Genomic DNA, 57,301 nt, shown 5'->3' on the forward strand with positions numbered 1-57,301 from the left:
GAACGGTTCCGCCTCGCCCCTTGCGTCCTACCGGGCCTTCGGCGTGGCCCGGGCTCGGCTACGCCAGGTCGGTGACCGGGGCGCCGCCGCACGGGTTGTCGAGCTGGATCACACCGAACGACCAGCCCTTGCGCTTGTAGAGCACAGAGGGCCGCGACGTCTCCTTGTCGATGAAGAGGTAGAAGTCGTGGCCCACCATCTCCATCTCGTACACGGCGTCGTCGAGGGTCATCGGGTCGGCGTGGTGCAGCTTCTGCCGGATCACCACCGGCGAGTCGCCGATCGTGGTCTCCACGGAGTCACCCGGCGCGGCCAGCGCTGCCGGGGTCGAGATCTGGGGCTCGGGTCCGTCCTCGGATCCGGCGTCGGTCAGGATCTCGTCGAGGGTACGGACGTCCACGGGTGCGAGCACCTTGTTGTTCCGGTGGTCCTTGCGACGGTCCCGGGCTCGGCGCAGTCGTTCGTTCAGCTTGTCGATGGCGAGGTCCAGGGCGCCGAAGCGGTCGTCCGCCGCTGCCTCGGCGCGGATCACCGGGCCCTTCGCGCGCAGCGTGAGCTCGACGCGCTCGCGGTTCTCGGAGAGCCGCGGGTTGTTCTCGTGCGTGACCTCCACATCCACCCGGCGTACGTACGGGGACAGGAGCTCTACCTTGGCGAGCTTGTCCTCCACGTGCTGGCGAAAACGGTCTGCCACGTCCGTGTGCCTGCCGACAACGACAATTTCCATGTGCGTATCTCCGCTCCGGGAACTCTGGGCCACGCCGTCCCTTGCCGGCGGCGCGCACCCGTCTCTACTGGGTCTGGCACCCCCTGCTGGTGCCGGGCACGAACCACCTCCCGTCGCGTACGGCCGACGACTTCGTCGGGCCTCGGATCCTGCGTGGGACGTTCAGGCTAACTCCGTCGCCTGAGTAACGACAGTCCCAACTAACGGTGAACAGGACGACACAGATCTGTCACACTTTGAGGTTCGGATCGATACGTCGCTTTCACCCGATGGGCACCTGCCGGGCGATCCGCGCCGCGCGTCCCGGGGGCCGGCGTCGCTGCCAGCACGGTTGCCCCCAGGACGTCGTGACCGCGGTGTTCGAGGGCCCGTTCGACGGCGGCGAGCGTCGCGCCGGTCGTCAGGACGTCGTCCACAAGAATGCACATGGATCTTTGTCCCAGGGCCCGCACCCCACGTCTCGTCATGCGGACGGAACCGGTCAGGTTGCGCCCGCGGGCGCGGGCGCCGAGACCCACCTGGTCCCGTCCGCGACCGGTGCGGACGAGGGCCGGCACCACCCACGCGGGCACCCCGCCGTCCCGCAGGCCGCCCGCCACGGCGCGAGCGAGGACGGCCACGGGCGCGCGGCCGCGGGCCCGGCGGGCGGCCGACGTGGAGGGCACGGGCACGACGACGACGGGCCGGGCAGGGGGGAGCGCCGGGGCGAGGCGGGCGACGGCCCGCCGCAGCGCTGGTGCGAGCAGCCGGTCGAGGTCGGTGCGCCCGCGGTCCTTCCAGTGCACGACGACGTCGCGCACCGGGCCGGCGTACGGCGTCAGCGCCCACACCGGCACCGGCGGCACGCCGTCGAGCCGGTCCAGGCGCGGCGCGCCCTGCTCGACCCGGACGAACGGGCCGGCCAGGAGGGCCGCGCAGCGGGCGCACCACGGCACGTCGAGCTCGCCGCACGGGCAGGCGACGGGGAGCAGCAGACGAGCGAGCTCGCGGACGGGGCGCATCCGCCCACCCTGCCCGCCGCCGCGCCTCGCCGCTGGTTGTCCACAGCCCACCGCCCACAGCCCACCGCCCGTGTCAGACGTACAGGTCCCTCGAGTGACCTGTACGTCTGACACGCGGGGGCTCGGGGGAGTGTCAGTGGTGCGGGGCAGGATGGGTCCGTGCAACCGATCTCGCTGTCCCTCGACCAGGCACGCCGTGTGGCCATCGCAGCCCAGGGCCTGCACCGCCCGCGTACCGACGGGCCGCGCACCATGCGGCACGTCCAGGGCGTGATCGACCGCCTCGGCCTGTTCCAGATCGACTCGGTGAACGTGCTCGCCCGGGCGCACCAGCTGCCGCTGTTCGCGCGGCTCGGCCCGTACGACACCGACCTGCTGGACCGGGCCACGGCGTCGGGCCGGCACGCCCGGCGGTCGGGCCGGGCCGCGGCCACGGACCGGCGTCTGGTGGAGAGCTGGGCGCACGTCGCGGCCTACGTGCCGCCGCACGCGTGGCCGCTGCTGGCGTTCCGGCGGCAGTGGTTCGCCACGGAGTACGACTGGAAGGAGCTGGACGGCGTCCGCCTGCCCGACGCGCCGCAGGTCCGCGAGGTGCACGACCTCGTGGCGGCCGAGGGCCCGCTGTCCGCCTCCCAGATCCACGACCGGTTCGTGTCCGAGGGCCGCTCGGTGCGGCGCAAGCGGGGCACCTGGTGGGACTGGAGCACCGAGAAGCGCGTCGTGGAGCACCTGTTCTTCACCGGCGAGGTGGTCTCCGCCGGGCGCAACTCGCAGTTCGAGCGGCTCTACGACCTGCCGGAGCGGGTGCTGCCGCCGTCGGCCCTGGTCGAGGTGCCGGAGTTCGAGGCCAAGAAGTCCCTGCTGGAGCTCGGCGCGCGGGCGCAGGGGATCGGCGACGCGCGCAGCGTCAAGGACTACTACCGGCTCAAGGGGCCGGTCGCGGACCGGGCCCTGGCCGAGCTGGCCGAGGAGGGCGTGCTGCTGCCCGCGCGCGTGGCCGGGGGCGCCGAGAAGTGGTTCCTGCACCGCGACGCGGCCCGCCCGCGGCGCGCGGCGGGGCAGGCCCTGCTGGCCCCGTTCGACCCGCTGGTGTGGGAGCGCACGCGGCTGGAGCGGCTGTTCGGGATGCGCTACCGGATCGGCATCTACACCCCGGCCGCCCAGCGCACCGACGGCTACTACGTGCTGCCGTTCCTCGAGGACTCCCAGCTCACGGCCCGGGTGGACCTCAAGGCCGACCGTGCCGCGGGCGTGCTGCGCGTGCAGTCCGCGCACGCGGAACCGACCCTGACGGACGGCACGCCCGCCCGCCTGGCGCACGAGCTGCACACCATGGCCCGGTGGCTCGGCCTGGAGGGCGTGGCGGTCGAGGCCAAGGGCACGCTTTCACCCGCGCTGCGGGCCGCGGCGGCGGTTTCCTGAAACACGCGACAACTAAACTCTGTCCATGGCGACGGCAGCGATCTTTCTGGTAGCTACGGTCGCGGCCGGGCTCGGGGCGGTGCTGCTCCGGCTGCCGCCCCTGGTCGGCTTCCTGGTGGCCGGGTTCGCGCTCCATGCGGCCGGCATCGCCGAGCCGCCCTACCTGGAGACCATCGCCGATCTCGGCGTGACGCTGCTGCTGTTCGGCATCGGCCTCAAGCTGGACGTCAAGACCCTGCTGCGCCGGGACGTCTGGTTCACGACCGTCGCGCACCTGCTGGTCAGCGTCGCCATCGCGGTCGGGTTCCTCGGCCTGCTCGGCGTGGTCGGGTTCTCGATGCTCGCGGGCGAGGGCCTCGGCGTGCTCGCGCTGCTCGGGCTCGCCCTGTCGTTCTCCTCCACGGTGTTCGTGGTCAAGGTGCTCGACGGCCGGTCCGACCAGTCCGCCCTCTACGGCCGGATCGCCATCGGCGTGCTCGTCATGCAGGACCTCATCGCCGTCGTCTTCCTGTCCGTCTCCTCGGACCACCCGCCGAGCCCCTGGGCGTTCGCCCTCGTGCTGCTGGTCCCGGGCGCCTGGCTGCTGCGCAAGGTCTGGTCGAAGGTGGGTCACGGCGAGCTCCAGGCCCTGTTCGGCGTGGCCGTCGCGCTCGGCCCGGGCTACGCGCTGTTCGACGCCGTCGGGCTGAAGGGCGACCTCGGCGCGCTCGTGATGGGCATGCTGCTGGCCGGCCACCCCGCCGCCACCGAGCTGTCCCGCAACCTGTTCACCGTCAAGGAGCTGCTGCTGGTCGGCTTCTTCGTGTCGATCGGCTTCTCCGGCGAGCTGAGCTGGCAGGCCGCGATCATCGGGCTGCTCCTGCTGCTGATGCTGCCGCTGCAGGCCATCGTCACGGCCGTGCTGCTGCGCCTGATGCGGCTGCGCAAACGCACCGCGATCCTGTCCGGGCTGGTGCTGGCCAACTACTCCGAGTTCGGTCTGATCGTGGTCGCCGTCGGCTCGCAGACCGGCCTGCTGGACGACGAGTGGCTCGTGGTGCTCGCCGTCGCCGTCGCCGCCAGCTTCGTGCTGTCCTCCGCGATCAACACGCGCGGCAACGAGTTCGCGATGTCGCTGGCCAAGCGCTTCCCGTCCAAGCCCAACGAGTGGCTGCACCGCGAGGAGCGGCTCATCGACGTGTCCGGGGCCGAGGCGCTCGTGCTCGGCATGGGCCGGGTCGGCCGCGGCGCCGTGCGGCAGCTGCGCGACGACTACGGCATGGACGTCGTGGGCGTCGAGCACGACCCGACCCGCGTCGCCGCCCTGCGCACCGAGGGCTTCACCGTGGTGCAGGCCGACGCGACGGACATCGAGTTCTGGGGCCGGGTGCGGAGCGCGGGCGCCGTCCGCCTCGCCATCCTCGCCATGCCCTTCCACGCGGCCAACCTCATCGCGCTGTCCCAGCTGCGGGCGAGCGGCTTCGAGGGCACGGTCGCCGCCGTCGCCCGGTACGACGACGACGTGGCCGAGCTCGAGCGGCACGGCGCCGACGCGGTGTTCCACCTGTACGGCACGGCCGGCCTGGCCCTCGCCGACGAGGCGGCCGAGGCGGCCCTCGGGTACGACGCCGCCGAGGAGCTGCGCGACGCGCAGGCGGAGCGGCGGGCCGCCGCGGTGTCCGACTCCGAGCCCGCCGCCAGCAGCGGCGGCGCGGCCTGAGCCCAGGGGCTCAGCGGCCGGACGCCTCGCGCGCCGGGAACTCGTCCTCCTCGATCTCCAGGACGGCCGGGTCCACGCAGCGCGTGCGCAGTCCGGACCGGCCCACCATGTAGGCAGCCACGGGCGACGTCATGAGCTGGAAGATCGCCACCAGCAGGAGCATCGTCGCCGACCCCCGGTCCTGCAGCCGCAGCGCGACGCCGGCCAGCAGGAGCAGCAGGCCCAGCACCTGGGGCTTGGCCACGACGTGCATCCGCGAGAGCAGGTTGTCGAACCGCACCACGCCCACTCCGGCGGAGAACGAGAAGAACGCGCCGAGCAGCAGGCAGACGGCTGCGGCGATGTCGGTCACGAGGGTCATGACTCCTCCTTCCGGCCGGCGGCGTCCGGGCCGGGCCCGACCCCGGAGCCCGACGAACCGGCGTTCGGACCGGCGAACCCGACGGACCCGGGAGCGGCGGGACCGGCGCCGCCTGCGGCGCCCGCACCCGGCCGCGGCCCGGACCGCTGCGCGGCCGTGCCGTTCTTGGGCGGCTCGACAGCGGCGAACCGCGCGATCGTCACCGACCCGATGAACCCGACCAGCGAGAGCACCACGAGGATCGGCACGGACTCGGTGCGGCGCGAGATCGCGGCCTCGACCGCGATGGCGCCCACGAGGGCCGTGGTGAGCACGTCGAACGCCACCGTCCGGTCCAGCATGGTGGGGCCGCGTTCGATCCGGACCACCGCGAGCAGCGCGCCCACGGCGAGCAGGGTGGTCGCGACCACTCCGATGATGAGCATCATCGGCGTTCCTCCTTGTCCAGGGTGTAGGGAGCGAGCCCCACGCGGGCCAGCTCGGCGCTCGGCGCGAACGCGCGCAGCAGCCGGGCCTCCAGGTCCAGCGTGGCGTCCCGGACGGCCTCGGGGCCGCCCGACGCCGCGATGTCCAGCACGTGCAGCCGCAGGGTCCTGGTCGGCCGGTCGAGGTCGATCACGAGCGTCCCGGGCACCAGCGAGGACAGGCCGGCCGTCGTGGCGATGAACAGGTCCGAGTCGGTGCGCAGCGGCACCGAGACCAGCGCGCCGTGCGGCGTCGGGCCGCCGCGGGCCGCCCGGCCGGGCACCACCGCGGTCCATGCCACCTGGAACGACGCGAGCACGAGGTCGCCCACGAACCGGCCGAGCAGGTGCAGCAGCGGCCCGATCCGGACGGTCGTGGCCGTGCCGATCGGCGGCAGCGGGAACGCCAGCGCCACGAGGGCGCCGAGCACGGCCCCCGAGATGACGTTCGCCCACGACAGGTCGCCCCACAGGAGCACCCAGATCAGGGCGCCCACCACCATCGTGGGCCAGAGCGTCACGAGCCGGCGCGCACGTCGGCGCCCCGGTCCCTGGGCAGGGTCGGGCTGCTTCACGGCTCCACCTCCTCGGTGTGGTCGGTGGCCTTGTTCGACTCGCCGGTGCCGCGTGGCGCGCCGTCGGGGAACACGGCCTCGATGTAGGTGCGCCCGTCCATGACGGACTCGGCCGCCCGGTCCGCGTAGGCGTACAGCGGGCCGGCCACCACGGTGAGCCCGACGCTGACGGCGACCAGGGCCGCCGTCGGGCCGACCATGCCCCAGGGCAGGGGCGTCGGCTCGGGCAGCTTCTCCGGGCAGGGCTGCCAGAACGCCTTGTTCCAGGCCCGGACCACGGCGTAGAGCGTGAGCAGCGAGGTGACCACGGAGCCGACCACGAGCACCCAGGCCAGCCCGGAGCCGTCCACCACACCGGCCTCCAGCAGGCCCACCTTGCCCAGGAACCCGGACAGCGGCGGGATGCCCGCGAGGTTCATCGCGGGCACGAAGAACAGGACGGCCAGGCCGGGCGCCATGGTCGCCAGGCCGCCCAGGCGGTCCAGCGACGTGGTGCCGGTGCGGCGTTCGATCAGCCCCACCACCAGGAACAGCGCGGTCTGCACCGTGATGTGGTGCACCACGTAGAAGATGGCCGCGGCGGTGCTCGCCTGGGTGGCGAGCGCGACGCCGAAGATCATGTAGCCGATGTGGCTGACCAGCGTGAACGACAGCAGACGTTTCACGTCGTCCTGCGCGACCGCGCCCAGGATGCCGACGATCATGGTGGCCAGCGCCAGCACGAGCAGCACGTTCTCCAGGGCCTCGTTCCGCGGGAACAGGAGCGTCTGGGTGCGCAGGATCGCGTACACGCCCACCTTGGTGAGCAGGCCCGCGAACACCGCGGTGACCGGGGCCGGCGCCGTCGGGTAGGAGTCGGGGAGCCACGCGGACAGCGGGAAGATGGCCGCCTTGATCCCGAACGCGAGCAGCAGCAGCCCCTGGATGCCGAGCCGCACGCCGGGGTCGATGTCGGGCAGGCGCTCGGCGAGCTGCGCCATGTTCACCGTGCCCGTGGCGGCGTAGACCAGGCCGACGGCGACGAGGAACACGATCGAGCTGAGCAGCGCGACCACCACGTACACGCTGCCCGCGCGGATGCGCTCCACGGTGCCGCCCAGCGTGAGCAGCACGTACGACGCGGCGAGCAGGATCTCGAAGCCGACGTACAGGTTGAACAGGTCGCCGGCCAGGAACGCGTCCGCCACGCCCGCCGCGAGGATCAGGAACGTCGGATGGAAGATCGCCACGGGCAGCACGTCGCGGCGGGTGTCCTCGTCGGCGTCCGCGTCCTGCCCCCGGATGGCTTCCTGCAGGATCTTCGTGTCCTTGGTGGCGGGCGCCGTGCGGTCGTTGCCGTCGGCGATGCCCTGCGCCATCGAGTAGAGCAGGACGCAGAGCAGTACCACGCTGCTGACCAGCAGCATCAGGGCGGCCAGCGGGTCGGCCACGAGGTTGACGCCGACCGGCGCCGCCCACCCGCCGACGTCGATGACGACCGGCCCGCCCTGGGCCGCGACCACGAGGCCCGCGGCGGCGGCCACCACCACGGACAGGGCGACCACGGAGATGATCCGCTGCGCTCGCTCGTACCGGTGCAGCGCCAGGGCCAGGCCCGCGGCGAACAGCGGCACCAGCACGGGCAGGGGGACGAGGGTCTCCACGCTCCACGGGGTCATGCGTCCTCCCCTCCGCGAGCGGTGCCGGACGGCGTCTCGCGGTCCGGCAGGGCGACCTCGTCCCGCACGGCGACGGCCTCCTCGTCGAGCGTGGACCCGGACTCCTCGGCGTCGCTGTCGGCGTACGACGGCGCGTCCGCGTCGGCGAGCCGGGCGATGCGGGTGTCCTCCAGGTCGTCCTGCACCTCGTCGTGCCCGTGCAGCTGCCAGGACCGGTAGGCCAAGGCCAGCACGAACGCGACCAGCGCGAGCGTGATGACGATCGACGTCAGCACCATGGCCTGGGCCAGCGGGTCGCTCATCGGCTCGGCGGTGGCGCCGGTGATGGGCGGCGCGCCCGCACGGCCGCCGGCCACGAGGATCGCGAGGTTGGCCCCGTTGCCCATCAGCACGAAGCCGAGCAGCACGCGGGTCAGGGACCGCTCCAGCAGCAGGTAGACCCCGGCGGCGAACAGCACGCCGACCGTCAGGAGCAGGGCGCCCGAGGGCACGGTGTCGAGCACGATCATGCGTGGTCACCCCCGGTACGGACCTCGACCCGCCGGCGCTCGCCGATCGACCAGGCGAAGGGTTCCGCCTGCCGGTCCAGCTCCGCGCCGAAGCTCCGCAGGATGTCGATGACCAGGCCGATGACCACGAGGAACACTCCGATGTCGAAGAAGAGGCTGGTGACGAGGTGGACGTCGCCCAGCACCGGAATGTGCAGGTCGAGGATGGTGCTCTCCAGCACCTCCTGACCGGCGAGCAGCGCCACGAGCCCCACGCCCGCCGACAGGAACAGGCCGGTGCCGAGCACGAGGCCGGGGTGCACCGGCGCGGCCTCGCCCAGCTCGAACCGGCCGCCGGCCAGGTATCTGACGGTGAGGGCCAGGCCGGCCACGAGGCCCGCCGCGAACCCGCCGCCGGGCGCGTTGTGCCCGCTGAACAGCAGGAACAGGGCGAACAGGATCATGGGGTGGAAGATCACGCGGGTCAGCACCTCGAACAGCATGGAGCGCTGCCCGGGGTCGAGCGTGGGCCCGGCCAGCAGCCACTTGCCGCGCCGGGCCGGCTGGTTGCCGGCGCGGTCGCCGGAGGTGACGGCCTGGGCGTTCGCCGCCCGGTCCAGCCGCAGGACGTCGCCGCTGCGCTGCCGCAGGAAGACGAGCGAGGCGACGCCGGTGGCGGCCACCAGCAGCACGGAGATCTCGCCCACGGTGTCCCAGGCGCGGATGTCGACGAGCGTGACGTTGACGATGTTGCGCCCGCCGCCGAAGGTCTCGGCCTCGACCGGGAAGTCCACCGACACCGGGGTGTGCACGCGGACCAGGGGAGCGGCGGCCACGAACGTCATGACGACCAGCCCGGTCACGACGCCGATCGCCAGGCGCACCCAGCGGCTCGCCGCGAGCGGCCGGTCCGAGAAGTACGGGGGCAGGCGGCGCAGCACCAGCACCATGACCACCAGGGTCAGCGTCTCGCACAGCACCTGGGTCAGCGCCAGGTCCGGGGCGCCGTGCAGCAGGAACAGGGCCGCGTTGCCGTAGCCGGCCACGCCCGCCAGGATCACGGCCTTGAGCCGCCGCCGGGCCCGCGCCGTCAGGATCGCGGCCAGCACGACCACGGCGACGATGACCAGCTGGGCGGGCCGGTCCCAGGGCACCAGCGCGAACGGGCCGAGGTGCAGCACGCCGTCGCGCCCCACGGCGTCGGCCGCGACGGGCAGGCCGCCCGGCTCGCCGACCAGGCCGAGGGCGAGCGCGAGCCCGGGGCCCACGGCGAGCGTCACGAGGATGACGCCCAGGTAGAAGGGCAGGGAACCGCGCTGCGTGCCGGCCGTGACGTCGCTGGCCAGGCGGTCGAGCTTGCGCATGAAGCGGCGGTAGAGCACGTCGGCGCCGTCGGGGGACCACAACGAGTCCTGCAGCCGCTCGATCCGCGCGCGCTGCCAGAACGCGAGGCCGCCGGCCAGGAACACGGCGACGGTGATCGCGAGGGCGGGCGTGAACCCCTCCCAGAGCGCCAGGTGGCCGGGCTCGCCGGCGGGGTAGGTGTTCGCGTACGGGGCCAGCAGCTCCTGGCCGACCTGCGGCACGAGGGCCACGACCAGGCCGAGGACGCCCAGGACCAGCGGCGGCGCGACCATCCAGAACGGCTGCGGGTGCACGGTGCCGGGCGCGGCCTCCTGCTCTGGGAGCTCGGCCGTGGCCGGCAGGCGGGGCTTGAACGCGCCCCACAGGAAGCGCAGCCCGTACGCGACGGTGAGGGCCGAGCCCACGGCGACCACGACGGTCATCACGCGGCCGAGCACGTCGCCGTCGTGCTCCCAGGCCACCAGCGCCGCCTCCTTGGCGACGTAGCCGGCGAACGGTGGCAGGCCGATCATCGAGGCCGTCGCCAGGGTCGCGGCCAGGGCCGTGACGGGCAGGCGACGTCCGACGCCGGCGAGCTTGCGCAGGTCACGCGTGCCGGTCGCGGCGTCGACCACGCCGACCACGAGGAACAGCGACGCCTTGAACATGGCGTGCGCGCCGAGCAGGGCCAGGCCCGCCAGCGCGGTGGCCCGCGTGCCGTAGCCGAGCAGCAGCGTGAGGAGCCCGAGCTGGGAGACCGTGCCGAACGCGAGGACCAGCTTGAGGTCGTGCTGCTTGAGCGCCCGGTACCCGCCGAGCAGCAGCGTGGTGCCGCCGAGCACGAGCACGACGACGCGCCACGCCGTCAGGTCCGAGAACGCGGGCGCGAACCGGGCCACCAGGTAGATGCCGGCCTTCACCATGGCGGCCGCGTGCAGGTAGGCGGACACGGGCGTGGGCGCGGCCATCGCGGCGGGCAGCCAGAAGTGCGTGGGCACCAGGGCGGACTTGGTGGCCGCCCCGGCCAGCAGGCAGACCACGGCGACGGTCACCGCGGGCCCGGCCGGCGGGTCGGCGATGACGGCCGACATGCTCCAGGTACCGGCGGTGACCCCGAGCACGACCACGCCGACCAGCATCGCGAGGCCGCCCGCGGTGGTCACCACGAGCGCCTGCATGGCCGCCCGGCGCGACGACGTGCGGTCCGCGTAGTGCCCGATCAGGAGGTAGGAGAACACCGTGGTGAGCTCCCAGAACACGAACAGCAGCAGCATGTCGTCGGCGGTGACGAGGCCCGCCATCGAGCCGGCGAAGGCCACGAGGAACCCGCCGAACCGGCCCAGGCCGCGCGCGTCGCGGGCGAAGTAGGCGCTGCAGTACAGCAGCACGAGGGCGCCGACCGCCCCGACCACCAGCAGCATCAGCCAGGACAGGGAGTCGAGCCGCAGGTCGACGGCGAGGCCGAGCGCGGGGATCCACTCCACGCGTTCCGTGGGCGTGCGGCCGGCGAAGACCGCCGACGTCTGGGACAGGGCATACGCAGCGGCCCCGGCGGGACCGAGGGCCAGCACCCAGAAGGCGCGTCGTCCGAGGCGGGCAAAGAGTGCGGGCGCGGCAAGGGCCAGGACGCCGTGGGCGAGGAGTACCGGAAGCACGTCCGTTCCGTCCTGTCAGGGCTCGTGGACAGGACGTCGTGCCAGGGGTGCCGGGCGCGGGACCCGGGTCGAGCACTGGACGGCATGCCGCGCGAGCGCGGGCGGGTGGGCGATGTGACCACCCTATCCGGTGTCGGTCTCCGGTTCGTCAGGGAGAGACCAAGACTGCCTCAGGAACCGCATGCTTCCCGTGATCGTTACCCCGAGAGCGAACCCTGTCGGTCCGCCGTCGGCTTCGGGCCACCCGCTCAGGTTTACGGCCTACGATGGGCGACGGCGAAAAACTCGACGACGACCTGGGAGAACCCGCGTGTCCATCCTCGACAAGGTCCTTCGCATCGGCGAAGGACGTGTCCTGAAGAAGCTGCACAATGTGGCTGAGCAGGTCAATCGCTTGGAGCCCAGCTTCGTCGAGCTCAGCGACACCGAGCTCCGGGAGGAGACGGCCCGGTTCCGGGAGCGTCTCGAGCACGGTGCGACCCTGGACGAGCTGATGCCGGAGGCGTTCGCGGCGATCCGCGAGGCCGCCCGTCGCACGCTCGGCCAGCGGCACTTCGACGTGCAGATCATGGGTGGTGCGGCGCTGCACCTCGGCAACATCGCCGAGATGCGCACCGGTGAGGGCAAGACGCTGGTGGCCACGACCGCCGCGTACCTCAACGCCCTGTCGGGCGACGGCGTGCACGTCATCACCACGAACGACTACCTGGCCAAGTACCAGGGTGAGCTGATGGGCCGCGTGTTCCGGTTCATGGGCCTGACCACGGGCGTCATCCTGTCGGGCCAGACGCCGGCGCAGCGTCGCGAGATGTACGCCGCCGACATCACCTACGGGACGAACAACGAGTTCGGCTTCGACTACCTGCGTGACAACATGGCCTGGTCCACGGACGACCTGGTGCAGCGCGGGCACAACTTCGCCATCGTCGACGAGGTGGACTCCATCCTCATCGACGAGGCCCGTACCCCGCTGATCATCTCCGGCCCCGCGGCCGGCGACGCGAACCGCTGGTACACGGAGTTCTCGAAGGTCGTGCTCCGCCTGGTCCCGACGGTGGACTACGAGGTGGACGAGAAGAAGCGCACGGTCGGCGTGCTGGAGCCGGGTATCGCGAAGATCGAGGACTACCTCGGCATCGACAACCTGTACGAGTCGCTGAACACGCCGCTGATCGGCTTCCTGAACAACGCCATCAAGGCCAAGGAGCTGTTCAAGCGCGACAAGGACTACGTCGTGCTGAACGGCGAGGTCATGATCGTCGACGAGCACACCGGCCGTATCCTCGCCGGCCGTCGCTACAACGAGGGCATGCACCAGGCCATCGAGGCCAAGGAGGGCGTGGAGATCAAGGCGGAGAACCAGACGCTCGCCACGATCACCCTCCAGAACTACTTCCGCCTGTACGGCAAGCTCTCGGGCATGACCGGTACGGCCGAGACCGAGGCCGCCGAGTTCCAGGGCACCTACAAGCTCGGCGTCGTCCCGATCCCCACGAACAACTCGCCGCAGCGCCTGGACCAGCCCGACCTCGTCTACAAGAACGAGGACGGCAAGTTCAACGCGGTGGTCGCGGACATCGTGGAGCGGCACGCCTACGGGCAGCCGGTCCTGGTGGGTACCACCAGCGTCGAGAAGTCCGAGCTGCTCAGCGCCAAGCTGAAGAAGGCCGGCGTGCCGCACAACGTGCTCAACGCCAAGGAGCACGAGCGCGAGGCCTCCGTCGTGGCCATGGCGGGCCGCAAGGGCGCCGTCACGGTCGCCACCAACATGGCCGGCCGCGGTACCGACATCATGCTCGGCGGCAACGCCGAGCACCTCGCCGTGGGCGAGCTCGCCGAGCGCGGCCTCGACCCCGTCGAGACGCCGGAGGAGTACGAGGCAGCCTGGCCCGAGGCGCTGGAGAAGGCCAAGGCCCGCGTCGCCACCGAGCACGACGAGGTGAAGGCCGCCGGCGGCCTGTACGTGCTGGGCACCGAGCGCCACGAGTCGCGCCGCATCGACAACCAGCTCCGCGGCCGCTCCGGCCGGCAGGGCGACCCGGGGGAGTCCCGGTTCTACCTGTCGATGCAGGACGACCTGATGCGCCTGTTCAACTCCGGCCTCGCCGAGTCGATGATGAACCGCGCCGGCTTCCCGGACGACATGCCGCTCGAGTCCAAGATGGTCACGCGCGGCATCATGTCCGCGCAGGGTCAGGTCGAGGCGCGCAACTTCGAGATCCGCAAGAACGTCCTCAAGTACGACGACGTCCTGTCCCGCCAGCGCACGGTCATCTACGCCGAGCGCCTGCGCGTGCTCGAGGGCGAGGACATGCGCGAGCAGGTGCAGCACTTCCTCACGGACACGATCACGGAGTACGTGACCAACGCGACCGCCGAGGGCAGCCCCGAGCAGTGGGACCTGGACGCCCTGTGGACGGCCCTGAAGGCCGTCTACCCGGTGTCGCTGACGCCGGAGGAGATCGCCGACGAGGCGGACGGCATGGACCGCGTCACCAGCGACATGCTGCTGGAGGAGATCCTGTCCGACGCGCGGGTGGCCTACCAGGCCCGCGAGGACGAGCTCTCGCCGCCTGCCATGCGGCAGCTCGAGCGCCGCGTGGTGCTCTCCGTGCTGGACCGCAAGTGGCGCGAGCACCTCTACGAGATGGACTACCTCAAGGAGGGCATCGGGCTGCGCGCCATGGCGCAGCGCGACCCGCTGGTCGAGTACCAGCGCGAGGGCTTCCAGCTCTTCCAGGCGATGACCGACGCCATCAAGGAGGAGTCGGTCGGGTTCCTGTTCAACCTCGAGGTCACGGTCCAGCAGCCCGACGCCGAGCAGGCCACGGACGGCGGTCCCGAGCTGCCCGCGGCCGCGCCGGTGCCGCCCCGCGGCCGCCTGGGCACGGGCCAGCCGGACGCCCCGCCGACCACGCAGATCCCGGTGGTCGCCCCCGCCGCCGTCCCGCAGCAGGGGCAGCAGCCGCCGCCCCCGCGCCAGCGCCGTGCGGCGGGCGCGGCCACGGAGCCGATCCTGCTCGCGAAGGGCCTGGACGCCCCGGCCCAGCAGCAGCCGCTGACGTACTCGGCGCCGAGCGAGGACGGCTCGGGCTCGGCGTTCATGCAGTCGTCGGACGGCGCCCGCCGCCGGGCGTCGCTGCACGGCGAGGCCACGGCCGCCACGAGCGACGGCCGGACGTTCCCCGGCACGCCGCGCAACGCGCAGTGCCCGTGCGGCTCGGGCAAGAAGTACAAGGTCTGCCACGGGGTCAACGAGGCCTGACCTCCCCCCTCCGAGGTAGAACTGCAGCGAAGTAGAACTGCAGCGAAGTAGAACTGCAGCGAGACAGAACGCCAGCCGGCGTTCTGTCTCGCTGCGGTTCTATCTCGCCAGGGTTCTACTTCGCCAGGGTTCTATCTCGGCAGGACGACGGCTCCCGTGAGACACAGCGCCCGCATGCCGGACGCTCCGGTTACCCTGGTCGCATCGTCCCGACCCGTGCGGAACCGCACCGGGAGCGGACGTCCCCCGAAGACGAAAGCAGGATCGCTGTGCCTGTCCCCGAGCCCGCCCGCGGGCTGCGTGTCGCACTGCTGGGCTGTGGCGTCGTGGGCACCGAGGTGGCCCGGATGCTGCTGGAGCAGGGCACCGATCTCGCCGCCCGCGCGGGCGCGCCGCTCGAGCTCGCCGGCATCGCCGTCCGCGACGCGAGCCGTCCCCGCGACGCCGCCGTCCCGCGTGAGCTGCTCACGGAGGACGCGGAGTCCCTCGTGGACGCCGCGGACATCGTCGTCGAGGTGATGGGCGGCACCGAGCCGGCCCGCGCCCTGCTGCTGCGCGCCATCGAGGGCGGGGCCGCCGTGGTCACCGCCAACAAGGCGCTCCTGGCCGCCGACGGTCCCACGCTCTACAAGGCGGCCGACTCCGCCGGCGTCGACATCTACTACGAGGCCGCCGTCGCGGGCGCCATCCCCATCGTGCGTCCCGTGCGCGAGTCCCTGGCGGGCGACCACGTACGCCGCGTCCTGGGCATCGTCAACGGCACCACCAACTACGTGCTCGACCAGATGGCCACCAGCGGGCTCGACCTCGACCAGGCGGTCAAGCAGGCGCAGGAGCTCGGCTACGCCGAGGCGGACCCCACGGCCGACGTCGAGGGCTACGACGCCGCGGCCAAGGCCGCGATCCTGGCCAGCCTCGCCTTCCACACCCGCGTCTCGGCGGACGACGTCGCGCGCGAGGGCATCACCGGGGTCACCTCGGACGACGTCGCGTGGGCCGCCCGGACCGGCCACGCGGTCAAGCTGCTGGCCATCGCGGAGCAGACCGGCGAGGGCGTCTCCGTGCGCGTGCACCCCGCGCTCGTGCCGCTGGAGCACCCGCTGGCGGGCGTGAAGGGCGCGTTCAACGCGATCTTCGTCGAGGCCGACGCCGCCGGACCGCTCATGTTCTACGGCCAGGGCGCCGGCGGCCGGCCCACGGCGTCCGCGGTGCTGGGCGACGTCGTCTCGGCCGCGCGCCACCGCGTGCTCGGCGGCAAGGGCCCGCAGGAGTCCACGTACGCGGCGCGCCCGCTGCTCCCGGCGGACGCCGCCGTGACGCGCTACCAGGTCCGCCTGCTGGTGGCCGACCTGCCCGGTGTCCTCGCGCAGGTCGCGGGCGTCGTGGGCGACCACGGCGTCTCGATCGACACCGTGCGCCAGACCGGGCCCTCCGAGGGCACCGCCGAGCTGCTCCTGACCACCCACGCCGCCCGTGAGGCGTCGCTGGCCGCCACCATCGCGGCCGTGCGCACGCTCGAACCGGTCCGCGAGATCACGTCCGTCCTGAGAGTCGAAGGCTGAACCGTGCCCGTGCTGCCCGCTGAACCGAACGTCCCGTCCGCCGGCTCCGGCGTCCCGCCCATCTCGCGCCTGTGGCGCGGTGTGATCACCGAGTACGCGGACCGTCTGCCCGCCCACCTCCAGCAGAAGATCGTGACGCTGGGCGAGGGCGGCACGCCGCTGGTGCCGGCCCCGGCGCTGTCCGAGCGCACGGGCGCCGACGTCTACGTCAAGGTCGAGGGCATGAACCCGACCGGCTCGTTCAAGGACCGCGGCATGACGGCCGCGATCTCCGCCGCGGCGGGCCGCGGCGCCCGGGCCGTGGTGTGCGCGTCGACGGGCAACACGTCGGCGTCGGCCGCCGCCTACGCGACGCGCGCCGGCATGCTCTGCGCGGTGCTGGTGCCGGACGGCAAGATCGCCATGGGCAAGCTGAGCCAGGCGGTGGCGCACGGCGCCCGCCTGCTGCAGGTCGACGGCAACTTCGACGACTGCCTGGTGGCGGCCCGCAAGCTCGCCGACACGCACCCCGTGGAGCTCGTGAACTCGGTCAACCCCGACCGGATCGAGGGCCAGAAGACCGCCGCGTTCGAGATCGTGGACGCGCTGGGCGACGCCCCGGACATCCACCTGCTGCCCGTGGGCAACGCCGGGAACATCACGGCGTACTGGAAGGGCTTCACCGAGTACGCCGAGTCCGGCGTCGCGAGCCACGCGCCGGCCATGTGGGGCTTCCAGGCCGCCGGTGCCGCGCCGATCGTCAAGGGCCACCCCGTCGACGACCCGGACACGATCGCCACCGCCATCCGCATCGGCAACCCCGCCTCGTGGGAGCTCGCCGAGCAGGCCAGGGACACCTCCGGCGGCGTCATCGAGGCCGTGACGGACGAGCAGATCCTCGCCGCGCACCGCATCCTGTCGGCCGAGGTCGGCGTGTTCGTCGAGCCGGCGTCCGCGGCGGGCGTCGCGGGTCTGCTGGCCCGCCACGAGCGCGGCCTGGTGCCCGCGGGGGCGCGCATCACCATCACGGTGACCGGCCATGGGCTCAAGGACCCGGGCTGGGCGCTGCGTACGCCGGACGGCGGCGAGGTGGAGCCCGTGCGGGTCTCCGCCGACGTCGTCTCGATCGCCGACGCGCTCTCACTCTGATGCAGCTCGGCGCCGACCACGTGCGGGTCCGGGTGCCCGCTACCAGCGCTAACCTCGGGCCCGGCTTCGACTCGCTCGGCCTCGCGCTGGCCCTGTACGACGAGGTCGAGGTGCGCCTGGTGGCGAGCTCCGACGTGGTCGTGGAGGTAGAGGGCGAGGGGGCCGGGGAGGTTCCCCTCGGGGAGGACCACCTGGTGGTGCGTGCGCTGCGGCGCACGATGGACCTGGCCGGCGCCGTGCCGACCGGCATCCACATGACGTGCCACAACGTGATCCCGCACGGCCGGGGGCTCGGCTCGTCGTCGGCCGCCGTCGTGGCCGGGATCGTCGCGGCCCGCGCCCTGCTGGCCGACCCGCGCGCGATCGACGCCGCCACGGTGCTGGGGCTGGCCACCGAGTTCGAGGGGCACCCGGACAACGCGGCGCCCGCCATCCAGGGCGGCGCCACGGTCGCGTGGACCACCGACGCCGGGCCGCGCGCGGTCGGGCTCGACATCGACCCGGCCATCGAGGCCACGGTGCTGGTGCCCGACGTGCGGCTCGCGACGGCGCGGGCGCGTGCGGCCCTGCCGGCGCGGGTGTCGCACGGCGACGCCGCGTTCACGGCGGGCCGGGCGGCACTCCTGGTGGAGGCCCTGGCCCGGCGTCCGGAGCTGCTGTTCGACGCCACGGAGGACCGGTTGCACCAGCAGTACCGCGCGGGCGTCCTGGGCGCCTCCACCGAGCTGCTCCGGGCGCTGCGGGACGAGGGTGTCCCGGCCACCGTCTCGGGTGCCGGGCCGACCGTCCTGGTGCTCGCCGGGCCCGGCCACCGGGCCGCGCGGGACGCCGTCCTGGCGGACCTGGTGGACGAGACCGCGGGCTGGCGCAGGCTGAGCCCGGGGATCGATCTGACAGGCGCGCGGGCCAGGAGGATTACCGGTAACACGGGTGCGCTATCGTCCGGTCCGTCAGGGGCGAACACAAGTCATGCCGGACCAGGATCACCAGCAGTACGGGGTGGTAGTATGCAGTGAACCTTCGGGATCGCACGTCCTGAGCCATGGTGGCGGGAACACGGATTCAACATCGGTTCCTTACCGCCTACCCAGCTACAGTCAAAGCCGCTCAGCCGTGCCCGTTGCAGGCCGTGATCCACGGCCCACCGCATCTCGCGAGAAGGCAGACAACGCCCCCGTCAGCCCCTTCGTCGTACCACTGATGCGAGGTTTTCCGCGTTCTGGCCACATCGAGCCGGGCGCCCACTATCCCGCGGCCCGCGCTCAGGCGATCAGCCGCAGTTCGAGGGGGAAGGGTCCTTCGTGACAGACACCACCGATAACGCTCAGTCAGCCACCGGCCGTGCGGCCGGTACGGGCGCGCTGAGCAGCATGCGCCTCGCCGAGCTCCAGGCACTCGCCGGAGACCTGGGCGTGAAGGGCACCTCCAGGATGCGCAAGAGCGACCTCGTGGACTCGATCCGCGAGAAGACGGGTGGCGGCGCGACGAAGCGCCCGGCCCGTGCCGCTTCCGCCCCGGAGCAGCCCGCCACCGACAAGCCTGTCCGTAGCGAGGCACCGGTCGCCGCCGCCGAGGTCGCCACCTCGAGCGTGCGCGCCGACGCCAGCACGGAAGCCGACAAGGCCGCACGTCTCGCCCAGCTCGCCGACGCCGTCGCGGCGCCGCGCGAGCAGAACGGACGTCGTTCCGGCCGCGGCCAGGGTGCCGCCGACGGCACCGCCGACAAGTCCGCCGAGGACAAGGGCCGCAACGGCCAGTCCGGCACCGCCCGGAGCACCCGTGGCGGCACCGCCGACCGCGCCGGCACCCGGACGGCGGAGCGGACCACCGAGCGCGGCACCGAGCGTGCCGCGGACCGGAACGCCGACCGCGCCGCCGCCGACCGCGCGGCCGCCGCCGACCTCGACGACGAGCGCGGCTCGCGCCGCCGCCGGGGTCGCGACCGTGGCCGGGACCGCAAGCGCGGCCGCGGCCGCCAGGGTCCGGACGTCGCGGGTCTCGACAACGTCGAGGTGCGCGAGGACGACGTGCTGCTGCCCGTCGCCGGCATCCTCGACATCCTCGACAACTACGCGTTCGTGCGGACCTCGGGCTACCTGCCGGGCAACAACGACGTGTACGTGTCGCTGAACCAGGTCAAGAAGGCCGGCCTGCGCCGCGGTGACGCCGTCGTCGGCGCCGTCCGCCAGCCGCGCGAGGGCGAGGAGCTGCCGCAGCAGGCGACCGGGCGCAACGCCAAGGTCAACAAGTTCAACGCGCTGGTGCGCCTGGACTCCGTGAACGGCATGACGCCGGAGGAGGCGCGCGAGCGCCCCGAGTTCACCAAGCTGACGCCGCTGTACCCGCAGGAGCGCCTGCGCCTGGAGAACCCCGAGGCGACCAAGCTGACGCCGCGCGTCATCGACATCGTCGCGCCGATCGGCAAGGGCCAGCGCGGCCTCATCGTCGCGCCGCCCAAGGCCGGCAAGACGCTGATGATGCAGCAGATCGCCAACGCGATCTCGCTGAACAACCCTGAGGTCCACCTCATGGTCGTCCTGGTGGACGAGCGCCCGGAAGAGGTCACCGACTTCGAGCGGTCGGTGAAGGGCGAGGTCATCTCCTCGACCTTCGACCGCCACGCCTCGGACCACACGCTGGTCGCCGAGCTCGCCATCGAGCGGGCCAAGCGCCTCGTGGAGCTGGGCCAGGACGTCGTGGTGCTGCTCGACGGCATCACCCGCCTGTCGCGCGCCTACAACCTGGCCGCCCCGGCGTCGGGCCGCATCCTGTCCGGTGGTGTGGACGCCGCCGCGCTCTACCCGCCCAAGAAGTTCTTCGGCGCCGCCCGCAACATCGAGGACGGCGGCTCGCTGACCATCCTCGCGACGGCCCTGGTCGAGACCGGCTCGAAGATGGACGAGGTGATCTTCGAGGAGTTCAAGGGCACCGGCAACATGGAGCTGCGCCTGTCGCGGTCCCTGGCCGAGAAGCGCATCTTCCCGGCGATCGACGTCAACGGCTCGAGCACCCGGCGCGAGGAGATCCTCATGTCGAAGGACGAGCTCGCGATCGTCTACAAACTGCGCCGCGTCATGGGCGCGCTCGACCAGACGCAGGCCGCCGAGCTGCTGCTGGGTCAGCTCAAGAAGACCAAGACCAACGTCGAGTTCCTGCTGCACGTGCAGAAGACGACGCCGGGTGGTCTGACGGAGAACGAGAACGTCGGCGAGACCGTCTGATCCACGTCACACCCCACTGCCTCGCCCATCCGGGCGAGGTAGTGGCACAATGATTGGCTGGCTGGCTGGTTCACGTCCCGCGGTTCTGCAGGGCGACCCAGTGGCATCTCACCAAGGAGCAACATGAGGGCTGGAATCCACCCCGAGTACGTCGTCACGCAGGTCACCTGCACCTGTGGCAACACCTTCACGACGCGTAGCACCGAGACGTCCGGCAAGATCTCCGCCGACGTCTGCAGCGCCTGCCACCCGTTCTACACGGGCAAGCAGAAGATCATGGACACCGGTGGCCGCGTGGCCCGGTTCCAGGCGCGCTACGGCAAGAAGGACGCCGGCAAGTAGCGACTCCGCAGCGCCGGTGGTCCGGTCCGACAACCTCTCCAGGGGCAGTCGGGCGCCGGACCACCGGCGCTGTTGCTTTGCCCAGACCCGTTTGCCCTGTACCGAGGAGAGACCGTGACCGAGTCGTTCGCCGCCGTCGGACCGCTGCTCAGCGAGCACGCCGAGATCGAGACGGCGCTGGCGGACCCCGCCGTGCACGCCGATCCCGGTCGCGCCCGCACGCTGGGCCGCCGCTACGCGGAGCTCAACCAGGTCGTCGGGGCCTACAAGGCGTGGGAGCAGGCACACGACGACGCCGAGGCCGCCGCCGAGCTCGCGGCCGAGGACGCCTCGTTCGCCGAGGAGCTGCCCGCGCTGCGGGAGGCCGAGTCGACCGCGGAGGAGAAGCTGCGCCGGGTGCTGGTGCCGCGCGACCCCGACGACGGGCGGGACGTGATCCTCGAGATCAAGGCCGGCGAGGGCGGGGAGGAGTCCGCGCTGTTCGCGGGCGACCTGCTGCGCATGTACCTGCGGTACGCCGAGCAGCGCGGCTGGTCCACGCAGCTCCTGGAGGCCACGGCGTCCGACCTGGGCGGCTACAAGGACGTGCAGGTCGCCATCAAGGCGAAGAGCGTGCAGGGCCCCGAGGACGGCGTCTGGCACAGCCTCAAGTACGAGGGCGGCGTGCACCGCGTGCAGCGGGTGCCGGTCACCGAGTCGCAGGGCCGCATCCACACCTCGGCGGCGGGCGTGCTCGTGTTCCCCGAGGTCGACGACCCGGGCGAGCTCGAGATCGACCAGAACGACCTGCGCATCGACGTCTACCGGTCCTCCGGGCCGGGCGGGCAGTCCGTGAACACGACGGACTCCGCGGTGCGCATCACGCACGTGCCCACGGGCATCGTGGTCTCGATGCAGAACGAGAAGTCGCAGCTGCAGAACCGCGAGCAGGCCATGCGCGTGCTGCGGGCCCGCCTGCTCGCCGCGCAGCAGGAGGCCGCCGCCGCCGAGTCCGCCGAGCTGCGCCGCTCGCAGGTGCGCACCGTGGACCGGTCCGAGCGGATCCGCACGTACAACTTCCCGGAGAACCGGATCGCCGACCACCGCACGGGGTACAAGGCGTACAACCTCGACCAGGTGCTGGACGGCGACCTGGGTCCCGTGGTGCGCTCCGCGATCGACGCCGACGAGGCGGCCCGGCTGGCCGAGGCCTCCGGTGTCTGAGCCACACCCGATCACGGCGGACCTGGCGCCATCGGGCCGGGTCGGGCAGGCTTTTGCCGTGGTCGGAGGAGCGCGGTGAGCGCACAGCTGGTGAAGTGGGCCGAGGGGGAGCTGGCGGCCGCCGGGGTCCCGTCGCCGCGGGCCGACGCCGAGGCGCTGCTCGCGCACGCGTTCGGCGTGGACCGGGGGGAGCTGCGGCGGCTGCTCGTGCTGGGCCGCGAGGTGCCCGACGACGTCGCGCGCGCCTTCGAGGCGCTGGTCGCCCGGCGGGCCGCCCGCGAGCCCCTGCAGCATCTGACGGGCGTGGCGCCGTTCCGGCACCTGGAGCTGGCCGTCGGGCCGGGGGTGTTCGTGCCGCGGCCCGAGACCGAGGAGGTCGCGCAGGTGGCGATCGACGAGGCCGCCAAGGTGGTCGGCGAACGCGGCGGCGCGGGCGCGGTCGTCGTCGACCTGTGCACCGGGTCCGGCGCCATCGCGCTGGCCGTGGCCACCGAGGTGCCCGGCGCGCGCGTGCACGCCGTCGAGCTGGACAAGGACGCGCACGCCTGGGCGGCGCGCAACGTCGACGCCCTGAGCGCCGTCGCGGCCGGGCTGGACCCCGCCACGACCCTGGACCCCGCCACGGCCCTGGACCCCGCCACGGCCCTGGCCGCGGAGCCGCAGGAGCCGCAGGAGGCGCCCGAGCGCATCGTCCGGCTGGTCAAGGGTGACGCCCGCACCGCGCTGTACGGGATCGACGGGACGGCCGACGTCGTCGTCTCGAACCCGCCGTACGTGCCCTCGGACGCCGTGCCCGTGGACCCGGAGGTGGCCGAGCACGACCCGGCGGTCGCGCTCTACGGCCTGGGCCCGGACGGGCTGGAGGTGCCGCGCGGCATCACGGACGCGGCGGCCAGGCTGCTGCGCCCCGGCGGGCTCTACGTCATGGAGCACGCCGAGGTCCAGGCGGAGGCCGCCCGCGCCATGGTCTCGGCCGCGCGCGACGCCGAGGGGCGGCCCGTGTTCGGCGAGCCCGAGACCCGCAAGGACCTCACCGGCCGGCCCCGCATGGTGGTCGCGCGCCGCCTCGGGCATCAGGAGGGTCCCGAAGCGTGAAAGACTGGTCCGCGTGAGTGTGCCTGTGCAGCCCGTGCTCGACGCCACCGACCCGCAGACCTGGGGCCCCGCGATCGACGAGGCGGTGAACGCGATCTCCCGTGGAGCCCTGGTGGTCATGCCCACCGACACCGTCTACGGCATCGCGGCCGATGCGTTCGACGAGGTCGCGGTGGCCGCCCTGCTCGCGGCCAAGGGCCGCGGCCGGCAGATGCCCCCGCCGGTCCTGGTCGGCGACGTCGCGACCCTCGACGGTCTCGCGACCGACGTGCCCGACGACGCCCGCCGGCTCGTCGAGGCCTTCTGGCCCGGCGGTTTCACCGTCATCCTGCAGGCGCAGCCGTCGCTGCAGTGGGACCTCGGCGACACGGGCGGCACCGTCGCCCTGCGCATGCCGGACCACGCCGCGGCGCTCGCCCTGCTCAAGCGCACCGGCCCGCTGGCCGTGTCCAGCGCGAACAAGTCGGGCAGCCCGGCCGCGCAGGACGTGGAGAACGCGCGCGACCAGCTCGGCGCGTCCGTCGCGGTCTACCTCGACGGCGGCGAGGCCCCCGGCGGCGTCGCCTCCACGATCGTGGACGCGACCGGCCCCGTGCTGCGGATCGTCCGCGAGGGCGCCGTGACGCTGGAGCAGCTGCGCAAGGTCGCCGACGTCGAAGGCCCTGCTGCGTCGCCCGAGGACGACCCGATCGAGCCCCCCGCCCCTGCCGCGGAGGACGACGAGTGAGGGTGTACCTGCTCCTGATGCTCGTGGCCGCCGCGGTCACGTTCCTGACCACGCCCTTCGCACGGTGGGTGGCCCTGAAGACCTCGGCGATCTCCGCGGTCCGGGCGCGTGACGTGCACCTGGTGCCGACGCCGCGCCTCGGCGGGCTGGCGATGCTGATCGGCATCGTCGTCTCGGTCCTGCTGGCCTCCCAGATGCCCTTCCTGTCCGGCGTCTTCTCCGACCGCCAGGCCTGGGGCATCGTCGGCGGCGCGGCGATCGTGTGCGGGCTCGGCTGGGCGGACGACAAGTGGGACCTCGACTGGGTCACCAAGCTCGCGGGCCAGGTGCTGGCCGCCGGGTTCATGGCGCTGCAGGGCGTGCAGCTCATCACGCTGCCGATCGCCGGCACGACCATCACGTCGTCGCGCACCTCGCTGGTCATCACGGTCCTGGCCGTGGTGGTCGCCATGAACGCCGTGAACTTCGTGGACGGCCTCGACGGCCTCGCGGCCGGCATCGTCGCCATCGGCGGCGCCGCCTTCTTCCTGTACACCTACGGGCTCACCCAGCAGGTCTCGGCGGAGGACTACTCCTCCCTGGCGTCGCTGATGATGGCGGTGCTCGTGGGCGTCTGCGTGGGCTTCCTGCCCTACAACTTCCACCCGGCGCGCATCTTCATGGGCGACGCCGGGTCCATGCTGATCGGCCTCGTCATGGCCGGCGCAGCGATCACCGTGACCGGCAACGTGCAGCCCGACGTGATGAGCGGCTCGCAGGCCCTGCCGGCGTTCATCCCGCTGCTCCTGCCGGTGGCGGTGCTCATGCTGCCGCTGCTCGACATGGGTCTGGCCGTGATCCGCCGGCTGGCCGCGGGCAAGTCGCCCATGGCGCCGGACCGCATGCACCTGCACCACCGGATGCTGGCCCTCGGCCACTCCCACCGCCGCGCGGTCGTGATCCTGTACGTGTGGACCGCCGTGTTCGCCTTCAGCGCCGCCGCGCTCGTGCGGTGGGACTGGGAGATCGTCCTGATCTGGACCGCCGTGTTCGTCGTGCTCGCGCTGCTGGCCACGCTGGGCCCGCTGCGCCACCGTGGCCGGTTCCTGGACGACGACGTCGCCCTGTCGGGGCAGACCCCCAAGGTGCCCGCCGCCGTCGGCGCGGCGCAGCCCGCCCTCGTACCGCAGAGCGCGACCGAGAGTGTCGCCGCCAAGGCGCACGTCAAGACCAAGGAGACCGTCGAATGACCGAGCAGCTGCCCGATGCCCCCAACGCCCCGCGGGGCGCTGCCGAGCAGGCGGTGCTGCGTACGGCTCTGCGTGACTGCCTGATCCTCGTCGGCGGCCTCGCCGTGCTGGGCTCCGTGGTCGGGCTCCTCGTCGCGGGCCTGCCCGGCCTCTGGGGTGCCCTGATCGGCGCGGCGCTGGCCGCGTTCTTCTGCGCCACCACCGTGTGGTCGATGCTCTACACCGTCGGCAAGGGCGCCACCACGATGGGCGCCGTCGTGATGGGCAGCTGGCTCGCCAAGATGGTGGTGCTGATCGTCGTCCTGGTGGTCATCACGCAGTTCGACTTCTACGACCGGGTCGTCCTGTTCGTCGTGCTGCTGCTCGGGGCGGTGGGCTCCGCTCTGCTCGACTACCGCGCCGTGCGCAACGGCCGCGTGCCCTACGTCGAGACCGACACCACGCCCTGACCGAGCCTCATGAGCGACCCACGACCTGACGCGGGGTTGCGCAATAAGTCACAAGGGGCCGCGTCATGCGGTTCTACGGCCTAAACCCCATGTGACATAGGTTAGGCTTACGACGAATCCATGACGGCCAGGCCCGACGGCGCGCCCGTTCCGCCACACAGCGGGAAACGCGCGCGGGGCCGAATGACCACCTGGGAGTCCTCCTGTCCACGTATGCGACGTCCGTAATCCTCGCCGCCACTGAAGGCCACGAGGGTGAGGGCGGCTTCCACACGCCGTCGATCGCCGACTTCTTCCCGTCGGGCATCCTCTTCGAAGGCACCATCTTCCAGATCGACCGGCTCTGGATCATCCGCATCATCGCCACGATCGTGCTGCTGTCGGTCTTCCTGATCGCCGCACGCCGGGCCAAGGTGGTGCCGGGTCGGTTCCAGGCCGGTGTCGAGTACCTGCTGGACTTCGTCCGGGTACAGATCGGCGAGGAGATCCTGGGCAAGGACAACGCGAAGCGTTTCGTGCCCATGCTCACCACCATCTTCATGACGATCCTGGCGTTCAACCTCACGGGCGTGATCCCGGGCCTGAACCTCGCCGGAACCTCCCGCATCGGTGTGCCGCTGCTGCTCGCGCTGTGGGTGTTCGTCACCTACTGGGCCGTCGGCATCCGCAAGCACGGTCTGGGCGGGTACCTCAAGGCGAACCTGTTCCCCCCGGGCGTCCCGTGGCCGATCTACTTCATCCTGACGCCGATCGAGCTGCTGCAGATCCTGATCATCCGGCCGGGCTCGCTGATGGTCCGACTCGTGGCCAACATGGTCGCCGGTCACATCATGCTCGTGCTCTGCTTCGCCGCCACGCAGTTCTTCCTGATCGACTCCGCTGGCAGCGGGCTGATGGTCTTCGGCGCTCTGACGCTGCCGGCCGGCATCTTCATGACGCTCTTCGAGCTGCTGGTCGCGTTCCTGCAGGCGTACATCTTCGCGCTGCTGGCCGCGGTCTACATCAACATGTCGCTGGAGGAGGAGCACTGACGGTGCTCGCTCCTCCGGGCGGCGCTGCATAGCTTCACCTGGAAAACCCGCGACGGGCGCAGCACGCGCCTTCGCACACCACGCGACGCCGCACCACCCGGTGCGGCGCCCAACGGAAGGAAGACGCAAGTGGACGTCACCACTCTCGCCGAGGTCACCGGCAACGTGAACGCGATCGGCTACGGCCTCGCGGCGACCGGCCCGGGCATCGGCCTCGGCATCCTGATCGGCAAGACCATCGAGGGCATGGCCCGCCAGCCCGAGGTCGCCGGCCAGCTCCGCGCCACCATGTTCCTGGGTGTCGCGTTCGTCGAGGTGCTCGCGCTCCTCGGTCTCGTCGCCGGCTTCCTGTTCGAGTGATGGCGGCGCACACGAGCGCCGTCATCGTAGCGGCGCAGACCGACGAGCCGCAGGGCATCGACCTGTTCCTGCCCGCCGGATACGACCTGCTCTGGTCGGCGGTGGTCCTCGTGATCATCGCCGTGGCGTTCTACAAGTTCATCCTGCCGCCGATGAACAAGATCCTGGACGAGCGCGCCACCCTCATCGAGGGTGGCATCGAGAAGGCAGAGGCCGCGCAGAAGGCGGCTGACGAGGCCCTGGCGAAGCAGCAGGAGCTGCTCGCCGAGGCCCGCTCCGAGGCGGCGCAGGTTCGTGAGGAGGCGCGTGCCGAGGGCACCGCCATCATCAACGACCTCAAGGCCAAGGCGAGCGAGGAGGCGGGGCGCATCACCGAGACGGCGCACCGTCAGATCGAGGCCGAGCGGCAGTCCGCCGTCGTGTCCCTGCGCACCGAGGTCGGCACGCTGGCGACCGAGCTGGCGTCGAAGATCGTGGGCGAGTCCCTCGAGGACTCGGCCCGTCAGTCGCGCGTCGTGGACCGCTTCCTCGACGAGCTCGAGGCGAGCCAGGCCGTGGCAAGCAACAAGGAGGCGTGATGCGGGGATCGAGCGGTGCATCGCTGACTGCGGCGCAGGAGCGCTTCGAGCCGGTGCTGCGCGCCGCGGGTGCGGACGCGCTGACCCTGGGTGAGCAGCTGCTCACCCTGGTGTCGGCGCTCGACGACTCCGCCGCGCTGCGCCGCTCGCTCGCCGACCCCTCCCGCGAGGGCGAGGCCAAGGCGGGCCTGGTGGCCAGCCTGCTGGGCGGCTTCGACGAGCGCGTGGTCGACCTCGTGTCCGGGCTCGCCCGGGCGCGCTGGTCGAGCGACGCCGACCTCACGGACGCCGTCGAGCGCCTCGGCCTGGACGCCGTCCTGGCTTCCGCCGAGGCGCGCGGCGCGCTGGAGACGGTCGAGGACGAGCTGTTCCGACTCGGCCGGTCGCTCGTCGGCCAGCGGGAGGCCAAGCAGGTTCTCTCCGACGCCTCGACGGCTCCGGAGCGCCGGGTGGCGCTCGTGGACGCACTGGTCGGTGGCAAGGTCGACACCGTGACCCAGCGCCTGGCGCAGCGCGCGACGTCGTCGCTGCGTGGCCGCCGGTTCGTGCAGACGATCAGCTGGTACGGCGAGGTCGCGGCGGAGCGCCGCAACCGCCTCGTGGCCGCCGTGACGAGCGCGACGGTGCTCACCCGCGAGCAGCAGGACCGCCTCGGCGCGCTCCTGGAGCGCTCGTACGGGAAGCCCGTCCAGCTGAACGTCACCGTGGACCCCGCCGTCGTCGGCGGCCTGCGCATCCAGGTCGGCGCGGACGTCGTCGACTCCACCGTCCTGTCGCGCCTTGCTGACGCTCAGCGTCGTCTGGCCGGCTGAAAACGTGAACAAGAACCTTCCGCCGCGGCTTTCGCGGCCACGACAGGAGAAGATCAATGGCTGAGCTGACGATCCGGCCGGACGAGGTCCGCGCCGCACTGGACAGCTTCGTGAAGGCCTACGAGCCCCAGGAAGCGGTCACCGAGGAGGTGGGCCGCGTCGCGTACGCCGCGGACGGCATCGCCCGCGTCGAGGGCCTCCCGGGCGTGATGGCCAACGAGCTGCTGCGCTTCGAGGACGGCACGCTTGGCCTCGCGCAGAACCTGGACGTCCGCGAGATCGGTGTGGTCGTCCTGGGCGAGTTCACCGGTATCGAGGAGGGCCAGGAGGTCCGCCGCACCGGTGAGGTGCTCTCGGTCCCCGTGGGCGAGGGCTACCTCGGCCGCGTGGTCGACCCGCTGGGCGTCCCCATCGACGGCCTGGGCGAGATCGCCACCGAGGGCACCCGTGCCCTGGAGCTGCAGGCGCCCGGCGTCATGCAGCGCAAGTCGGTGCACGAGCCGCTGCAGACCGGCATCAAGGCGATCGACTCGATGATCCCGATCGGCCGCGGTCAGCGCCAGCTGATCATCGGTGACCGCCAGACCGGCAAGACGGCGATCGCGATCGACACGATCATCAACCAGAAGGCGAACTGGGAGTCCGGCGACCCCAGCAAGCAGGTGCGCTGCATCTACGTCGCGATCGGTCAGAAGGGCTCGACCATCGCCTCCGTGCGTGGCGCCCTCGAGGAGGCCGGCGCGCTCGAGTACACGACCATCGTCGCGGCTCCGGCGTCCGACCCCGCGGGCTTCAAGTACCTGGCCCCGTACACCGGCTCGGCCATCGGCCAGCACTGGATGTACCAGGGCAAGCACGTGCTCGTCGTCTTCGACGACCTGTCGAAGCAGGCCGAGGCCTACCGTGCCGTGTCGCTGCTGCTGCGCCGCCCGCCGGGCCGCGAGGCCTACCCGGGTGACGTGTTCTACCTGCACTCCCGTCTGCTCGAGCGTTGTGCGAAGCTCTCGGACGAGCTGGGCGCGGGCTCGATGACCGGTCTGCCGATCATCGAGACCAAGGCGAACGACGTCTCGGCGTACATCCCGACCAACGTCATCTCCATCACGGACGGGCAGATCTTCCTGCAGTCCGACCTGTTCAACGCCGACCAGCGTCCCGCCGTGGACGTCGGTATCTCGGTCTCCCGAGTCGGTGGCGACGCGCAGATCAAGGCGATGAAGAAGGTCTCCGGCACGCTGAAGCTGGAGCTCGCGCAGTTCCGCTCGCTCGAGGCGTTCGCGATGTTCGCGTCCGACCTCGACGCGGCGTCCCGCGCGCAGCTGCAGCGCGGCGCCGTCCTGACGGAGCTGCTCAAGCAGCCCCAGTACTCGCCGTACGCGGTCGAGGACCAGGTCGCTGCCGTGTGGGCCGGTACCAAGGGCAAGCTGGACGACGTCGCCGTCGAGGACGTCAAGCGGTTCGAGTCCGAGCTGCTGGACCACCTGCGCCGCAAGACGGACGTCCTGACGTCGATCCGCGAGAGCGGCAAGCTGGAGCCCGCCACGGAGGAGGCGCTCAGCGCTGCCGTCGAGGACTTCCGCGCCGGCTTCCAGCGTGCCGACGGCACCGCGCTCGTCGGTGGTGAGGTCGAGGGTGGCCCCGTCGACGTCGAGCAGGCACAGGTCGTCGTCAAGAAGAAGGCCTGACCCGTGGCCGGTGGATCCCAGCGCGTCTATAAGGCACGGATCAAGTCGACGCAGTCGCTGAAGAAGATGTTCCGTGCGCAGGAGCTCATCGCCGCGTCCCGCATCGGCAAGGCCCGTGCGCGGACGGCGGCTGCGGCACCCTACGCGCAGGCCATCACCCGTGCGGTCTCGGCGGTCGCCACGCACACCGACATCGACCACCCGCTCACGCGGGAGGTCGAGGGTGCCAAGCGCGCCGCGGTGCTCGTGGTGTCGTCCGACCGTGGCATGGCGGGCTCCTACCCGGCGTCGATCGTCCGTGAGGCGGAGCGGCTGACCCGGCAGCTCGCGGCCGAGGGCAAGGAGGTTCTCCTCTACGTCGCCGGTCGTCGGGCGGTCTCGTACTACGCGTTCCGCGGCCGCGAGGCCGTCCAGACGTGGACGTACGGCTCGGAGCGGCCGACGGCGGAGGTCGCCGAGGAGATCGGGCATGCCCTGCTCGAGAAGTTCCTCGCGGACGAGTCCGAGGGCGGCGTGTCCGAGCTGCACGTGGTCTCCACGCAGTTCGTCAACATGGTGACCCAGCGTCCCCACGTCGTGCGCATGCTGCCGCTGGAGGTCGTCGAGGGCGTGGTGGAGGCGGGCGAGCACGAGGTCCTGCCGCTCTACGACTTCGAGCCGTCGCCGGAGGCCGTGCTCGACGCACTGCTGCCGCGGTACGTGGACCAGCGCATCTACGCGGCCCTGCTCGACGCCGCCGCGTCCGAGCTGGCCGCCCGGCAGCGCGCCATGCACACGGCCACGGACAACGCCGAGGACCTGATCCGCACGTACACCCGACTGGCCAACCAGGCCCGTCAGGCGGACATCACCCAGGAGATCAGCGAGATCGTCTCCGGTGCCGACGCCCTGGCGTCCTGACCAACCAACAGACTCCCCGCCGGAGGACCCTCCGGCCCACCGAAGCGAGGCAACCATGACCGCCACCACCGTGGAATCCACGGTCGAGCACACGAGCGGCCCCGGCACCGGCCGGGTCGCTCGGGTGATCGGCCCCGTCGTGGACATCGAGTTCCCCGAGGACGCGATCCCCGACATCTACAACGCGCTGACCGTCGAGATCGACCTCTCGGGCCAGGGCGAGGACGAGAACACGTTCACGCTGACCCTCGAGGTCGAGCAGCACCTGGGTGACTCCCTGGTGCGCGCCATCGCGCTCAAGCCGACCGACGGCCTGGTCCGCGGCGCGCTCGTCACCGACACCGGCTCGCCCATCAGCGTGCCCGTCGGCGACGTCACCAAGGGCAAGGTCTTCAACGTCACCGGTGAGGTCCTGAACCTCGCCGAGGGCGAGAAGCTCGAGGTCACCGAGCGCTGGCCGATCCACCGCAAGCCCCCGGCCTTCGACCAGCTCGAGTCGAAGACCACGATGTTCGAGACGGGCATCAAGTCCATCGACCTGCTGACCCCGTACGTGCAGGGTGGCAAGATCGGTCTCTTCGGTGGTGCGGGCGTCGGCAAGACGGTCCTCATCCAGGAGATGATCCAGCGTGTGGCCCAGGACCACGGCGGTGTGTCGGTGTTCGCCGGTGTCGGTGAGCGCACCCGTGAGGGCAACGACCTGATCGCCGAGATGGACGAGGCGGGTGTCTTCGACAAGACCGCCCTCGTCTTCGGCCAGATGGACGAGCCGCCGGGCACGCGTCTGCGCGTGGCCCTGTCGGCGCTGACGATGGCGGAGTACTTCCGCGACGTGAAGAAGCAGGACGTGCTGCTCTTCATCGACAACATCTTCCGCTTCACGCAGGCCGGTTCCGAGGTCTCCACGCTGCTCGGCCGCATGCCGTCCGCCGTGGGCTACCAGCCGAACCTGGCCGACGAGATGGGCCTCCTCCAGGAGCGCATCACCTCGACGCGTGGTCACTCCATCACGTCGCTGCAGGCCATCTACGTGCCCGCGGACGACTACACCGACCCGGCCCCGGCCACGACGTTCGCCCACCTGGACGCGACGACCGAGCTCTCCCGAGAGATCGCGTCGAAGGGTCTGTACCCGGCGATCGACCCGCTGACCTCGACGTCGCGCATCCTCGACCCGCGGTACGTGGGCCAGGAGCACTACGATGTGGCCACCGAGGTGAAGTCGATCCTGCAGCGGAACAAGGAGCTGCAGGACATCATCGCCATCCTCGGTGTGGACGAGCTCTCGGAGGAGGACAAGACGGTTGTGGCGCGCGCGCGTCGCATCCAGCAGTTCCTCTCCCAGAACACCTACATGGCCAAGAAGTTCACGGACGTGGAGGGTTCGACGGTCCCGCTGTCCGAGACCATCGAGGCGTTCAAGAAGATCTGCGCCGGCGAGTTCGACCACATCGCCGAGCAGGCCTTCTACAACATCGGTGGCCTCGAGATGCTCGAGGAGAACTGGGCACGGATCCAGAAGGAGTACGGGGCCTGAGGTCTCGTACGTCCCCCCGTGCGTGATGCCGCCCCGCCGGACCCCTTAGACTCGGGCAACCCGGCAGGGGCGGCAGCACGCCCGCTACATCGGAAGGAGCTCTCGTGGCAGAGCTGAGCGTGGACCTCGTGTCCCTGGACCGCAAGGTCTGGAGCGGTGCGGCGACCCAGGTGAGCGCGCCGTCTGCGGACGGCCAGATCGGCATCCTGGCGAACCACACGCCGCTGCTGGCGGTGCTTCGCCCCGGCACGATCAAGGTGGAGACGACGTCGGGCCCGGCCGTGGAGGCTACGGTCACCGGCGGCTTCATGTCCGTGGACAACAACCTCGTCACCCTCGTGGTCGACGAGATCTCCCTGGTCTGAGGGAGAGCGCGCGTGCCCGGCGTCGTATGGATCGCGATAGCGGTACTGGGGGCGCTCGCGCTCGTGATCGCGGCCGGGATCTCCCGGTTGCGGACCCTCTCCCGGAGGGTCGGATCGTTTGACTGCAGTGCCCGGGCGACCGGAAACCCCGAGGGTTCCTGGACGCCGGGCATCGCGCAGTACGCGGTGGGCCGGATCGAGTGGTGGCGGTGCTGGTCGCTGTCACCCCGTCCGGCCCGCACGTGGTACCGGGAGCGGCTCACCGTCACGAGCCGCACCCCGCTGGACCCGGACGAGCGTGGTCAGGGCGACCACTACCTCGTCCAGTGCCGGTACGACGGGCTCGACTTCGAGCTCGACCTCGCTGCCGGTGACTACTTCGGCCTCGCCTCCTGGCTCGAGGCCGCCCCTCCCGGACGACAGGATCTGGTTCTCTGATGCGGCTGGTCGTGGCAGACTGCTCCGCCCTCTACACGGGCCGCCTGACCGCGATGCTCCCGCAGGCTACGCGGCTGCTCGTGGTCAAGGCTGACGGCAGCGTGCTCATCCACTCCGACGGCGGCTCGTACAAGCCGCTCAACTGGATGAGCCCCCCGTGCACCCTGGCGGTGCGCGAGCCCTCCGAGGAGGCCGCCGAGCGCGGCGTCACCGAGGTGTGGACCGTCCAGCACGCCAAGTCGGACGACCGGCTCGAGGTCGAGCTGTTCACCGTGCACAGCGACTCCAGCCACGACCTGGGCATCGACCCCGGCCTCGTGAAGGACGGCGTGGAGGCGCACCTGCAGGAGCTGCTCGCCGAGCAGATCGCGCTCCTGGGCGACGGCCACACGCTCGTGCGCCGCGAGTACCCCACGGCGATCGGCCCCGTGGACATCCTCGCGCGCGACGGCTCCGGCTCCACCGTCGCGGTGGAGATCAAGCGCCGCGGCGACATCGACGGCGTCGAGCAGCTCACGCGGTACCTGGAGCTGCTGAACCGCGACCCGCTGCTGGCCCCGGTCCGCGGCGTCTACGCGGCCCAGGAGATCAAGCCGCAGGCGCGGGTCCTGGCCAAGGACCGTGGCATCGCCACGCTCCTGCTGGACTACGACGCCATGCGCGGCGTCGACGACCCCACGACGCGCCTCTTCTAGCCCCCCGAGCCGGCCCGCCGCGGCCGGCCGAGCGGCCGAGCGCCGCCCGGCGGATGGCAGGATGTCGGGCATGAGCGAAGTGGTGGTCGTCCGTGGTCGGCTGGTCCTGGCATCCTCCGTGGTGGACGACGGCGTCGTGGTCGCCTCGGGCGGGCGGGTCGAGTTCGCCGGCTCCGTGGTCGACGCCCTGGAGGCCGGCCACGGCCCCGCCCTGGAGCAGGTGCCCCCGGCGCCCGGGACGTACGTGCTGCCGGGCCTCGTCGACCTGCACAACCACGGCGGGGGCGGCGCGTCGTTCCCCGACGTGACGACGGCCGCCGAGGCCCTGCCGGGCGTGCTGGAGCACCGCCGGCACGGCACGACCACCCTGGTGGCGTCGCTCGTGACGGCCCAGCCCGAGGTGCTGGTGCAGCGGGCGGCCGTGCTGGCCGAGCTCGCCGAGGCCGGCGAGATCGAGGGGCTGCACGCCGAGGGGCCGTTCCTGTCCTACCGCCGCCGCGGCGCCCACAACCCGGCTGACCTGCAAGAAGGCAGCGTCGAGCTGGTTCGCGACCTGGCCGCGGCCGCCCGCGGGTACCTGCGCACCATGACCGTCGCCCCCGAGGTGCCGGGCGTGACCGGGCCCGGCGGCGTCGCCGAGGCGCTGGTCGAGGCGGGCGTGCTGCCCTCCCTGGGCCACACCGACGGGACCACCGAGCAGGCCGAGGCGCTGATCGAGCAGGTCACCGCGGCGCTGGGCGCCGCGGCGGGCCCCACCGCCGGGCGCCGGCCGCTCGGCCCGATGACCGCCACCCACCTGTTCAACGGCATGCGCCCGCTGCACCACCGCCAGCCCGGGCCCATCGCGGCCTGCCTGGCGGCGGCGGCACGCGGCGACATGATCGTCGAGCTCGTCGGCGACGGCGTCCACCTCGACCCGGCCACGGTGCGCTCGGTGTTCGACATGGTCGGCGCGGACCAGGTGCTCCTGGTGACCGACGCGATGGCCGCGGCCGGCGTCGCCGACGGCAGCTACGAGCTGGGCCCGATGTCGGTGGTGGTGCACGAGGGTGTCGCCCGGATCGCGATGCCGCAGGCCGCGCCCGGCGCGCTCGAGGAGGAGGGGCCGATCGCCGGCGGCACCGCGCACCTGGTCGACGTGGTGCGGTGCGCGGTGCGCGGCGGCGTCCCGCTGGTCGACGCCGTGCGGTCCGCGACGGCGGTGCCGGCCCGAGTGCTGGGCCTGACCGGCGAGGTCGGCGCCCTGGTGCCCGGCGCGCGCGCCGACCTCCTGGTGACCGACGCCGACCTGCGGCCCCTGCGGGTGCTGCGCCACGGTGTCAACGTGGATGTCGCCGGGGCGTAACGCGCCGCTGTTAGCGTTCCGCGCATGACGTCTGAAGTTTTCCTGCCCGGCCAGACGGTGGTGCGCCGCGAGATCATGCGCGGCGAGCCCTGGATCGCGATCCCGCAGGTCTGCGTGCAGGACGACGGCGACCTGCTGGTCACCTACACGCCCGGCGGCACCCCGCTCGCCTACCCGGCCGCCGGCACGTTCCCGGTGGGGGAGCACCCGTGGAAGGCCGCCGGCAGCAGGCAGTGGCGCGGTCACGGCCGCCTCGAGCTGCACTGGACCGGGGTGGAGCACTCCATCTTCCTGTTCTGGGACGGCCCCGAGCGCGCGTTCCAGGGCTGGTACTTCAACCTCGAGGACGCGCCGCGCCGCACGCCGATGGGCTTCGACACGCTCGACCACGAGCTGGACGTCTGGTGGGCGGCCGACGCCGAGACCTACGAGTTCAAGGACGTCGTCGAGTTCGAGGAGACAGGCCCCGCCCGCTACCCCGGGCGCATGGCGCAGATCCGCGCGGAGGGCGCCCGGATCGCCGGCCTGCTCGACGCCGGGAAGATCTGGTGGGACAAGTCCTGGGCGGACTGGACGCCCGACGCCTCGTGGGAGCCCCGCGACGTGCCGCCCGGCTGGGAGAGCGTGGCGTTCGAGGCGCGCTGAGCGCCGCCGGGCGGGACACGCCGATCAGTCCGGCCGTACCGACCGAATTCCGGTGGCATACCTGGTTCTGGGCGCTACGGTCGGATCGTGCCCTCTTCCGTGCCGCCCGCCTCCGCCCCCAGACCCGACGCCGCGCCCGACGCCGTGCCCGCGCTCGCCACCCCGGTGCGGGCCTACCGGTCGGACCCCGGCTGGCCCGTGGTCACCGCGCGCCTCACGCTGCGCCCGGTCGCCCCGGACGACGCCGAGGCGTTCCTCGCCTGGCGCTCGAGCCCCGACGTCGTGCGGTACATGTACCAGCCGCCGTGGGACCGGGCCACGGCACGGACGAAGCTCCGCACGTGGTCCAGCGCCCCGTTCGAGGAGGCCGGCGACGTGCAGGTGCTCGCCGTCGAGTCGGACGGCGAGGTGGTCGGCGAGACGATGCTCAAGTGGGCGGCCGCGCCCCGGCAGGCCGAGGTCGGCTACGCCCTGCACCCCGACGTGAGCGGGCACGGCCTGGCCACCGAGGCGGTCCGGGCCACGCTCCGGCTCGCGTTCGAGTCCTACGGCTTCCACCGCGTGTTCGCGCGCATCGACGAGGAGAACCTCGGCTCGGTCCGCGTGGCCCAGCGCCTCGGCATGCGGCAGGAGGCCCGCCTGGTCGAGAGCGACGTGCGCGACGGCGTGTGGTCCACCGAGCTGGTCTTCGCGATCCTCGACCGGGAGTTCGCGGAGCGCGAGCTCAGCTGACGGCCAGCTCGGCCCGCACCCGCAGGTCCCCGGCGGACGGCCCGGACGCCACCGTGTACGTGCCGGGCTGCAGCACCATCGCGCCGTCGTGCCGGACGGCGAGGGCGCCCAGGTCCAGCGGGACCGGCACCTCGGCCGCCGCGCCCGGGGCGAGCCGCACCCGCGCGTACCCGAGTAGCTGCCGCCGGGCCGCGGGAACCGGCAGGTCGGGCGACAGGCCGTGCACGGCGACGAGCTCGTCCACCGGGCGCTCGCCGGTGTTGCGCACCGAGACGACGGCGCTGGTCCCGCCGTCCCTGTCCCCGCCGTCCCTGTCCCCGCCCGGGCCGGATCGGACCAGCCGCAGGCCCTCGTAGCCGACCGTGGTGTAGCCCAGCCCGTGCCCGAACCAGAACGCGGGCTCGGTCGCCAGGTGCCGGTAGGTGACGCCCTGGCGGGCCACGTCGTAGTCGAACAGGTCGCCGGCCTGTGCCTCGTCGGCCGGCCACGTCTGGGCGAGCCGGCCGTACGGCTCCGTGCCCCCGGACAGCACGTCCACCAGGCCGTTTCCGGCCTCCTGCCCGCCGTGCGCCGCCCAGACGAGCGCGCCCCGCGGCCCGTCGAGCACGCCCGGCCCCAGCACGTACGGGTACGACGACGTCACCACCAGCACCGCCGCCGGGCACGCCTCGCGCGCCACCCGCCAGAGCTCCGCCATCGGTTCCGGCAGCGCGAGCGACGTCCGGTCCTCGGTCTCGCGCCCGCCCAGGTGCGGGTCGTTGCCGACGGCCACGAGCACCACGTCCGCGGCGGCCGCGACGCGTGCGACCTCGGCCTGCCCCGAGGCGACGGTGCGCCACGCGAACCGCTCGGCGTCCGCGAGCCGCGTGGCCTCGGCCACCAGCAGCCCCGACCCGAGCTGCACCCGCAGCCACCGCCCGCTCGCGACGTGCAGCAGCGACCACGTGCCGTCCGCGTGGTGGTGCCGGCGGAACGACTCCTGCACCACCCAGCCGCCGACCCGCTCGGCGTCGGCCGCAAGGATCCAGCCGGCGCCCGTCAGGAGCCGCCCCGAGGCGACCGAGCGGAGGGTGAGGACCCCGTCGCCCCAGTCGGTCACGTCGAGGTGGGCCGCCGCACCGGCGTCGGCGGCCGAGACCGTCACCCCGCCCTCGGCGTCGATGCTCACGTACCGGCCCGACGACGTCGCCCGCAGCGCCACCCGGTCCGCGCCGTCGGCGACGTCCACGACGGCGTCGGGGTAGCGGTCCGCGACGGCGCGCGCGAGCGAGACGGCGTAGGGCGGGGTGCCGGAGTACCAGTCGGTGAGCACCCGGTCGGCCAGCGGTCCGACGACGGCGACGCGCCCCGGCGCACCCAGCGGCAGCGTCCCGTCGTTGCGCAGCAGCACCACGGACTTCGCCGCCGCCTCGCGCGCCAGGACGCGGTGCTCCGGCAGGTCGATCGCGTCGGGCCCGATGCCCGCGTACGGGTCGGCGGCGCCGTCCAGCTCGCCCGTGCGCAGGCGCAGCTCCAGCAGGCGCAGTGCCGCGGTGTCGACGTCGTCCTGCGTCAGCAGGCCGGCCGCCAGCGCCTCGCGCAGCCGGTCCAGCGTGACCGACGGGTCGGTGTCGTTGTCGGTGAAGGAGTCCAGGCCCGCGCGCACGGCCGCCGCGTGCGCCCGCGCGTGGGAGGCGTACGCCCGCTGGATCGTGACCAGGAAGGTGGGCGCGCCGGCGTCCGAGACGACGGCCACCGAACCGGGCGCCCAGGAGCGCAGCTCGGCCAGCAGGTCGCCCGACGTGTGCGCGGGAACCCCGTTGACCAGGTTGTACGACGGCATCACGGCGCCGGCGACCCCCGCCTCGATCGGTCCGCGGAAGGCCGGCAGCTCGTACTCGTGCAGCGTCCGCTCGGACAGGTTGGACGACGTCGCCGAGCGGTCCGTCTCGTTGCCGTACCCGAGGAAGTGCTTGAGGGCCGGGACGGTCTTCCAGACCGTCGGGTGGTCCCCGCGCAGCCCGGCGCAGTACGCCGTCGCGAGGTGGGAGACGAGTCGCGGTTCCTCGGCGTACCCCTCCTCGCCGCGGCCCCAGGCGGGGTGCCGCAGCGGGTTCACGACGGGCGCCCAGACGTTCAGGGAGACGGCCGGGTCCGCGGCGTGCTTGGCCCGCAGCTCGGTGGCGACGAGGTCGCCGAGCCGGCGGAGCAGGTCGGCGTCCCAGGTGGCACCCAGCCCGACCGGCTGCGGTAGCACGGTGGCGCGGCCGAGCCACGCGACGCCGTGCAGCGCCTCGGCGCCGGTGTGGAAGGCCGCGAGGCCGAGCCGCTCGATCGCGGGCTGGTGCTGGTGCAGCAGGCTCAGCCGCTCGTCGGGGGTGAGGCGGTCCAGCAGGTCGCGGGCCCGGTCGGCCAGGCCGGCGGCGGGGTCGCGGAACAGGGGCTGCGTCTGGTTCGGCACGTCGTCGTGCTCCCTCTGGCGTCGGGTCGGGCTTGCGGCGCAGGGCTTGCGGCGTCGGGTCGAAGAGTAGGCCAAACCCTCGAAACGGTTCAATGATCAATTGCCCAATTGGGGCGAATCATTGCCTCATGTTCAAGGTTTGCCCTACTGTTCTGGCAGCGATGTAGGTCGAAGCGCTTCGACGTTGAACCGCGTGATCCGCCATCGTGTCCGGGCACACAGACGTGCCGCGCTGTCCACAAAGGAGTGAAGAGCCATGACAGCACCCCACCTGACCGGCGGGCTCAGCCGCCGGTCGTTCCTCGGCTTCCTCGCGGTCGGCGCCGGCGTCGTCGGCGTCCCGTCCCTGCTCACCGCCTGCACCACCGGCGGGGCGGGTCCCGCGCAGGGCGGCGCCACCGTGAGCTCGGGCGTGCTGCCCACCTATGTGCCGGTCGAGTACGTGAAGCCGGACTTCCCGTCCGTCAACGGCTCCACCGCCGGCTACGCCTCGATCCCCGACGAGCTGGTCACGGCCTTCGAGACGGCGCCCGGGTCGGGCGGCACGTACACGGCGATGACACCCCTGTGGAGCGCCATCCCGAAGACGTCCGGCAACCCGTACTTCGACGCGGTGAGCGAGGCGATGGGCACCACCGTCGAGTTCCAGATCTCCGACGGCAACACCTACGGCGACAAGCTCGCTGCCGTGCTCGCCTCGGCGAAGGACGTGCCCGACTGGGTCTGCGTGCCCACCTGGAACTTCCCGCCGCGGTTCGCCCAGGCCGTCGACGCCCTCTTCGAGGACCTCACGCCGTACCTGTCCGGCGACAACGTCAAGAAGTACAAGAACCTCGCCAACATCCCCACGGACGCCTGGCGCTTCGGCGTCTTCAACGACAAGCTCTACGGCCTGCCGTTCCCGGGCGAGCTGGTCCACCTCGCGACGTTCTACCGGGCCGACATCCTCGCGGAGCTCGGCATCACCGAGCAGCCCAAGGACGCCGACGAGTTCATCGAGCTCGCCAAGGAGCTGACCGACCCGGCCAAGAAGCGCTGGGGCTCGGCCGACCAGTGGATCACGGCGAACATGATGTTCGCGGTGCCCCCGGAGAAGGGCTGGAAGCTGGCCGACGACGGCTCGCTGGTCCACCGCGTCGAGTCCGAGGAGTACCGCGCCGCGCTGGACTGGCAGGCGCGGCTGTACAAGTCGGGCGCGGTGCACCCGACGGCCGTGGCCGACAAGCCCGAGGAGATGAAGCCCCTCTTCGAGTCGGGGGAGATCCTCATCGTGAACGACGGCGTGGGCGGCTGGCACGAGTCCCTGGGCCGGGTGCTGCCGAGCAACCCGGACTTCGACCCGCGGCCGTTCGCCCCGTTCGCCCACGACGGCGGTACGCCGCGGGTCTGGAAGGGCGCCCCGGCGGACATGTTCTCGTTCCTGAAGAAGCGGGACGACAAGGCGCAGATCGAGGAGCTGCTGGCGGCCGCGGACTTCCTCGCCTCGCCGTTCGGCACCACGGAGTTCCAGCTCGTCAACTTCGGCGTCGAGGGCGAGCACTACGACATCGACGGCGACGGCCTGCCACAGGCGACCGACGCCGCGGCCGACGACGTGGCGCCGTCGTACATCTTCCTGGTGGACCCGCCCAAGGTGAACGCGCAGGTGCAGTACGACGGCTACGTCGAGGCCTACTGCACGTGGATGGCGGACGCCTCCCAGTACGTGGAGGAGCCCCTTTTCTACGGCAAGCAGATCACGGAGCCTGCCCAGTTCGCGTCCCTCGGCACGCCGTTCGTGGACCTCGAGAAGGACATCGCGCGCGGGCGCAAGTCCCTGGCGGACCTCGACGAGGCCGTGGCGACGTGGACCAGCTCCGGCGGTGAGGAGCTGCGGGCGTTCTACCAGGGCATCCTGGACGAGCAGTGACCGCCACGAGCTCACCGAGCGCCCCGCCCCGGCGCAGGATCCCCTGGACCGTCCGGGCGCGGCGCGACCGCTCGCTGCTGATCATGGTGGCCCCGGCCGTCCTGCTGCTGGCCGTGTTCGCCTACGTGCCCATGCTCGGCAACGTGGTGGCCTGGCAGGACTACTCGCCGTACGTCGGCATCCGCGAGAGCCCGTTCATCGGGTGGGCCAACTTCGCGCGCGTGCTGACCAACCCGCTGTTCCTCGACGCCGTGACGAACACGCTGGTCATCACCGCGTTCCAGCTCGTGTTCTTCTTCCCGGTGCCGATCGTGCTCGCGCTGCTCCTGAACAGCGTGCTGTCCCCGGGGCTGCGCACGACCATCCAGTCGATCGTGTACCTGCCGCACTTCTTCTCCTGGGTGATCGTCGTGACGATCTTCCAGCAGATCTTCGGCGGGGCCGGGATGGTGGCGACCCGGCTGCGGGAGGCGGGGTACTCGGGCTTCGACCTGATGACCAACCCCGACACGTTCCTGCTGCTCATCACCGCGCAGTCGGTCTGGAAGGACGCCGGCTGGGGCATCATCATCTTCCTCGCGGCGCTCGCGACCGTCGACCCGCAGCTCTACGAGGCCTCGGTGGTCGACGGCGCGGGCCGGTGGCGGCGGATGTGGCACGTCACGCTCCCGGCGCTGCGCCCGGTGATCGTCCTGCTCCTGATCCTGCGGCTGGGCGACGCGCTCACGGTCGGGTTCGAGCAGCTCATCCTCCAGCGCGGCGCCGTCGGGACCGACGTCGCGGAGGTGCTCGACACGTTCGTCTACTACCAGGGCGTCGTCAACGGCGACTGGGCCTTCGCGGCTGCCGCGGGGCTCATCAAGGGCCTGGTCTCGCTCGCCCTGGTGCTCGGGGCCAACAAGCTCGCCCACCTCGTGGGCGAGGCGGGGGTGTATCAGCGCGCATGAGTGCCGACATCGAGAACGAGACCGGGACGACGACGCGGCCGGCGCCGCCGTCACCGGCGACACCCGCGGCGGACCGGCCGCGACAGCCCGCGCGCGGTCCGAGCCGGTACCGCGCCCTGCTGCGCGGCCGGAACCGCCCGGTCTGGGAGGAGGACCCCAACCCGCTGGGGCTCGTGGTCAAGGGGGTGGCGCTGCTGCTCATCGTGGCCACGGTCGTCTACCCCCTGTACACGGTGGTGCTGACGAGCCTGTCCACGCAGGCCGACATCACCCGGTCCGGCGGCCTGGTCACGGTGCCGGGCGGCCTGACGTTCGCGGCCTACGAGCAGATCCTGTCCGGCGGGATCGTCACGCGGGCCACGATCGTGAGCATCGGCATCACCGTGGTCGGCACGGTGCTGTCGACCACGGTGTCCGTGCTGGGGGCGTACGGCCTGAGCCGGCCGGGCTCCTTCGCCCACCGGCCGCTGCTGTTCGTCTTCCTCATCACCATGTTCTTCGGTGCGGGGATGATCCCGACGTACCTGCTGGTGAGCAACCTGGGGCTGATCGACAGCTACTGGTCGCTCATCCTGCCGGGCGCCGTGAGCGCGTTCAACGTGCTCATCCTGCGGGCGTTCTTCATGGGGATCGACCGGTCCATCACGGACGCGGCGCGGATCGACGGCGCCGGGGACTGGCGCATCCTTGGGCAGATCGTGCTGCCCATGTCGAAGGCCGTCGTGGCGGTGGTCGCGCTGTTCTACGGCGTCGGCTACTGGAACGCGTTCTTCAACGCGATGCTCTACATCAACGACAACGCCAAGTGGCCGCTGCAGCTCGTGCTGCGGTCCTACGTGCTGCAGGGCGTGACGCTGCCAGGCAGCGGCGTGGGCCAGGTCGACGTCGCCGACGGCGCCGTGACCGGGCTGCCGGTGAAGATGGCCGTGATGGTGCTGGCGATCGTGCCGATCCTGGTCGTCTACCCGCTGGTGCAGCGGCACTTCACGAAGGGCGTGATCTTCGGGGCCATCAAGGGATGAGCGGCGGCCCGCTCCCGCCGTCAGCCGACGTCGGCGGCGGGGCCGGGCGCCGAGCTGTCCCGCTCGGTCAGCACGGGGGCGAGCAGCCTCGTCTCGGACGGCTGCTCGCCCTCGAGGCGCGCCATCACCATGTCCACGGCCACCTTGCCGATGTCCTCGGCGGGCAGGTCGATGCTGGTCATCGGGATGCGCTGGGACAGCGCCACGTCCCTCGGGCAGACCGCCACCACCGACATGTCGGTGCCCACCACAAGGCCGCGCTCGGCGAGCCGGGCCAGCACGTGGGGGAGAGCGCCCTCGTTGTGCACCACGATGCCCGTGGTGTCCGGGGCGGTCGAGAGCAGCGCGTCCACGGCGGTCGCGGCGCCCGCCGGCGACGAGTCGCAGGCTTCCACCTTGACCGTCACACCCGAGCTGCGGGCCTGGTCGCGCAGGCCCCGCATCATCCGCTCGGCGTACGACGTGTGCCGCCGCAGCACCTCGGGCGGCGAGCCGATGAGCGCGACGTCGGAGTGCCCGGCCTGCGCGAGGTGCCGCACGGCGAGCCGGCCCGCGGCCTCGAAGTCGAGGTCCACGCAGCTCAGGCCCTCCGGGTCCTGCGGCAGGCCGATGAGCACGGTGGGCTGCTTGGCGGCGGCCACCAGGGGCACGCGCGGGTCGTCGGCCTCGATGTCCATCATGACCAGGGCGTCCACCATCGAGCCGCCGGTCACGCGGTCCAGGCCGCTCACGTCGTCCTGGGTGAGCAGCAGCACGTCGTGGTCGAAGTCCCGCGCCCGGGTGACGACGCCGGCCACGAACTGCATGATGACCGGCACGCTCACGCCCACGCGCAGCGGCGCCATGAGCGCTATGACGTTGGTCCGGGAGGAAGCGAGCGCCCGCGCGCCGGCGTGCGGCCGGTAGCCGAGCTTCTCGATCGCGCGCTCGACCCGGGCCCGGGTCGGCGCGGAGATGGGCCGCTTGCCGGACAGCACGTACGACACGGTCGAGGTCGAGACCCCCGCCGTCCTCGCGACGTCGTCGATCGTAGCCACGGTGCTCCATTCGAGTCGGTACCGGTCATCTGCCCGGGTGAAGTGTCCTGGTCCCGGTGCAGGTCGTGCGCGGTGCCGGGCACACCAGTGTGCCGCATGTAGGGGAAGCGCTTCGACAAAAGAGTAGCCCCTCTTGCCGAAGATGGCACTGGACATACGCAAGAGCCTGGGTTTAGCGTGTTGAAACGCTTCGACGATCCGGACGCGGGAGTCCGGACGCGACCAAGGAGATGCGATGAGGCACAAGCGGACGATGACAGTCGTGGCAGCCGCGATGGCGGGCGCCATGGCGCTGGCCGGCTGCACCGGCCAGAGCGGCGCCGGCGGTGGCGACACCGACGACAGCACGCTCACGATCTGGCACTACGAGAACGAGGACTCGGCGATGGGCAAGGCCTGGGCCAAGGCCATCGAGATCTTCGAGGAGGAGAACCCCGACGTCACGGTCGACGTCGAGAAGCAGACGTTCGAGCAGATCCAGAAGAACGCCAAGATCGTGCTCACGGGCGACGACGTGCCCGACGTCATGGAGTTCAACAAGGGCAACGCGACCGCGGGCCAGCTCGCGGCGCAGGGCCTGCTCGCCCCGCTGACCGACGCCGCCACCGAGCGCGGCTGGGACGAGAAGCTGTCCGGCTCGCTCGCGACCACGGCCACCTACGACGAGCAGGGCCTGATGGGCTCCGGCGAGTGGTACGGGGTGCCGAACTACGGCGAGTTCGTGGGCGTCTACTACAACAAGGAGATGCTCGCCGACCTCGGGCTGGAGGTGCCGACCACCCTCGACGAGTTCGAGGACGTGCTGGCGGCCTTCAAGAAGGAGGGCATCACGCCCCTGGCCGAGGCCGGCGCCGAGTACCCGCTGGGCCAGCTCTGGTACGAGCTCGTCCTCGCCTACGGCGACCGCGCCCTGGTGGACGACTACCAGCTCTTCGCGAACGACGTCGACTTCCACAACGACGCCATGACCCAGGCCACGGAGAAGCTCGACGAGTGGATCGACAAGGGCTACATCGCCTCCGACTCCGCGGCCCTGACCGCCGAGGACATGGGCGTCTCGTTCATCGACGGCACCTACCCGCTCATGGTCAGCGGCTCCTGGTGGTTCGGCCGCCTCGCCGCCGAGACCGAGGCCGACTGGGGCCAGTTCAACTTCCCCGGCAACACGCTGCACACCGGCTCGTCCGGCAACCTCTGGGTGGTCCCGGCCAACGCCGACTCCCCGAGCCTGGCCGAGGAGTTCATCGACATCACCCTGCGCCCCGAGGTGCAGAACGTCCTGGCCACCGAGGGCGGCCTGCCCGTGGCCGGCGACCCCTCCGTGATCGAGGACCAGCGCACCCGTGAGCTGACCGAGAACTTCCAGGCGATCCTGGACCAGGACGGCCTCGCGTACTACCCCGACTGGCCCGTGGCCGGCTACTACGACGTGATCGTCAGCGAGCTGCAGTCCCTGGTCAACCGGTCCAAGACGCCGGACGAGGTGCTCGACGGGCTGCAGAGCTCGTACGACGAGGGCAAGGCCGACCTGCTCGATGGCTGACACCGCCCTGACCGAACGGCGCTCGCGGGCGGACACCCGCCCGCGCGCGCCGCGCGGGACGCGCCGTCGTCGGCCGCAGTGGGTGGGGTACCTGCCCTACCTGCTGCCCGGCGCGGTCGCGTTCGGCGTCGTGATCGGTTACCCGCTGCTGACCAACGTGTACTTCAGCCTGTTCAAGTGGCGCGGCGGCATGGCGCCGCTGCGCTGGAACGGGCTGGGCAACTACGTGGACCTGCTGGGCGACGACAAGTTCTGGACGTCGTTCGGCAACTCGCTCGCGATGATCGTCGCGATGGTGCTCGTGCCCACGCTGCTGGGCCTGGTCCTCGCGGCGGTGCTCTTCGACTACCTCGGTCGGCGGTTCGGCGAGCGCGTCTCGTCGGTGCTGCGCGCCACGTACTACCTGCCGCAGATCCTGCCCGTCGCCGTGGCGGGCGTGCTGTGGAACTGGATCCTGAACTCCCAGACCGGCGCCCTGAACGTGATCCTGCGCGGGCTCGGCGTCGAGACGCCGCCGAACTGGCTGGGTGACCCGAGCACGGCGCTGCCCTCGGTGATGCTCGTGCTCATCTGGGTGCAGATGGGCTACCCCGTGGTCATCTTCATGGCGGCCCTGCAGCGCGTGGACCCGGAGCTCTACGAGGCGGCCGAGCTGGACGGCGCCGGCTGGTGGGACCGGTTCCGGGCCATCACCGTGCCCCAGATCCGCCCCGAGACCTTCGTGGTGACGCTGACCTGCACCGTCGCGGCCCTGAAGGTGTTCGGGCCCATCTACGTGCTCACGCGCGGAGGGCCCGAGAGCTCGACCCTCGTGCCGAGCTACTACTCGTACCTGAACTTCTTCGACAAGTCCCAGGTCGGCTACGGGTCCGCGATCGCCACCGTGCTCACGCTCGTGATCGTGGCCGTGGCACTGATCATCCTCGGCCTGCAGAACCGGGCCGAACGACGTGAGAGGGAGGGGATCTGACATGGCCGTCGCGACCGACCCGCGGCCCGCGCAGCTGCGGGCCACCGCCGTCGACTCCCGGTACCGCCGGGGCGCCGGCCGCTGGCTCGTCCTGGCCGCCGCGGTCCTCGTGGGGCTCGCGGTGCTCGCACCGTTCGGGATCATGCTGCTCAACGCCTTCAAGTCGCCGCAGGACTACGCGGCGAACGGGCCGCTGTCCCTGCCGTCGTCGCTCTACCTGGACGGCGTGGTCGCCTTCTGGGAGCGCACCGACTTCCCGGTCAAGCTCTGGAACTCGGTGTTCATCTCGGCCCTCGTGGCCGTGGGCGGCGCGCTGCTGTCGCTGCTGAACGCGTACGCGATCGGCATCGGCCGGGTGAAGGGGCGGCTGTGGATCATCGCGCTGTTCCTGCTCGCGAACATGCTGCCGCAGGAGGCGCTGATCTACCCGCTGTTCACCATGGCGCAGTCCGTGGGCCTGTCGAACTCGCAGTGGTCGGTGATCATCATCTTCACCGTCATCCAGTCGGCGTTCGGCACCTACCTGCTCTCCTCGGTGCTCGGCACGTTCCCGCCCGCGCTGCTGGAGGCGGCCGCGCTGGACGGCGCGAGCCGCTGGCGCATCCTCTGGCAGGTCGTGTTCCCGATCGTGCGGCCCACGCTCTCGGTGCTGATGATCTTCTTCTTCATCTGGACCTGGAACGAGTTCTTCATCCCGCTGGTCATGCTCACCAGCAACGACACCCAGACCATCCCCATCGCCCTCGCGTCCCTGCAGGGCGACCGGATGATGGACGCGCCCACGATCAACGCGGGCTCGCTCGTGTCGCTGGTGCCGGCCGTCATCTTCTTCCTGATCTTCCAGCGCACCCTGACCCGGGGCGTGACCGCCGGGGCGGTCAAGTGACCCCGTCCCACCACCCGGCCATCCAGAGACGAGTGAGGCCCCACGCATGAGATTCACCGACGGCTACTGGCAGCTGCGCCCCGGCGTCGAGGTGCTCCGCCCCCGCGACATCGACTCGGTCGAGGCGGGCGACGAGACGCTGACCGTGTACGCGCCCACCGCGCCGATCACCAAGCGCGGCGACACCCTGAACCGCCCGCTCGTGACCGTCACGTTCGACGCCCCGGCCGACGACGTCATCGGCGTCCGCATCGAGCACCACCAGGGCCGCCGCGACCCCGGGCCGCACTTCGCGGTCAACCGGGAGCCGGGCGTGGTCAAGGTCGTGACCCCCGCAGCTCCGGGCGAGGGCGCTGCCGAGCTCACCTCGGGCGGCCTCACGGCCCGGGTGTCCACCGACGGCGAGTGGCAGGTCGACTTCGTGGCGGGCGGCGAGGTGCTCACCACGTCGTCGGCCCGGAGCGTGGGGCTGGCCAGCACGCCCGAGGGCGACTTCGTCCACGAGCAGCTCGGGCTCTCCGTGGGCGAGCACGTCTACGGGCTGGGCGAGCGGTTCGGCGCGTTCGTGAAGAACGGCCAGAGCGTCGACGTCTGGAACGAGGACGGCGGCACCGCGAGCGAGCAGGCCTACAAGAACGTGCCGTTCTACCTGACCGACCGCGGCTACGGCGTGTTCGTGGCCCACCCGGAGAAGGTCTCGTTCGAGGTGGGTTCCGAGGTGGTCAGCCGCACGCAGTTCTCCGTGCCGGGGCAGACGCTCCAGTACTACGTGATCCACGGGCCCACGCCGGCCGAGATCCTGCGCCGGTACACGGCCCTGACGGGGCGGCCCGCCGTCGTCCCCGCCTGGTCGTACGGGCTGTGGCTGTCCACGTCGTTCACCACGGACTACTCCGAGTCCACGGTCATGGGCTTCGTCGACGGCATGGCCGAGCGGGACATCCCGCTGTCGGTCTTCCACTTCGACTGCTTCTGGATGCGGCAGTTCCACTGGTGCGACTTCGTGTGGGACCCGGCCACGTTCCCGGACCCCGAGGGCATGCTGGAGCGGCTGCACGACCGCGGCCTGAAGGTCTGCGTCTGGATCAACCCGTACATCGCCCAGCGCTCCCACCTGTTCAAGGAGGGCGCGGAGAAGGGCTACCTGGTCACCACGGCCGACGGCGACGTCTGGCAGTGGGACAAGTGGCAGGCCGGCATGGCGCTGGTCGACTTCACCAACCCCGAGGCCGCCGCCTGGTACCAGGACAAGCTGCGCGTGCTGCTGGACCAGGGCGTGGACTGCTTCAAGACCGACTTCGGGGAGCGCATCCCCACCGACGTCGTCTGGCACGACGGGTCCGACCCGCAGCGCATGCACAACTTCTACGCCTCGCTCTACAACAAGACGGTCTTCGACCTGCTGGAGCAGGAGCGGGGCACGGGCGAGGCCGTGCTGTTCGCCCGGTCCGCCACGGCGGGCACCCAGGCGTTCCCGGTGCACTGGGGCGGCGACTGCGAGTCGACGTTCGTGTCCATGGCGGAGTCCCTGCGCGGCGGCCTGTCGCTGTCGCTGTCCGGGTTCGGCTACTGGAGCCACGACATCGGCGGGTTCGAGGGGACGCCCGACCCGGCCGTCTTCAAGCGGTGGACGGCGTTCGGCCTGCTGTCCTCGCACTCGCGCCTGCACGGGTCGAGCTCGTACCGCGTCCCGTGGGCGTTCGACGACGAGGCCGTCGACGTCACGCGCAAGTTCACCCGGCTGAAGATGCGGCTCATGCCGTACCTCGGCGGGGCCGGTGCCGAGGCCGCCGGGGCGGGGCTTCCCGTGATGCGGCCGATGGTGCTGGAGTTCCCGGCCGACCGGACCGCCGCCACCGTGGACACGCAGTACATGCTGGGGTCGTCGCTGCTGGTCGCGCCCGTGTTCGGGGAGTCCCGCGCGGAGTACTACCTGCCGGAGGGGGAGTGGACCCGCCTGCCCGACGTCGCCGCGCCGGGCCTGGCCGGGACCGTCACCGGGTCGCGGTGGGTCACCGAGGAGCACGGCTTCGACACCCTGCCCGTGCTCGTGCGGCCCGGCACCGTGCTGCCGGTCGGGGCGCGCGACGACCGGCCGGACTACGCCTGGGCCGAGGGCGTGACGTTACGCTGCACCCGTCTGCCCGAAGGGTTCGACGAAGAGATCCTGGTCCCCGGTGGCACCGGCGCCCCGGCGACGTTCCGTGTGCGGTACGAGTCCGGCGTCGTGCACGTGACCAGTGCTGACGCTCCTGGCGAATGGAGCGTCGAGAACGATGGCAAGACCGTTCGGGCCACCGGCCCGGGAGAGGTGGCACTGTGAGTGCACGGAAGTTCCCCACTGATTTCCTCTGGGGATCGGCGACCGCGTCGTACCAGATCGAGGGAGGCGCGACCGAGGGCGGGCGCGGCCCGTCCATCTGGGACACGTTCTCGCACACGCCGGGCCGGACGCTGAACGGCGACACGGGTGACGTCGCCGACGACCACTTCCACCGGTGGCAGGAGGACGTCGAGCACATCAAGAACCTGGGCCTGGGCGCCTACCGGTTCTCGATCGCGTGGCCGCGGGTGCAGCCGGGCGGCTCCGGCGAGTTCAACGCCGAGGGCATCCAGTTCTACTCGGACCTCGTGGACGGCCTGATCGCCGCGGGCGTCAAGCCCGTCGTCACGCTCTACCACTGGGACCTCCCGCAGGAGCTGGAGGACGCCGGCGGCTGGACCAACCGCGAGACGGCGTACGCCTTCGCGAAGTACGCGCGGCGGATGGCCGAGGAGCTCGGCGACCGCATCGACGTCTGGACCACGCTCAACGAGCCGTGGTGCACGGCGTACCTGGGCTACGGCTCCGGCGTGCACGCCCCGGGCCGCACCGAGTCCCTGGCCGCGCTGCAGGCGGTGCACCACCTCAACCTGGCGCACGGCCTCGCCGTGCAGCAGATCCGCGAGGTGCTGGGCGACGCCGCCAAGACGTCGATCACGCTGAACCTGCACGTGTTCCGGCCGGACGACCCGTCGTCCGCGGTGGACCAGGGCGCCGTCCGCAAGGTCGACGCGCTGGCCAACCGGGCCTTCCTCGGGCCGGTCCTGGACGGTGCCTACCCCGCGGACCTGCTCGAGAACACCGCCTCGGTGACCGACTGGTCGTTCGTGCACGACGGCGACCTGGAGATCACGAAGCAGCCGCTCGACGTACTGGGCGTCAACTACTACTCGACCGCGCGCGTGCGGCACTTCTCCGGCGAGGGGGAGCGGCAGCAGGCCGACGGCCACAAGGACTCCGCGGGCACCCCGTGGATCGCCGCCGACGACGTCGAGTTCCTGCCGCAGCCCGGCCCCTACACGGCCATGGGCTGGAACATCGAGCCGGCCGGCCTCACGGACCTGCTGGTCTCGCTGCGCGAGACCTACCCGGACCAGCCGCTCATGGTCACGGAGAACGGCGCGGCGTTCGCCGACACTGTCGTGATCGAGGACGGCGTGGCCCGCGTGCACGACGTCGAGCGCGTCTCCTACCTGCACGACCACGTCGAGGCCGTGGGGCTCGCCCACGACCAGGGCGTGGACGTGCGCGGATACTTCGCGTGGTCGCTGCTCGACAACTTCGAGTGGGCCTACGGGTACGACCGCCGGTTCGGCATCATCCGCGTGGACTACGACACGCTGGAGCGCACGTGGAAGGACTCGGCCCACTGGTACCGCCGCCTGGCCACGACGAACGAGCTGCCTGGTGTGGACGAGGTGTCCCCGTCCTAACCCGCTTGTGATCGAGGGAACGTAGGGATCGTCGGTGCATGCGCCCGTATGCGCCGACGATCCCTACGTTCGTACCTGACGAGCGCGGGCACCTGCCGTGACGGTAGCCGGGGCGGTATACCTTTCTGCGCATGAACGAGCTCGGTGACGTCCTGACCGGCCTGCTGGAGCGGACCCGTGCGGCCCGCCGCGTGCCAGCCCTCTCCGCGGCCGTGGGCCGCGGCGGCGAGGTGGTGTGGGCCCGCGTGGCCGCCGCCCCGTGGACCGCCGGGACGACGGCGGGTGGCGCGCCGGCGGATGGTTCGCCGGCGGGTGGCCCGACGGCGGAGCACGCCTTCCGCATCGGGTCGATCACCAAGCCGATGATCGCCGTGGCCGTGCTGCGGCTCGTCTCCGAGGGCCTCGTGGCGCTCGCGGACCCGATCGGGCGGCACCTGCCGGACGCCCCGGCCCCGGACGCCACGATCCGGCACCTGCTGACGCACACGAGCGGCCTGCAGGCCGAGTTCCCCGGCCCGTGGTGGGAGCGGCACGGCGGGCCGACCTGGGACGAGCTGGCTGCCTCCGGCGTCGAGCAGCTCTGGGACCCGGGCGAGCAGTACCACTACAGCAACCCCGGGTTCGCGGTGCTGGGCCGACTGGTCGAGGTGGTCCGCGGGGGCTCGTGGGACAAGGTGCTGCGCGCCGAGCTGTGGGAGCCGCTGGGCATGACCGCCACCGGCCGGGCGCCCGTTGGCCCCCACGTCGACGGCTACGCCGTGCACCCGGACGACGACCTGGTCCACCACGAGCCCGTCCCCGACTACCGCGCGGCGGGCCCGGCTGGCGAGGTGTGGTCCACGCCGTCGGACCTGGTGCGGTTCGGGATGTGGCTGGTCGGCCGCGAGGCGGACCGGGACGCCGGCGAGGTCGTGCTCCCGCTGGAGCTGCGCCGGCAGCTGGCGGTGCCGCGCGTGGTGGTGGACGACGCCGGGCCCGCCGGCGGCCCGTGGGCCACCGCGCACGGCCTCGGGGTGCGCGTGCGCCAGGACGGCGCGGTCCGCACGGTCGGGCACGGCGGCTCCGTGCCTGGGTTCACCGCCGACCTGCGGGCGGACGTCACGACGGGCGACGTGGTCGCCGTGTGCGGCTCGTCCACGGCCGGGTTCGGCGACGGCACGGTCCTGCTGGCGGCGTTCCAGGGCCACGGGGTGCCCGCGGCGGGGTCGGCGCCCGACGAACCCCGTCCGACGCCGCAGCCGGGGTCGGACGGGCTCGCCGGTACCTGGTACTGGGGGCCGGTCCCGTTCGACGTGCGCGTCGACGCGGCGGGGCGGGTCGACCTGCGGTCCCGGAACAGCGGTGGCCGCGGCACGCTCTTCGACGTGGTCCGCGGCGAGGTCGACGGCGAGCACCGTGGCGAGCTCCGCGGCGTCGACGGCGGGTACTGGCTGGGGGAGCGGCTGCGGGTGGTCGAGGCGGGCGGCGCGCCCGTCGCGCTGGACGTCGGCACGTTCCACCTCACGCGGGCCCCGTACGATCCCGGCACCGCCGTGCCCGGCGGCGTCGACGGGGCAGGCTGGCACCGTCCCGGGCCGGTCGGGTAGGCGCGCCGGCGGGTGCGGACCGGGCCGCCGTACGTGGGTTGGCGGGAGGTATTCCCGAGGGCGGATGTCCGGCGTGTGGCGAGCCCGACAAACTCCGCCTGCGGTGACACGCCGAAGGTGCGCGACACGCCGTGGACTCAGATATTTTTCGGGTCCCGGGAGGCCGTCGTGGTGCCCTTTCGGGCCGTCCCGGCGGCCCCGCCGACGGCGCCTCGCGAACCCGTGCGCGCGGCCTACCAGGCGGTGTCAGAGGCTCGTGGCAGCATGGTCCATGAGCGTCACGAGCGTTTGCGGCGTAGTGCCTACCACGTCCCGAACCACTACATGTCGTGACCGAGCGAGTGTCAGACCCTAGGTGTAGTGTTTGCTGCAGCGGGAGACGCAGACCCGCGAACAAAGCACACCGACGTAAGTTCACGGGTGTTCTTCGAGGTCAGAGGAGGCGGACATGAGCGTCACGGTCTACAGCAAGCCGGCATGCGTGCAGTGCGACGCGACGTACCGGGCACTGGATCGCAAGGGTGTCGAGTACACGGTCGTCGACATCACGCAGGACGCCGAGGCGCTGGAGATGGTCCGCGGCCTCGGTTACCTCCAGGCACCGGTCGTGGTGGCCGGTGACACCCACTGGTCGGGCTTTCGCCCCGACCAGATCAGCGCGGTCGCCGCGCTCCAGGCCGCTTCGGCCTGACCTGCACCACAGCTACGTCGGCAAGGAGGCGTGACGTGGGCTCTCTCGTCTACTTCTCCAGCGTGTCCGAGAACACGCACAGGTTCGTCGAGAAGCTCGCTCTCGAAGAGCTGGGGATGTCCGTGCACCGGATCCCGCTCCGCCCGGCCGACGGTTTCCTGCACGTGGACGAGCCCTACGTCCTCATGGCCCCCACCTACGGTGGCGGCAACGAGGGCGGGGCCGTCCCGCGGCAGGTGAGGAAGTTCCTCAACGACGAACACAACCGGTCGCTCATCCGCGGCGTCATCGCCGCGGGTAACACCAACTTCGGGGCTGCGTACTGCATTACCGGAGACATCATCGCCGCAAAGTGTGATGTCCCGTACCTGTATGCCTTCGAGCTCCTCGGAACTGCGCAGGACGTCACGCGCGTCCGCAACGGATTGGGACGATTTTGGCAGCAACAACCACTGAGCCTCTCGGCTTGACCGAAGGCCTGAGCGAGATCCCCCTGGAGTCTCTCCAGATGGACTACCACTCGCTCAACGCCATGCTGAACCTGTACGGGCCGGACGGGAAGATCCAGTTCGAGAAGGACCGCGAGGCGGCCCGCCAGTACTTCCTGCAGCACGTGAACCCGAACACCGTCGAGTTCGACACCCTCGAGGCGAAGCTCGAGCACCTCGTCGAGGCCAAGTACTACGACCCGACCGTGCTCGCCAAGTACTCGGGCGCGTTCGTCAAGGAGCTGTTCCAGCTCGCCTACTCGAAGAAGTTCCGCTTCGAGACGTTCCTCGGCGCCTTCAAGTACTACACGTCGTACACGCTCAAGACGTTCGACGGCAAGAAGTACCTGGAGCGCTTCGAGGACCGCGTCGCCATGGTCGCGCTCGGCCTGGCCGACGGCGTGGAGCAGACGGCCCGCGACATCGTCGAAGAGGTCATCTCCGGCAGGTTCCAGCCGGCGACGCCGACCTTCCTCAACGTCGGCAAGGCGCAGCGCGGCGAGCCCGTGTCCTGCTTCCTGCTGCGCATCGAGGACAACATGGAGTCCATCGCGCGCGGCATCAACTCCGCGCTGCAGCTCTCCAAGCGTGGTGGCGGCGTGGCCCTGCTCCTGAGCAACATCCGCGAGCACGGCGCGCCCATCAAGCACATCGAGAACCAGTCCTCGGGCGTCATCCCCGTGATGAAGCTCCTGGAGGACTCCTTCTCCTACGCGAACCAGCTCGGTGCGCGCCAGGGCGCCGGTGCTGTGTACCTGCACGCGCACCACCCCGACATCATGCGGTTCCTCGACACCAAGCGGGAGAACGCGGACGAGAAGATCCGCATCAAGACCCTCTCGCTCGGTGTGGTCATCCCGGACATCACGTTCGAGCTGGCCAAGAAGAACGCCGACATGCACCTCTTCAGCCCGTACGACGTCGAGCGGGTCTACGGCAAGCCGTTCGCCGACATCTCCATCTCGGAGAAGTACGACGAGCTCGTGGCCGACGACCGCATCCGGAAGACGACGATCAGCGCGCGCGACTTCTTCCAGACGCTCGCCGAGCTGCAGTTCGAGTCGGGCTACCCGTACATCATGTTCGAGGACACGGTGAACAAGGCGAACCCGATCAAGGGCCGCATCACCCACTCGAACCTGTGCTCCGAGATCCTGCAGGTCTCCACGCCGTCGACGTTCAACGAGGACCTCTCGTACGACGAGGTCGGCCGGGACATCTCCTGCAACCTGGGCTCGCTGAACATCGCCAAGGCGATGGACTCCCCGAACTTCGGCCGCACGATCGACACCGCAATCCGTGCGCTGACCGCGGTCAGCGACCAGACGTCGATCGAGTCCGTCCCGTCGATCAAGCTGGCCAACGAGCGGGGCCACGCGATCGGCCTGGGCCAGATGAACCTGCACGGCTACCTCGCCCGTGAGCGCATCTACTACGGCTCCGAAGAGGGCATCGACTTCACGAACATCTACTTCTACACCGTGGCCTACCACGCGATCGCGGCGTCCAACCGCCTGTCGATCGAGCGCAAGCAGAAGTTCGGCGGGTTCGAGGACTCGAAGTACGCCACGGGCGAGTACTTCGACAAGTACGTCGAGCAGGAGTGGAAGCCGGCCACGGAGCGCGTCGCCCGCCTGTTCGCCGACGCCGAGGTGTCGATCCCGACGCAGGACGACTGGCGCGAGCTCAAGGCCTCGGTCATGGAGCACGGCCTGTACAACCAGAACCTCCAGGCCGTCCCGCCCACGGGTTCGATCAGCTACATCAACAACTCGACGTCGTCGATCCACCCGGTGCCGGCCAAGGTCGAGATCCGCAAGGAAGGCAAGCTCGGCCGCGTCTACTACCCGGCGCCGTACATGACGAACGACAACCTGGACTACTACCAGGACGCGTACGAGATCGGCTACGAGAAGATCATCGACACGTACGCCGCGGCGACGCAGCACGTGGACCAGGGCCTCTCGCTGACCCTGTTCTTCCCGGACACCGTGACCACGCGCGACGTCAACAAGGCGCAGATCTACGCGTGGCGCAAGGGCATCAAGACCCTCTACTACATCCGCCTGCGCCAGATGGCACTGGAGGGTACGGAGGTCGAGAACTGCGTCAGCTGCATGCTGTGACAGCAGCACGCTGACCGGTCCGCACCGCCAGGCTCACCCGTACCACCGTCGCCCCTGAAGGAACTCCCATGTCGCCAACTGGCAAGCTCAAGCTCATCGATCGCGTGACGGCGATCAACTGGAACCGCCTCGAGGACGAGAAGGACCTCGAGGTCTGGGACCGCCTGGTCGGTAACTTCTGGCTGCCCGAGAAGGTCCCGGTGTCCAACGACATCCAGTCGTGGAACACGCTCTCGGAGCACGAGAAGACCATGACGTCGCGGGTGTTCACCGGTCTGACCCTCCTGGACACGATCCAGGGCACGGTCGGCGCGGTGTCGCTGATCCCGGACGCGCTCACCCCGCACGAGGAGGCGGTGTACACCAACATCGCCTTCATGGAGAGCGTGCACGCGAAGAGCTACTCCTCGATCTTCTCCACGCTGCTGTCCACGCCGGAGATCGACGCCGCCTTCGAGTGGTCCGAGAGCAACGAGCACCTGCAGAAGAAGGCGGAGATCGTCCTCGACTACTACCGGGGCGACGACCCGCTGAAGCGCAAGGTCGCCTCGACGATGCTCGAGTCGTTCCTGTTCTACTCCGGCTTCTACGCGCCGATGTACTGGTCCTCGCGGGCGAAGCTCACGAACACGGCCGACCTGATCCGCCTCATCATCCGCGACGAGGCAGTGCACGGGTACTACATCGGCTACAAGTACCAGAAGGGCCTCGCGAAGCTCACGCAGCCCGAGCAGGACGACCTGAAGGCGTACACGTTCGACCTGCTCTTCGAGCTGTACGAGAACGAGGTCGAGTACACCGACTCGCTCTACGGTGAGCTGGGGCTGACCGAGGACGTCAAGAAGTTCCTCCGGTACAACGGCAACAAGGCCCTGATGAACCTGGGCTACGAGGCGTTGTTCCCCAAGGAGGACACCGACGTCAACCCCGCGATCCTCGCGGCGCTGTCGCCGAACGCGGACGAGAACCACGACTTCTTCTCGGGGTCGGGATCGTCGTACGTGATCGGCAAGGCAGTGGAGACCGAGGACGACGACTGGGACTTCTGAGTCCCCAGCCGTACCTGGTGAGCGACAGCTGACGCAGAGGCCCGGAACCGCAGATCGTGGGGTTGAGGGGGGGTGGTAGGGCGGGGTGGGTGGTGCGGGGCCAGTAACCGGAC

49 protein-coding genes are annotated in these 57,301 nt (G+C 71.4%); 39 read left to right on the forward strand and 10 right to left on the reverse strand.

The window, feature by feature from the left end; translation table 11 throughout:
• Nucleotides 1-58: 58 nt before the first annotated feature.
• Together hpf and ACFU5G_RS06855 are read right to left on the reverse strand one after the other, a co-directional pair.
• Nucleotides 59-727: a ribosome hibernation-promoting factor, HPF/YfiA family gene (gene hpf / locus ACFU5G_RS06850; protein ID WP_026366089.1), complete on the reverse strand. Its 669-nt coding sequence runs from the start codon at nt 725-727 to the stop codon at nt 59-61.
• Nucleotides 728-927: 200 nt separating this feature from the next.
• The gene (locus ACFU5G_RS06855; RefSeq protein WP_377242089.1) at nt 928-1,728 is read right to left on the reverse strand and encodes a ComF family protein; all 801 of its coding nucleotides are present in this window, start codon (nt 1,726-1,728) and stop codon (nt 928-930) included.
• Between the two features lie 159 nt (nt 1,729-1,887).
• Here ACFU5G_RS06855 and ACFU5G_RS06860 point away from each other — a divergent pair, with 159 nt between their 5' ends.
• Together ACFU5G_RS06860 and ACFU5G_RS06865 are read left to right on the forward strand one after the other, a co-directional pair.
• On the forward strand, nt 1,888-3,150 hold the full coding sequence (locus ACFU5G_RS06860) for a winged helix-turn-helix domain-containing protein (protein ID WP_377242092.1): 1,263 nt from the start codon (nt 1,888-1,890) through the stop codon (nt 3,148-3,150).
• A gap of 25 nt (nt 3,151-3,175) precedes the next feature.
• Nucleotides 3,176-4,849 (forward strand): cation:proton antiporter, encoded by a 1,674-nt coding sequence (locus tag ACFU5G_RS06865; RefSeq protein ID WP_377242094.1) that lies wholly within the window; start codon nt 3,176-3,178, stop codon nt 4,847-4,849.
• A gap of 10 nt (nt 4,850-4,859) precedes the next feature.
• Here ACFU5G_RS06865 and mnhG read toward each other — a convergent pair whose 3' ends face one another.
• The 6 genes from mnhG to ACFU5G_RS06895 are packed head-to-tail and all read right to left on the reverse strand — an operon-like array spanning nt 4,860 to nt 11,394.
• Nucleotides 4,860-5,210: a monovalent cation/H(+) antiporter subunit G gene (gene mnhG / locus ACFU5G_RS06870; protein ID WP_377242096.1), complete on the reverse strand. Its 351-nt coding sequence runs from the start codon at nt 5,208-5,210 to the stop codon at nt 4,860-4,862.
• Complete coding sequence (locus ACFU5G_RS06875) at nt 5,207-5,638, reverse strand: monovalent cation/H+ antiporter complex subunit F (protein ID WP_377242098.1); 432 nt, start codon at nt 5,636-5,638, stop codon at nt 5,207-5,209. Before ACFU5G_RS06875 ends, mnhG begins: the two co-directional genes overlap by 4 nt.
• Nucleotides 5,635-6,249 (reverse strand): Na+/H+ antiporter subunit E, encoded by a 615-nt coding sequence (locus tag ACFU5G_RS06880; protein WP_377242100.1) that lies wholly within the window; start codon nt 6,247-6,249, stop codon nt 5,635-5,637. The genes ACFU5G_RS06875 and ACFU5G_RS06880 overlap by 4 nt, the downstream gene beginning before the upstream one ends.
• Complete coding sequence (locus ACFU5G_RS06885) at nt 6,246-7,907, reverse strand: Na+/H+ antiporter subunit D (protein ID WP_377242101.1); 1,662 nt, start codon at nt 7,905-7,907, stop codon at nt 6,246-6,248. Before ACFU5G_RS06885 ends, ACFU5G_RS06880 begins: the two co-directional genes overlap by 4 nt.
• On the reverse strand, nt 7,904-8,416 hold the full coding sequence (locus ACFU5G_RS06890; RefSeq protein WP_377242103.1) for a Na(+)/H(+) antiporter subunit C: 513 nt from the start codon (nt 8,414-8,416) through the stop codon (nt 7,904-7,906). Before ACFU5G_RS06890 ends, ACFU5G_RS06885 begins: the two co-directional genes overlap by 4 nt.
• Nucleotides 8,413-11,394, reverse strand: a complete 2,982-nt coding sequence (locus ACFU5G_RS06895; protein ID WP_377242105.1) for a Na+/H+ antiporter subunit A — start codon at nt 11,392-11,394, stop codon at nt 8,413-8,415. The genes ACFU5G_RS06890 and ACFU5G_RS06895 overlap by 4 nt, the downstream gene beginning before the upstream one ends.
• A 310-nt stretch (nt 11,395-11,704) precedes the next feature.
• Between ACFU5G_RS06895 and secA the strand changes: the two genes are divergently transcribed.
• The 24 genes from secA to ACFU5G_RS07015 all read left to right on the forward strand — a co-directional run bounded on the left by secA (nt 11,705) and on the right by ACFU5G_RS07015 (nt 36,738).
• A complete protein-coding gene (secA, locus tag ACFU5G_RS06900) occupies nt 11,705-14,659 on the forward strand; it encodes a preprotein translocase subunit SecA (protein WP_377242108.1) in 2,955 nt (984 codons plus the stop codon).
• A gap of 269 nt (nt 14,660-14,928) precedes the next feature.
• On the forward strand, nt 14,929-16,221 hold the full coding sequence (locus tag ACFU5G_RS06905) for a homoserine dehydrogenase (protein ID WP_377242110.1): 1,293 nt from the start codon (nt 14,929-14,931) through the stop codon (nt 16,219-16,221).
• A 60-nt stretch (nt 16,222-16,281) separates the two neighbouring features.
• Nucleotides 16,282-17,349 (forward strand): threonine synthase, encoded by a 1,068-nt coding sequence (gene thrC / locus ACFU5G_RS06910; RefSeq protein ID WP_377242168.1) that lies wholly within the window; start codon nt 16,282-16,284, stop codon nt 17,347-17,349.
• Nucleotides 17,349-18,365, forward strand: a complete 1,017-nt coding sequence (thrB, locus tag ACFU5G_RS06915; RefSeq protein ID WP_377242113.1) for a homoserine kinase — start codon at nt 17,349-17,351, stop codon at nt 18,363-18,365. Before thrC ends, thrB begins: the two co-directional genes overlap by 1 nt.
• Before the next feature lie 354 nt (nt 18,366-18,719).
• Nucleotides 18,720-20,570 (forward strand): transcription termination factor Rho, encoded by a 1,851-nt coding sequence (rho, locus tag ACFU5G_RS06920; RefSeq protein WP_377242170.1) that lies wholly within the window; start codon nt 18,720-18,722, stop codon nt 20,568-20,570.
• Nucleotides 20,571-20,693: 123 nt separating this feature from the next.
• Nucleotides 20,694-20,912: a 50S ribosomal protein L31 gene (rpmE, locus tag ACFU5G_RS06925; RefSeq protein ID WP_142039125.1), complete on the forward strand. Its 219-nt coding sequence runs from the start codon at nt 20,694-20,696 to the stop codon at nt 20,910-20,912.
• A gap of 114 nt (nt 20,913-21,026) precedes the next feature.
• Nucleotides 21,027-22,115, forward strand: a complete 1,089-nt coding sequence (gene prfA, locus ACFU5G_RS06930; protein WP_377242115.1) for a peptide chain release factor 1 — start codon at nt 21,027-21,029, stop codon at nt 22,113-22,115.
• 75 nt (nt 22,116-22,190) lie between these two features.
• Nucleotides 22,191-23,210 (forward strand): N5-glutamine methyltransferase family protein, encoded by a 1,020-nt coding sequence (locus ACFU5G_RS06935; RefSeq protein ID WP_377242117.1) that lies wholly within the window; start codon nt 22,191-22,193, stop codon nt 23,208-23,210.
• Between the two features lie 19 nt (nt 23,211-23,229).
• Complete coding sequence (locus ACFU5G_RS06940) at nt 23,230-23,937, forward strand: L-threonylcarbamoyladenylate synthase (RefSeq protein WP_377242172.1); 708 nt, start codon at nt 23,230-23,232, stop codon at nt 23,935-23,937.
• A complete protein-coding gene (locus tag ACFU5G_RS06945) occupies nt 23,934-25,166 on the forward strand; it encodes an MraY family glycosyltransferase (protein ID WP_377242119.1) in 1,233 nt (410 codons plus the stop codon). The genes ACFU5G_RS06940 and ACFU5G_RS06945 overlap by 4 nt, the downstream gene beginning before the upstream one ends.
• Entirely contained in the window at nt 25,163-25,615 is a 453-nt protein-coding gene (locus ACFU5G_RS06950) for a hypothetical protein (protein WP_377242121.1), read from the forward strand. The genes ACFU5G_RS06945 and ACFU5G_RS06950 overlap by 4 nt, the downstream gene beginning before the upstream one ends.
• Before the next feature lie 332 nt (nt 25,616-25,947).
• The gene (atpB, locus tag ACFU5G_RS06955; RefSeq protein ID WP_377242174.1) at nt 25,948-26,646 is read left to right on the forward strand and encodes a F0F1 ATP synthase subunit A; all 699 of its coding nucleotides are present in this window, start codon (nt 25,948-25,950) and stop codon (nt 26,644-26,646) included.
• Between the two features lie 129 nt (nt 26,647-26,775).
• Nucleotides 26,776-27,006 (forward strand): ATP synthase F0 subunit C, encoded by a 231-nt coding sequence (locus tag ACFU5G_RS06960; RefSeq protein ID WP_377242123.1) that lies wholly within the window; start codon nt 26,776-26,778, stop codon nt 27,004-27,006.
• Nucleotides 27,006-27,584 (forward strand): F0F1 ATP synthase subunit B, encoded by a 579-nt coding sequence (locus tag ACFU5G_RS06965; RefSeq protein ID WP_377242125.1) that lies wholly within the window; start codon nt 27,006-27,008, stop codon nt 27,582-27,584. The genes ACFU5G_RS06960 and ACFU5G_RS06965 overlap by 1 nt, the downstream gene beginning before the upstream one ends.
• A complete protein-coding gene (locus ACFU5G_RS06970; protein ID WP_377242127.1) occupies nt 27,584-28,396 on the forward strand; it encodes a F0F1 ATP synthase subunit delta in 813 nt (270 codons plus the stop codon). The genes ACFU5G_RS06965 and ACFU5G_RS06970 overlap by 1 nt, the downstream gene beginning before the upstream one ends.
• Before the next feature lie 56 nt (nt 28,397-28,452).
• On the forward strand, nt 28,453-30,081 hold the full coding sequence (gene atpA, locus ACFU5G_RS06975; RefSeq protein ID WP_377220356.1) for a F0F1 ATP synthase subunit alpha: 1,629 nt from the start codon (nt 28,453-28,455) through the stop codon (nt 30,079-30,081).
• Between the two features lie 3 nt (nt 30,082-30,084).
• Entirely contained in the window at nt 30,085-30,981 is an 897-nt protein-coding gene (locus ACFU5G_RS06980) for a F0F1 ATP synthase subunit gamma (protein ID WP_377242129.1), read from the forward strand.
• 55 nt (nt 30,982-31,036) lie between these two features.
• Nucleotides 31,037-32,518: a F0F1 ATP synthase subunit beta gene (gene atpD / locus ACFU5G_RS06985; protein WP_377242131.1), complete on the forward strand. Its 1,482-nt coding sequence runs from the start codon at nt 31,037-31,039 to the stop codon at nt 32,516-32,518.
• Between the two features lie 104 nt (nt 32,519-32,622).
• Nucleotides 32,623-32,883, forward strand: a complete 261-nt coding sequence (locus ACFU5G_RS06990; RefSeq protein ID WP_377242133.1) for a F0F1 ATP synthase subunit epsilon — start codon at nt 32,623-32,625, stop codon at nt 32,881-32,883.
• Between the two features lie 12 nt (nt 32,884-32,895).
• Entirely contained in the window at nt 32,896-33,321 is a 426-nt protein-coding gene (locus tag ACFU5G_RS06995) for a DUF2550 domain-containing protein (protein ID WP_020017630.1), read from the forward strand.
• Entirely contained in the window at nt 33,321-34,016 is a 696-nt protein-coding gene (gene nucS / locus ACFU5G_RS07000; protein ID WP_377242135.1) for an endonuclease NucS, read from the forward strand. Before ACFU5G_RS06995 ends, nucS begins: the two co-directional genes overlap by 1 nt.
• Nucleotides 34,017-34,077: 61 nt before the next feature.
• A complete protein-coding gene (locus ACFU5G_RS07005; RefSeq protein ID WP_377242137.1) occupies nt 34,078-35,361 on the forward strand; it encodes an N-acetylglucosamine-6-phosphate deacetylase in 1,284 nt (427 codons plus the stop codon).
• 24 nt (nt 35,362-35,385) lie between these two features.
• Nucleotides 35,386-36,006 carry a DUF402 domain-containing protein gene (locus ACFU5G_RS07010; protein WP_377242139.1) on the forward strand — a complete coding sequence of 207 codons (621 nt, stop codon included), beginning with the start codon at nt 35,386-35,388 and terminating at the stop codon, nt 36,004-36,006.
• Between the two features lie 87 nt (nt 36,007-36,093).
• Nucleotides 36,094-36,738 carry a GNAT family N-acetyltransferase gene (locus ACFU5G_RS07015; protein ID WP_377242141.1) on the forward strand — a complete coding sequence of 215 codons (645 nt, stop codon included), beginning with the start codon at nt 36,094-36,096 and terminating at the stop codon, nt 36,736-36,738.
• Here ACFU5G_RS07015 and ACFU5G_RS07020 read toward each other — a convergent pair.
• Entirely contained in the window at nt 36,731-39,178 is a 2,448-nt protein-coding gene (locus tag ACFU5G_RS07020; protein ID WP_377242143.1) for a glycoside hydrolase family 3 C-terminal domain-containing protein, read from the reverse strand. The genes ACFU5G_RS07015 and ACFU5G_RS07020 overlap by 8 nt on opposite strands.
• A gap of 256 nt (nt 39,179-39,434) precedes the next feature.
• Here ACFU5G_RS07020 and ACFU5G_RS07025 point away from each other — a divergent pair, with 256 nt between their 5' ends.
• Genes ACFU5G_RS07025 through ACFU5G_RS07035 form a run of 3 tightly spaced genes read left to right on the forward strand, consistent with a single transcriptional unit; the run spans nt 39,435 to nt 43,056 of the window.
• Entirely contained in the window at nt 39,435-41,087 is a 1,653-nt protein-coding gene (locus ACFU5G_RS07025; RefSeq protein ID WP_377242145.1) for an extracellular solute-binding protein, read from the forward strand.
• Nucleotides 41,084-42,034: an ABC transporter permease gene (locus ACFU5G_RS07030; protein ID WP_377242147.1), complete on the forward strand. Its 951-nt coding sequence runs from the start codon at nt 41,084-41,086 to the stop codon at nt 42,032-42,034. The genes ACFU5G_RS07025 and ACFU5G_RS07030 overlap by 4 nt, the downstream gene beginning before the upstream one ends.
• A complete protein-coding gene (locus tag ACFU5G_RS07035; protein ID WP_377242149.1) occupies nt 42,031-43,056 on the forward strand; it encodes a carbohydrate ABC transporter permease in 1,026 nt (341 codons plus the stop codon). Before ACFU5G_RS07030 ends, ACFU5G_RS07035 begins: the two co-directional genes overlap by 4 nt.
• A gap of 20 nt (nt 43,057-43,076) precedes the next feature.
• On the opposite strand, the gene ACFU5G_RS07040 is transcribed toward ACFU5G_RS07035, so the two are convergent.
• Nucleotides 43,077-44,093 carry a LacI family DNA-binding transcriptional regulator gene (locus ACFU5G_RS07040; RefSeq protein ID WP_377242151.1) on the reverse strand — a complete coding sequence of 339 codons (1,017 nt, stop codon included), beginning with the start codon at nt 44,091-44,093 and terminating at the stop codon, nt 43,077-43,079.
• A gap of 235 nt (nt 44,094-44,328) precedes the next feature.
• On the opposite strand from ACFU5G_RS07040, the gene ACFU5G_RS07045 reads away from it, so the two are divergent.
• The 10 genes from ACFU5G_RS07045 (at nt 44,329) to nrdF (ending at nt 57,188) form a co-directional block, all read left to right on the forward strand.
• Entirely contained in the window at nt 44,329-45,636 is a 1,308-nt protein-coding gene (locus ACFU5G_RS07045) for an ABC transporter substrate-binding protein (protein WP_377242153.1), read from the forward strand.
• Complete coding sequence (locus ACFU5G_RS07050; protein ID WP_377242155.1) at nt 45,629-46,606, forward strand: carbohydrate ABC transporter permease; 978 nt, start codon at nt 45,629-45,631, stop codon at nt 46,604-46,606. The genes ACFU5G_RS07045 and ACFU5G_RS07050 overlap by 8 nt, the downstream gene beginning before the upstream one ends.
• Nucleotide 46,607: 1 nt before the next feature.
• On the forward strand, nt 46,608-47,492 hold the full coding sequence (locus ACFU5G_RS07055) for a carbohydrate ABC transporter permease (protein WP_377242157.1): 885 nt from the start codon (nt 46,608-46,610) through the stop codon (nt 47,490-47,492).
• Between the two features lie 46 nt (nt 47,493-47,538).
• The gene (gene yicI / locus ACFU5G_RS07060) at nt 47,539-49,815 is read left to right on the forward strand and encodes an alpha-xylosidase (RefSeq protein WP_377242159.1); all 2,277 of its coding nucleotides are present in this window, start codon (nt 47,539-47,541) and stop codon (nt 49,813-49,815) included.
• The gene (locus ACFU5G_RS07065) at nt 49,812-51,248 is read left to right on the forward strand and encodes a GH1 family beta-glucosidase (RefSeq protein WP_377242162.1); all 1,437 of its coding nucleotides are present in this window, start codon (nt 49,812-49,814) and stop codon (nt 51,246-51,248) included. The genes yicI and ACFU5G_RS07065 overlap by 4 nt, the downstream gene beginning before the upstream one ends.
• A 131-nt stretch (nt 51,249-51,379) precedes the next feature.
• Complete coding sequence (locus ACFU5G_RS07070; RefSeq protein WP_377242164.1) at nt 51,380-52,834, forward strand: serine hydrolase domain-containing protein; 1,455 nt, start codon at nt 51,380-51,382, stop codon at nt 52,832-52,834.
• A gap of 448 nt (nt 52,835-53,282) precedes the next feature.
• Nucleotides 53,283-53,525 (forward strand): glutaredoxin-like protein NrdH, encoded by a 243-nt coding sequence (gene nrdH, locus ACFU5G_RS07075; RefSeq protein ID WP_020017613.1) that lies wholly within the window; start codon nt 53,283-53,285, stop codon nt 53,523-53,525.
• 35 nt (nt 53,526-53,560) lie between these two features.
• Nucleotides 53,561-53,995 carry a class Ib ribonucleoside-diphosphate reductase assembly flavoprotein NrdI gene (gene nrdI, locus ACFU5G_RS07080; RefSeq protein ID WP_377242166.1) on the forward strand — a complete coding sequence of 145 codons (435 nt, stop codon included), beginning with the start codon at nt 53,561-53,563 and terminating at the stop codon, nt 53,993-53,995.
• A gap of 38 nt (nt 53,996-54,033) precedes the next feature.
• Complete coding sequence (gene nrdE / locus ACFU5G_RS07085) at nt 54,034-56,139, forward strand: class 1b ribonucleoside-diphosphate reductase subunit alpha (protein WP_377242176.1); 2,106 nt, start codon at nt 54,034-54,036, stop codon at nt 56,137-56,139.
• Nucleotides 56,140-56,207: 68 nt separating this feature from the next.
• On the forward strand, nt 56,208-57,188 hold the full coding sequence (gene nrdF, locus ACFU5G_RS07090; protein WP_121387752.1) for a class 1b ribonucleoside-diphosphate reductase subunit beta: 981 nt from the start codon (nt 56,208-56,210) through the stop codon (nt 57,186-57,188).
• Nucleotides 57,189-57,301 lie beyond the last annotated feature (113 nt).

Source organism: Promicromonospora sp. NPDC057488 (genome assembly GCF_042802395.1).
In the GTDB taxonomy this organism is placed as follows: Bacteria; Actinomycetota; Actinomycetes; order Actinomycetales; family Cellulomonadaceae; genus Promicromonospora.

What these genes read in the sequence shown, in the direction of transcription:
- atpA (WP_377220356.1), top strand. Translation starts at nt 28,453, where the DNA reads ATGGCTGAGCTGACGATCCGGCCGGACGAGGTCCGCGCCGCACTGGAC.
- ACFU5G_RS06865 (WP_377242094.1), top strand. Translation starts at nt 3,176, where the DNA reads ATGGCGACGGCAGCGATCTTTCTGGTAGCTACGGTCGCGGCCGGGCTC.
- ACFU5G_RS06875 (WP_377242098.1), bottom strand. Translation starts at nt 5,638, where the DNA reads ATGATGCTCATCATCGGAGTGGTCGCGACCACCCTGCTCGCCGTGGGC.
- ACFU5G_RS06950 (WP_377242121.1), top strand. Translation starts at nt 25,163, where the DNA reads ATGACCGAGCAGCTGCCCGATGCCCCCAACGCCCCGCGGGGCGCTGCC.
- ACFU5G_RS07010 (WP_377242139.1), top strand. Translation starts at nt 35,386, where the DNA reads ATGACGTCTGAAGTTTTCCTGCCCGGCCAGACGGTGGTGCGCCGCGAG.
- ACFU5G_RS06885 (WP_377242101.1), bottom strand. Translation starts at nt 7,907, where the DNA reads ATGACCCCGTGGAGCGTGGAGACCCTCGTCCCCCTGCCCGTGCTGGTG.
- thrB (WP_377242113.1), top strand. Translation starts at nt 17,349, where the DNA reads ATGCAGCTCGGCGCCGACCACGTGCGGGTCCGGGTGCCCGCTACCAGC.
- ACFU5G_RS06890 (WP_377242103.1), bottom strand. Translation starts at nt 8,416, where the DNA reads ATGATCGTGCTCGACACCGTGCCCTCGGGCGCCCTGCTCCTGACGGTC.
- ACFU5G_RS07005 (WP_377242137.1), top strand. Translation starts at nt 34,078, where the DNA reads ATGTCGGGCATGAGCGAAGTGGTGGTCGTCCGTGGTCGGCTGGTCCTG.
- nucS (WP_377242135.1), top strand. Translation starts at nt 33,321, where the DNA reads ATGCGGCTGGTCGTGGCAGACTGCTCCGCCCTCTACACGGGCCGCCTG.
- ACFU5G_RS06970 (WP_377242127.1), top strand. Translation starts at nt 27,584, where the DNA reads ATGCGGGGATCGAGCGGTGCATCGCTGACTGCGGCGCAGGAGCGCTTC.
- hpf (WP_026366089.1), bottom strand. Translation starts at nt 727, where the DNA reads ATGGAAATTGTCGTTGTCGGCAGGCACACGGACGTGGCAGACCGTTTT.
- ACFU5G_RS06965 (WP_377242125.1), top strand. Translation starts at nt 27,006, where the DNA reads ATGGCGGCGCACACGAGCGCCGTCATCGTAGCGGCGCAGACCGACGAG.
- nrdH (WP_020017613.1), top strand. Translation starts at nt 53,283, where the DNA reads ATGAGCGTCACGGTCTACAGCAAGCCGGCATGCGTGCAGTGCGACGCG.
- rpmE (WP_142039125.1), top strand. Translation starts at nt 20,694, where the DNA reads ATGAGGGCTGGAATCCACCCCGAGTACGTCGTCACGCAGGTCACCTGC.
- ACFU5G_RS07025 (WP_377242145.1), top strand. Translation starts at nt 39,435, where the DNA reads ATGACAGCACCCCACCTGACCGGCGGGCTCAGCCGCCGGTCGTTCCTC.
- ACFU5G_RS07035 (WP_377242149.1), top strand. Translation starts at nt 42,031, where the DNA reads ATGAGTGCCGACATCGAGAACGAGACCGGGACGACGACGCGGCCGGCG.
- nrdF (WP_121387752.1), top strand. Translation starts at nt 56,208, where the DNA reads ATGTCGCCAACTGGCAAGCTCAAGCTCATCGATCGCGTGACGGCGATC.
- atpD (WP_377242131.1), top strand. Translation starts at nt 31,037, where the DNA reads ATGACCGCCACCACCGTGGAATCCACGGTCGAGCACACGAGCGGCCCC.
- rho (WP_377242170.1), top strand. Translation starts at nt 18,720, where the DNA reads ATGCGCCTCGCCGAGCTCCAGGCACTCGCCGGAGACCTGGGCGTGAAG.
- ACFU5G_RS07055 (WP_377242157.1), top strand. Translation starts at nt 46,608, where the DNA reads ATGGCCGTCGCGACCGACCCGCGGCCCGCGCAGCTGCGGGCCACCGCC.
- yicI (WP_377242159.1), top strand. Translation starts at nt 47,539, where the DNA reads ATGAGATTCACCGACGGCTACTGGCAGCTGCGCCCCGGCGTCGAGGTG.
- ACFU5G_RS07045 (WP_377242153.1), top strand. Translation starts at nt 44,329, where the DNA reads ATGAGGCACAAGCGGACGATGACAGTCGTGGCAGCCGCGATGGCGGGC.
- ACFU5G_RS06855 (WP_377242089.1), bottom strand. Translation starts at nt 1,728, where the DNA reads ATGCGCCCCGTCCGCGAGCTCGCTCGTCTGCTGCTCCCCGTCGCCTGC.
- mnhG (WP_377242096.1), bottom strand. Translation starts at nt 5,210, where the DNA reads ATGACCCTCGTGACCGACATCGCCGCAGCCGTCTGCCTGCTGCTCGGC.
- ACFU5G_RS07050 (WP_377242155.1), top strand. Translation starts at nt 45,629, where the DNA reads ATGGCTGACACCGCCCTGACCGAACGGCGCTCGCGGGCGGACACCCGC.
- nrdE (WP_377242176.1), top strand. Translation starts at nt 54,034, where the DNA reads ATGGACTACCACTCGCTCAACGCCATGCTGAACCTGTACGGGCCGGAC.
- ACFU5G_RS07070 (WP_377242164.1), top strand. Translation starts at nt 51,380, where the DNA reads ATGAACGAGCTCGGTGACGTCCTGACCGGCCTGCTGGAGCGGACCCGT.